The sequence below is a fragment of the Rothia endophytica genome, assembly GCF_039543885.1.
In the GTDB taxonomy this organism is placed as follows: Bacteria; Actinomycetota; Actinomycetes; order Actinomycetales; family Micrococcaceae; genus Rothia; species Rothia endophytica.
Map to the genome: position 1 here is coordinate 717,841 of NZ_BAABKP010000001.1, position 57,671 is coordinate 775,511.

At 55.3% G+C, this 57,671-nt stretch carries 45 protein-coding genes and 1 tRNA gene (2 of these 46 only partly in view); 32 read left to right on the top strand and 14 right to left on the bottom strand.

From position 1 onward, the window contains the following. From hemG to hemL, 7 genes are all read left to right on the top strand, one after another. Positions 1-163, top strand: partial view of a protoporphyrinogen oxidase gene (hemG, locus tag ABD982_RS03255; protein ID WP_345444687.1) — the end only. Its footprint begins 1,286 nt before the window's first position; only the last 163 of its 1,449 coding nucleotides appear in the window; its start codon lies beyond the left edge, outside the window; its stop codon occupies positions 161-163. Positions 164-215: 52 nt separating this feature from the next. After that, entirely contained in the window at positions 216-1,019 is an 804-nt protein-coding gene (gene hemQ / locus ABD982_RS03260; RefSeq protein ID WP_345444690.1) for a hydrogen peroxide-dependent heme synthase, read from the top strand. Then, positions 1,019-2,338, top strand: a complete 1,320-nt coding sequence (locus tag ABD982_RS03265) for a ferrochelatase (protein ID WP_345444693.1) — start codon at positions 1,019-1,021, stop codon at positions 2,336-2,338. Before hemQ ends, ABD982_RS03265 begins: the two co-directional genes overlap by 1 nt. A 69-nt stretch (positions 2,339-2,407) precedes the next feature. Continuing rightward, positions 2,408-3,427: a hydroxymethylbilane synthase gene (hemC, locus tag ABD982_RS03270; protein ID WP_251379099.1), complete on the top strand. Its 1,020-nt coding sequence runs from the start codon at positions 2,408-2,410 to the stop codon at positions 3,425-3,427. Positions 3,428-3,441: 14 nt separating this feature from the next. After that, positions 3,442-4,263, top strand: coding sequence for a uroporphyrinogen-III synthase (locus ABD982_RS03275; protein WP_345444698.1), 822 nt, complete (start codon positions 3,442-3,444; stop codon positions 4,261-4,263). 15 nt (positions 4,264-4,278) lie between these two features. Further along, entirely contained in the window at positions 4,279-5,292 is a 1,014-nt protein-coding gene (gene hemB / locus ABD982_RS03280) for a porphobilinogen synthase (protein ID WP_345444701.1), read from the top strand. A 66-nt stretch (positions 5,293-5,358) separates the two neighbouring features. Next, positions 5,359-6,684 carry a glutamate-1-semialdehyde 2,1-aminomutase gene (hemL, locus tag ABD982_RS03285; RefSeq protein WP_345444704.1) on the top strand — a complete coding sequence of 442 codons (1,326 nt, stop codon included), beginning with the start codon at positions 5,359-5,361 and terminating at the stop codon, positions 6,682-6,684. Between the two features lie 256 nt (positions 6,685-6,940). Here hemL and ABD982_RS03290 read toward each other — a convergent pair whose 3' ends face one another. Then, positions 6,941-8,272 carry a threonine/serine exporter family protein gene (locus ABD982_RS03290; RefSeq protein ID WP_345444707.1) on the bottom strand — a complete coding sequence of 444 codons (1,332 nt, stop codon included), beginning with the start codon at positions 8,270-8,272 and terminating at the stop codon, positions 6,941-6,943. A gap of 40 nt (positions 8,273-8,312) precedes the next feature. Then, the gene (locus ABD982_RS03295; protein WP_345444710.1) at positions 8,313-9,002 is read right to left on the bottom strand and encodes a 3'-5' exonuclease; all 690 of its coding nucleotides are present in this window, start codon (positions 9,000-9,002) and stop codon (positions 8,313-8,315) included. A 120-nt stretch (positions 9,003-9,122) separates the two neighbouring features. Between ABD982_RS03295 and ABD982_RS03300 the strand changes: the two genes are divergently transcribed. Together ABD982_RS03300 and ABD982_RS03305 are read left to right on the top strand one after the other, a co-directional pair. Next, entirely contained in the window at positions 9,123-12,620 is a 3,498-nt protein-coding gene (locus tag ABD982_RS03300; RefSeq protein WP_345444713.1) for a PD-(D/E)XK nuclease family protein, read from the top strand. Positions 12,621-12,628: 8 nt separating this feature from the next. Continuing rightward, positions 12,629-16,342 (top strand): ATP-dependent helicase, encoded by a 3,714-nt coding sequence (locus ABD982_RS03305; protein WP_345444715.1) that lies wholly within the window; start codon positions 12,629-12,631, stop codon positions 16,340-16,342. A 147-nt stretch (positions 16,343-16,489) separates the two neighbouring features. Here ABD982_RS03305 and ABD982_RS03310 read toward each other — a convergent pair whose 3' ends face one another. After that, positions 16,490-16,627, bottom strand: a complete 138-nt coding sequence (locus ABD982_RS03310) for a hypothetical protein (RefSeq protein WP_345444717.1) — start codon at positions 16,625-16,627, stop codon at positions 16,490-16,492. A 54-nt stretch (positions 16,628-16,681) separates the two neighbouring features. Further along, positions 16,682-17,674, bottom strand: coding sequence for a phosphotransferase (locus ABD982_RS03315; RefSeq protein ID WP_345444720.1), 993 nt, complete (start codon positions 17,672-17,674; stop codon positions 16,682-16,684). Between the two features lie 37 nt (positions 17,675-17,711). Between ABD982_RS03315 and nudC the strand changes: the two genes are divergently transcribed. The 3 genes from nudC (at position 17,712) to ABD982_RS03330 (ending at position 21,304) form a co-directional block, all read left to right on the top strand. Next, on the top strand, positions 17,712-18,869 hold the full coding sequence (gene nudC, locus ABD982_RS03320) for an NAD(+) diphosphatase (protein WP_345444723.1): 1,158 nt from the start codon (positions 17,712-17,714) through the stop codon (positions 18,867-18,869). 84 nt (positions 18,870-18,953) lie between these two features. After that, positions 18,954-20,741, top strand: a complete 1,788-nt coding sequence (locus ABD982_RS03325; RefSeq protein WP_345445765.1) for an ATP-dependent helicase — start codon at positions 18,954-18,956, stop codon at positions 20,739-20,741. Next, positions 20,741-21,304 carry a M48 metallopeptidase family protein gene (locus ABD982_RS03330; protein WP_251379084.1) on the top strand — a complete coding sequence of 188 codons (564 nt, stop codon included), beginning with the start codon at positions 20,741-20,743 and terminating at the stop codon, positions 21,302-21,304. The genes ABD982_RS03325 and ABD982_RS03330 overlap by 1 nt, the downstream gene beginning before the upstream one ends. Before the next feature lie 100 nt (positions 21,305-21,404). Here the strand turns inward: ABD982_RS03330 and ABD982_RS03335 are convergent, their stop codons facing one another. Next, on the bottom strand, positions 21,405-22,802 hold the full coding sequence (locus ABD982_RS03335) for a zinc-dependent metalloprotease (protein WP_345444727.1): 1,398 nt from the start codon (positions 22,800-22,802) through the stop codon (positions 21,405-21,407). A 218-nt stretch (positions 22,803-23,020) separates the two neighbouring features. Here ABD982_RS03335 and ABD982_RS03340 point away from each other — a divergent pair, with 218 nt between their 5' ends. From ABD982_RS03340 to ABD982_RS03350, 3 genes are all read left to right on the top strand, one after another. Then, the gene (locus ABD982_RS03340) at positions 23,021-24,103 is read left to right on the top strand and encodes a YlbL family protein (RefSeq protein WP_345444730.1); all 1,083 of its coding nucleotides are present in this window, start codon (positions 23,021-23,023) and stop codon (positions 24,101-24,103) included. A gap of 243 nt (positions 24,104-24,346) precedes the next feature. Beyond that, positions 24,347-27,373 carry a UPF0182 family membrane protein gene (locus ABD982_RS03345; RefSeq protein ID WP_345445767.1) on the top strand — a complete coding sequence of 1,009 codons (3,027 nt, stop codon included), beginning with the start codon at positions 24,347-24,349 and terminating at the stop codon, positions 27,371-27,373. Between the two features lie 204 nt (positions 27,374-27,577). Next, a tRNA-Met gene (locus ABD982_RS03350) sits at positions 27,578-27,654 on the top strand. A 142-nt stretch (positions 27,655-27,796) separates the two neighbouring features. Here the strand turns inward: ABD982_RS03350 and ABD982_RS03355 are convergent. Then, positions 27,797-28,237 carry a hypothetical protein gene (locus tag ABD982_RS03355; RefSeq protein WP_345444732.1) on the bottom strand — a complete coding sequence of 147 codons (441 nt, stop codon included), beginning with the start codon at positions 28,235-28,237 and terminating at the stop codon, positions 27,797-27,799. 371 nt (positions 28,238-28,608) lie between these two features. Here ABD982_RS03355 and udk point away from each other — a divergent pair, with 371 nt between their 5' ends. Next, on the top strand, positions 28,609-29,232 hold the full coding sequence (gene udk / locus ABD982_RS03360) for a uridine kinase (protein WP_345444734.1): 624 nt from the start codon (positions 28,609-28,611) through the stop codon (positions 29,230-29,232). A 106-nt stretch (positions 29,233-29,338) separates the two neighbouring features. Here the strand turns inward: udk and ABD982_RS03365 are convergent, their stop codons facing one another. Then, complete coding sequence (locus ABD982_RS03365; protein ID WP_345444737.1) at positions 29,339-30,052, bottom strand: PspA/IM30 family protein; 714 nt, start codon at positions 30,050-30,052, stop codon at positions 29,339-29,341. 162 nt (positions 30,053-30,214) lie between these two features. After that, a complete protein-coding gene (locus tag ABD982_RS03370; protein ID WP_345444740.1) occupies positions 30,215-32,278 on the bottom strand; it encodes a TPM domain-containing protein in 2,064 nt (687 codons plus the stop codon). Between the two features lie 279 nt (positions 32,279-32,557). On the opposite strand from ABD982_RS03370, the gene ABD982_RS03375 reads away from it, so the two are divergent. Beyond that, entirely contained in the window at positions 32,558-34,009 is a 1,452-nt protein-coding gene (locus ABD982_RS03375) for a S1C family serine protease (protein ID WP_345444743.1), read from the top strand. Between the two features lie 87 nt (positions 34,010-34,096). Here the strand turns inward: ABD982_RS03375 and ABD982_RS03380 are convergent, their stop codons facing one another. Continuing rightward, positions 34,097-34,564: a tRNA (cytidine(34)-2'-O)-methyltransferase gene (locus ABD982_RS03380; RefSeq protein ID WP_345444746.1), complete on the bottom strand. Its 468-nt coding sequence runs from the start codon at positions 34,562-34,564 to the stop codon at positions 34,097-34,099. Positions 34,565-34,678: 114 nt separating this feature from the next. On the opposite strand from ABD982_RS03380, the gene ABD982_RS03385 reads away from it, so the two are divergent. The 10 genes from ABD982_RS03385 (at position 34,679) to secA (ending at position 47,566) form a co-directional block, all read left to right on the top strand. Continuing rightward, positions 34,679-35,908, top strand: a complete 1,230-nt coding sequence (locus ABD982_RS03385) for a cysteine desulfurase family protein (protein ID WP_345444748.1) — start codon at positions 34,679-34,681, stop codon at positions 35,906-35,908. Between the two features lie 89 nt (positions 35,909-35,997). Further along, on the top strand, positions 35,998-37,188 hold the full coding sequence (mnmA, locus tag ABD982_RS03390) for a tRNA 2-thiouridine(34) synthase MnmA (RefSeq protein ID WP_345444751.1): 1,191 nt from the start codon (positions 35,998-36,000) through the stop codon (positions 37,186-37,188). 142 nt (positions 37,189-37,330) lie between these two features. Beyond that, a complete protein-coding gene (locus ABD982_RS03395; RefSeq protein WP_345444754.1) occupies positions 37,331-37,702 on the top strand; it encodes a chorismate mutase in 372 nt (123 codons plus the stop codon). Positions 37,703-37,729: 27 nt separating this feature from the next. After that, the gene (locus ABD982_RS03400) at positions 37,730-38,821 is read left to right on the top strand and encodes a uroporphyrinogen decarboxylase/cobalamine-independent methonine synthase family protein (RefSeq protein WP_345444757.1); all 1,092 of its coding nucleotides are present in this window, start codon (positions 37,730-37,732) and stop codon (positions 38,819-38,821) included. Positions 38,822-38,900: 79 nt separating this feature from the next. Further along, a complete protein-coding gene (mtrA, locus tag ABD982_RS03405; RefSeq protein WP_251379071.1) occupies positions 38,901-39,587 on the top strand; it encodes an MtrAB system response regulator MtrA in 687 nt (228 codons plus the stop codon). A gap of 84 nt (positions 39,588-39,671) precedes the next feature. Beyond that, positions 39,672-41,288: an MtrAB system histidine kinase MtrB gene (gene mtrB / locus ABD982_RS03410; RefSeq protein ID WP_345444762.1), complete on the top strand. Its 1,617-nt coding sequence runs from the start codon at positions 39,672-39,674 to the stop codon at positions 41,286-41,288. Next, positions 41,275-42,960, top strand: coding sequence for an LpqB family beta-propeller domain-containing protein (locus ABD982_RS03415; RefSeq protein ID WP_345444764.1), 1,686 nt, complete (start codon positions 41,275-41,277; stop codon positions 42,958-42,960). The genes mtrB and ABD982_RS03415 overlap by 14 nt, the downstream gene beginning before the upstream one ends. Positions 42,961-43,686: 726 nt before the next feature. Beyond that, entirely contained in the window at positions 43,687-43,914 is a 228-nt protein-coding gene (locus tag ABD982_RS11290) for a phosphoribosyltransferase family protein (RefSeq protein ID WP_425570006.1), read from the top strand. A 155-nt stretch (positions 43,915-44,069) separates the two neighbouring features. Continuing rightward, positions 44,070-44,714 carry a ribosome hibernation-promoting factor, HPF/YfiA family gene (hpf, locus tag ABD982_RS03420; protein ID WP_251379068.1) on the top strand — a complete coding sequence of 215 codons (645 nt, stop codon included), beginning with the start codon at positions 44,070-44,072 and terminating at the stop codon, positions 44,712-44,714. 209 nt (positions 44,715-44,923) lie between these two features. Beyond that, entirely contained in the window at positions 44,924-47,566 is a 2,643-nt protein-coding gene (gene secA, locus ABD982_RS03425) for a preprotein translocase subunit SecA (protein WP_345444767.1), read from the top strand. An 86-nt stretch (positions 47,567-47,652) separates the two neighbouring features. Here the strand turns inward: secA and ABD982_RS03430 are convergent, their stop codons facing one another. Together ABD982_RS03430 and ABD982_RS03435 are read right to left on the bottom strand one after the other, a co-directional pair. Further along, complete coding sequence (locus tag ABD982_RS03430; RefSeq protein ID WP_251379066.1) at positions 47,653-48,153, bottom strand: Rv3235 family protein; 501 nt, start codon at positions 48,151-48,153, stop codon at positions 47,653-47,655. Between the two features lie 10 nt (positions 48,154-48,163). Next, positions 48,164-49,009: a LysM peptidoglycan-binding domain-containing protein gene (locus ABD982_RS03435; protein WP_345444771.1), complete on the bottom strand. Its 846-nt coding sequence runs from the start codon at positions 49,007-49,009 to the stop codon at positions 48,164-48,166. Between the two features lie 134 nt (positions 49,010-49,143). Between ABD982_RS03435 and ABD982_RS03440 the strand changes: the two genes are divergently transcribed. Continuing rightward, positions 49,144-49,695 carry a hypothetical protein gene (locus ABD982_RS03440; protein ID WP_251379064.1) on the top strand — a complete coding sequence of 184 codons (552 nt, stop codon included), beginning with the start codon at positions 49,144-49,146 and terminating at the stop codon, positions 49,693-49,695. Between the two features lie 21 nt (positions 49,696-49,716). Here the strand turns inward: ABD982_RS03440 and ABD982_RS03445 are convergent, their stop codons facing one another. Further along, positions 49,717-49,944, bottom strand: a complete 228-nt coding sequence (locus ABD982_RS03445; protein WP_345444775.1) for a helix-turn-helix domain-containing protein — start codon at positions 49,942-49,944, stop codon at positions 49,717-49,719. Positions 49,945-50,153: 209 nt separating this feature from the next. Here ABD982_RS03445 and ABD982_RS03450 point away from each other — a divergent pair, with 209 nt between their 5' ends. The 3 genes from ABD982_RS03450 (at position 50,154) to ABD982_RS03460 (ending at position 53,782) form a co-directional block, all read left to right on the top strand. After that, positions 50,154-50,792 carry a CpaB family protein gene (locus ABD982_RS03450; protein WP_345444777.1) on the top strand — a complete coding sequence of 213 codons (639 nt, stop codon included), beginning with the start codon at positions 50,154-50,156 and terminating at the stop codon, positions 50,790-50,792. Continuing rightward, entirely contained in the window at positions 50,792-52,174 is a 1,383-nt protein-coding gene (locus tag ABD982_RS03455) for a CpaE/TadZ family protein (protein ID WP_345444779.1), read from the top strand. Before ABD982_RS03450 ends, ABD982_RS03455 begins: the two co-directional genes overlap by 1 nt. Before the next feature lie 63 nt (positions 52,175-52,237). Then, the gene (locus ABD982_RS03460; protein WP_345444780.1) at positions 52,238-53,782 is read left to right on the top strand and encodes a sensor histidine kinase; all 1,545 of its coding nucleotides are present in this window, start codon (positions 52,238-52,240) and stop codon (positions 53,780-53,782) included. Positions 53,783-53,877: 95 nt separating this feature from the next. Here ABD982_RS03460 and ABD982_RS03465 read toward each other — a convergent pair whose 3' ends face one another. Further along, complete coding sequence (locus ABD982_RS03465) at positions 53,878-54,126, bottom strand: WhiB family transcriptional regulator (RefSeq protein ID WP_135013289.1); 249 nt, start codon at positions 54,124-54,126, stop codon at positions 53,878-53,880. Between the two features lie 283 nt (positions 54,127-54,409). Here ABD982_RS03465 and ABD982_RS03470 point away from each other — a divergent pair, with 283 nt between their 5' ends. After that, complete coding sequence (locus ABD982_RS03470) at positions 54,410-54,781, top strand: hypothetical protein (RefSeq protein ID WP_251379059.1); 372 nt, start codon at positions 54,410-54,412, stop codon at positions 54,779-54,781. Here ABD982_RS03470 and ABD982_RS03475 read toward each other — a convergent pair. Further along, positions 54,741-57,671, bottom strand: the 3' portion of a protein-coding gene (locus ABD982_RS03475) for an FtsK/SpoIIIE domain-containing protein (RefSeq protein ID WP_345444781.1). The gene runs 816 nt beyond the window's last position; only the last 2,931 of its 3,747 coding nucleotides appear in the window; its start codon lies beyond the right edge, outside the window; it ends in the stop codon at positions 54,741-54,743. The genes ABD982_RS03470 and ABD982_RS03475 overlap by 41 nt on opposite strands.

Genomic DNA, 57,671 nt, shown 5'->3' on the forward strand with positions numbered 1-57,671 from the left:
ACCCGGGCACAGTCAGGGCGTCGCAGCTTTCCGCTCGGCCCTTGAAGATTTGGATGGAGCCACCGCTGTTGGAGCCTGGGTGGCAGGCACCGGCCTGGTCGCTATCGTCACGGACACCGCCCCGCACATCCAGCGTTTTATGCAACGTAATTCAAACCTCTAGATCAACCCTAGGATTCATCACACCATAACCCCACGGTGAAGGAAGAAAACCCATGTCACATCCCACCTCATCCCACGGTTCTGCCCATGGTGCAGGCGGCTACAGCCACGCAGCTGCAGCCCGCCCCACCGCTAAGGATGCCAACGGCAAGATTCAGGGCCAGCGCCCCGGCGAAGTTGCCGAAGGCGATACCCAGTTCCATTACGCCCTCTACACCATCTTCGCCCGCGAAGGCGTTGCCAGCCCTAACGCAAGGGGCGCAGAGGCAACCGCTGAACTCGAAAAAGCAGTAGCAGAGCTCGAAGCTTCTGATGTCACCGTTCGCGGTTTCTACGATGTCTCAGCGATGCGCAACGACGCCGACGTGATGGTCTGGGTGCACGGTGCTGTGCCCGAGGACCTGCAGGCAGCCATCCGTACCCTGCGCCGCACCGAAGCCTTCAGCGGTACCAAAATTGTCTGGTCTACTATGGGTCTGCACCGCGACGCTGAGTTCGTTGCTAACCACACTCCCACTTTTGCTAAGGGTATTGAACCCGAAGCCTGGATTTGCGTTTATCCCTTTGTGCGCAGCTTTGACTGGTACACCATGAACCCCGAAAAGCGCCGCGAAATCATGAAGAATCACGGTTTCAAGGGTATTGACTTCCCTGAAGTTCTGCCCAACACCATCGCTACTTTTGGTCTCAACGACTACGAATGGCTCATCGCATTGGAAGCTCCCGAGCTGGTGCTAATCGTGGATATTATGCGCTCCTTCCGTAACACCGAAGCCCGCCATTACATTCGTGAAGAGATTCCCTTTTACACAGGCCGCCGCATCCCTGCCGCCGAGGTCGCTGAGGTACTTGCCTAATGACTGCTATACCTAACGACGTCCGCCCCAATGTCACGGACCCCAACAACACCGCCTCCAACGGACCAGACCGCCTCGATGAGGCCACCATCGCTGATTTTCACGGTGAAGAAAACCTGACACGCCCGCGCTCTGAAGCACCCCAGGACTATGACCTGGTCATCCTCTCCTCCTTCGGCGGGCCCGAGGGCCAGGAGGATGTGATTCCCTTCCTGCGCAATGTCACGGCCGGTCGCGGCATCCCTGACGAGCGTCTGGAAGAGGTTGCGACCCATTACCGTGCCAACGGTGGAGTGTCACCTATCAACGCCCAAAACCGTGCCCTGCTGGCTGCCCTGCAAGAAGCTCTGGCCGAAAAGGGCCCGAATATTCCTATCACCTGGGCTAACCGCAACTGGGAACCCTACGTCAGTGACGTGGTGCAAAATGCTTACGACGAGGGCAAGCGCAATATTCTGGTGCTGGCTACCAGCGCCTACCCCGGTTATTCCTCCTGCCGCCAGTACCGCGAGGACTACGGCATGGCTCTTGAGAAGCTGGGTCTGGAAGGCAAATTGAACATCGGAAAGGTGCGTCAGTTTTTCGATTCCCCTGGCTTTATCCAGTCCTTTGCTGATGGTCTGGTTCTTGGTCTGAAGGACGTACGTACTCGTCTCTCCGAAGCCGAGCAGAAGGCCGCGGGTAACGGCAAGATCCGCATCATGTTCTGCACCCACTCGGTGCCCACCAGCGCAGCGAATGAAGCTGGCCCGCGCGGTGTGGACTACGAAGGTGGCAGCGCCTACGTTGAGAAGCACCTGCAGGCAGCCCGTGCCGTCCTCACCCGTGTAGAGGCTGTAGACCCCGCTCTGCTCGATGACGTGGAATGGGAGCTGGTTTACCAGTCACGCTCTGGTCCACCCAGCATGCCCTGGCTAGAACCCGATGTGAATGACGCTCTTGAAGCTATCGAGGGAGCTGTTGACGGTGTAGTTCTGGTGCCCCTGGGCTTCGTTTCAGATCACATGGAAGTTAAGTGGGATTTGGACACCGAGGCTCTGGATACCTGTGACCGCCTGGGCTTTGTGGCAACCAGAACACCCACCCCCGGTGTGCACCCTGAGTACGTGGAGTCTCTGCGTCAGCTCATTGCCGAGCGCGTGGCTGAAACAGCTTCTTCTACCGACCCGGCTGAACTTGAAGCCAATCGTGGGGGAGTGTGCGGCGGCAAGGGCTGGTTTGACGCCTGTAACCCGGACTGCTGCAAGTCTCTGCGCCCCGGCTCAGATAAGGCACGCATCGCTGATTACGCCGGTGACACCACCGGCGGAACCCGCTAAAACGGCAGCACAGCGCCCCGGCCTCCCTTGCCGGGGCGCACTGACGCTTAAACCTAAGGACGAAGGTACATGGTAGCGAAAGCACCTTACACTGTTGGCACCCGCGGCTCAGCTCTGGCGATGACGCAGAGCAAAATGGCGGCAGATTCCGTGGCAGAAGCCGGCGGTTTTGAGTTGGGTATGGTCACCGTTAAAACCGAAGGCGATGTACTCACCGGGCCGCTGTCGCAGATGGGAGGCACCGGAGTCTTCGCTGCCACCTTGCGCACCCGCCTATTGGAAGGAGTCGTGGATCTAGCAGTCCACTCCCTCAAGGACCTACCCAGTGCGCCCTGTCCGGGATTGGTTATTGGAGCTACCCCTGAGCGTGAAGACCCCCGTGATGCCCTCTGTGCCCGTGACGGTCTGACTCTGGACACCCTGCCGCTCGGTGCCCGCGTGGGCACCGGTTCACCGCGCCGTGCCGCCCAGCTCTTGGCCCTGCGCCCTGATCTAACCATCGTTGATATTCGCGGTAATGTGGGCACCCGCCTGGCACGTGTGACCGGTAACGAAGCCTACGGGGTTGGTGGTGCCGGCCTGCACGGTGAGAAGAAACTGGGTGCGATAACGGGCGACTGCGATGCGGTCATCCTGGCAGCTTCGGGGCTTAAGCGCCTGAGTCTAGAAGAAACCATCACCGAGTACCTGCCTACTGATCGGGTAGTTCCTGCCCCGGGTCAGGGCTCGCTGGCACTTGAAGTTCGTGAAGGTGAACTGGGCGGTGAGCCTACACCTCTGGGTGCGGCCGTCACAGCAGTGGATCACCTACCAACCCGCCTGGCGGTCACCGCTGAACGCGCTCTACTTCGCCGTCTTGAAGCAGGTTGTGCCGCCCCCATTGGTGCCTACGCCTATATCAAGGATGACCAGCTCACCCTTGATATCTGTGTGGCAGCTACCAATGGTTCAGAGACCCTGCGTCAGAGCCTCACCACCGACCAGCTCACCCTTGAAGCGGCGGCTGCGCTGGGCGTCCGCGCCGCTGAGCAGCTTTTGGAGCAAGGAGCAGCCAGCCTGGCCGGGCTCGAAACTGCTTTTGGGAACTAGGTAGAGTAAAGACTATGACGCACCTTCTTTTCACCCGCTTTCCCCGCAAGGCCGGAAGCTTCGTCCAAGAACTTCAGGAAATATTGCCCGGCACTACTGTCGCTTGCGCTCCGGTGCTTGAAGCGGTCGCGGTAACCCCCGAAGACTGGGACGCCACCGCCTTCTCGCTGATTCGTGGTGAATACAGCTGGGTCACCTTCACTTCAGTCAACGGGGTTCTTGCTTTTGATGCTCTGGCTGCAGAGCTGGGGCAGAGCACCGTTGAATTGCTGGGCGCTGCTCAGGTCGCCGCCGTGGGCACCGCCACCGGCAAGGCGTTAGAAGCCTTGGGTGTACTGGTCGATTTTGTGCCAGAAGAGCAGTCTGCGGTGGGCATGGTGGCCGAGTGGCCCCTGGACGAAGAATGGGAAGACCCTACCGAAGTAACCGTGTTGCTGGTGCAGGGGCTAACCGCCTCACCCACCCTAGAAGCAGGTCTCACCGACTATGGCTACACCGCCCTAACCCTGGGCGTCTATGACATGCAGACCTATCCGGCGCACCAGCCCCTAGTGGAGCGCACAGAAGAGGACGCTGCGGCTCTTGACCTGGATGCCGCCCGGGACGCTTTGGCCTCGGCTGATGTCCTGGTAGCTACCTCACCGCTGATTCTTTCTACCTTGGCTGAAGGCTATTCAGGGCAGCTGCCACCCACTGTCACTATTGGGGCAGCTACCGGAGCTGCTGCCCGGGAGATGCCTACCAGCGTCCGGCCCGCAAAAATTTCTGCAGCAACCACCCCGGCCCCGGCTGACCTGGCCGCCGCGGTAGCTGACCTTCTCCACTCCTCAGAATGATCTAAAGGACCAACAATGTTCTCAAACCCGACTCTTGACGTGCCCGTGCGCCCCCGCCGCCTACGCACCAGCGGCCCCATGCGAGCGCTGACCGCTGAGACCCGCCTGGCACCTGCCAACCTGATTCAGGTGCTCTTTGTGCGCGACGGCATCGACTCGCCCGTAGAAATTGCTTCCATGCCCGGCCAGTACCAGCACACCCTAGATTCTGTTCTGCCGGAGGTTCAAAAAGCCATTGACGCCGGCGTTGCTGCTATTGACCTTTTCGGTGTGCCCAAGGACGAAGACAAGGACGCCGCCGGCTCAGTGGCCTGGGCAGAGGACGGGATTCTCAACCGCGCCATTGCTGCCATCCGCCAGGAATTTGGTGAGCAGATCGTCATCATTGCTGATACCTGCCTGGATGAGTTCACCGACCACGGCCACTGTGGCCCGCTATCAACCGATGATTTCGGTGTGGTCTCTGTCGATAATGACGCCGCGGTGGAAGCCTATTGCAAGATGGCTATCTCCCAGGCAAAAGCCGGTGCTCACACCGTCAGCCCCTCGGGCATGATGGATGGCCAGATCGCTGCCATGCGGGCGGCACTGGATGATGCCGGGTACAGCCATGTTTCTATCCTTGCCTACTCTGCCAAGTACGCTTCAGCTTTCTTTGGCCCATTCCGCGATGCCGTGGGGTCAACCTTCACCGGTGACCGTAAAACCTATCAGCAGGACCCCGCCAATCGCCGTGAATCTCTCTATGAGGCTGCTCTTGATATTGAAGAGGGCGCAGATATGGTCATGGTCAAACCTGCCACTGCCTACCTGGATATTATCCGCGAGATTACCGATTTTTCACCTGTTCCGGTTGCCGCTTACCACGTCAGTGGCGAGTACGCCATGATCGAGGCAGCTGCAGCTCAGGGCTGGATTGACCGTAAGGCAGTTGCCCTTGAAGCGCTGACCGGCATCCACCGCGCCGGTGCAACCATGATTTTGACTTACTACGCCACCGAAGCTGCCGGCTGGCTCAACCAGCGCTAACCTCTCATTTTCTCTTGACCTCTGGGCAGGTATATCACCTGCTGTACCACTGAAAGGTTCCCTACCATGACTGTTTCAGAAGATCTCTTCGCCCGCTCCGCCAAGGTTATTCCTGGCGGTGTTAACTCCCCGGTACGTGCCTTCAACTCTGTGGGCGGCACCCCCGCCTTCATGGTGGAAGCCCAAGGCCCCTACCTAACCGATGCAGACGGTCGCAGCTATGTTGACCTGGTCTGCTCCTGGGGTCCGGCACTCCTGGGCCACAAGCACCCCGGCGTGATTGAGGCTGTACACGCTGCCGTTGAACACGGGCTCTCCTTTGGCGCCTCCACTGTTGCTGAAACCGAACTGGCTGAACTGGTAGTGGACCGTATCAATGCCGCTATTCCTGGAGCCATCGACCAGATCCGTATGGTCTCTACCGGTACCGAGGCAACCATGACCGCCATTCGCCTAGCACGCGGTTACACCGGCCGCGACAAGATCATTAAGTTCGCAGGCTGCTACCATGGCCACGTGGATGCCCTGCTCTCTGAGGCTGGCTCGGGTGTTGCCACTCTCTCCCTGCCCGGTTCTGCGGGGGTCACCGCAGCTACGGCGGCCGAGACCATCGTCCTGCCCTACAACGATGAGGACGCTGTACGCGCGGCTTTCGCAGCCCACCCCGGTGAGATTGCAGCTATCATCACCGAGGCTGCTCCCTGCAACATGGGTGTGGTTCCTCCTGCTCCCGGGTTCAATAAATTCCTGAGCCAGGTCACCAAGGAGAACGGAGCCCTTTTTATCTTTGATGAGGTGCTGACCGGTTTCCGTGTTTCATCTGCCGGTTACTGGGGCTTCGCTGCCCCAGAGGGTGGCAACTGGGTCCCCGACCTCTTCACCTTCGGCAAGGTCATTGGCGGCGGTATGCCGATGGCTGCTCTGGGCGGCAAGCGTCAGGTCATGGAGTACCTGGCACCCACCGGCCCCGTCTACCAGGCGGGCACCCTCTCGGGTAACCCCATCGCTATGGCAGCTGGTCTGGCAACCCTCAAGGCAGCGGACGCCAGTGTCTATCGAGCTATCGACCAGCGTTCAGCCCAGTTGCAGGCCGAGCTGAAGAGCGCCTTTGATGCAGCGGGCGTGGATCATTCCATCCAGACTGCTGGCAACCTCTTCTCGGTTGCTTTCGGAACTAGCCAGGCGGGGGTACATAACTACGCTGATATTAAGGCGTCGCAGACCTTCCGCTACAACGCCTTCTTCCACTCCATGCTGAACTCCGGTGTCTACCTGCCGCCCAGTGCTTTTGAAGCGTGGTTCCTCTCGGCTTCCCACGATGACGCCGCTATGGACCTCATCTTCTCGGCCCTGCCGGACGCCGCGCAGGCAGCAGCTGCAGCTACCGCCTAAAAGGGAGAGGCTTAGCGCCTTTTAACTTCACATCACAGTAGACGCACTTGCTTCTTGATCAGCTCAATCGTTGGCAGGAAGTAGGTGCGCCTGCTTTTTATCATCACTATCTCTGTAAGATAGTGAGTGGAAGATTACACGATTTTAGAAAAACGTGGGTCCATTTGATGCAATTTATCGGTCTGATGCTGCCGGGGCACATCGAAAGACCCCGGGTTTTTGCTTGCTCCCCAACAGTCCTTAGGGAGTTGGGAGCCTAACGGGTGTGGCCGGTCGGCAGGCTGGCGACGTCCTGGGTGTCGCGGTCGTAACGCCAATCGGGGTCCATGAGTAGACGTGAGAAAGCCAGCCCCATACCTAGCGCCATAAAGATGAAGAGCACCTGTACAAAGCTCTCCAACGCCGCAGCGATGTTCCCGTTGGAAAAATGTGCCATGGACATATAGAAACTGACACCCGGGACCATGGTCACAACCGCCGGCACCGAGAGAGAGACGCGGGAGACGCGGCGTCCAAAAGCGGGGGCAAGAATCTCAGACAGCACCCCGGCAGCAAAAACAGCGGTTGCAACCGCCAGATGGGGTGCCCACCCCGCCTCCACCCACCAGATACGAGCCGGGTTCACACCGGCGGCAATCACCCCGGCCCAGAAGCAGGCAAGAGGGGAGGCAGAGAAAAGCATGGCGAAGCCGAAAGCTGCTACGAAGGACGCCACCACCTGCGCTAGTACCAGTAACCAGGTAGCAAGATGAGGTGCCGCAGCCTGCTCTAAGGGCAAATCAAAGGCTGTGGACACCAGCCAGACAGCGCAGGAGGCGGACACCAACAGCAGCATAACGTAGGTCAGCCGGTTGATACCGGCGGCAAAGTCCATGCGGAAAAGATCTAAGAGCCCGGTCACCAGAGGAAAGCCGGGCACCAGGTAGAGCACCGACGATATAAAGCCCACCAGGTGGTTATCGCCAATGAGCCCAGGGGCAATAAGAACGCTCATAGCACCAACATAAAGGCCCGCTGACAATAGGCCGCAAAGTAACCAGATTGCTGCATGGTTCATCCCCTGGTGCGCGAGCGTGGAGCGTAGTAGCTGGCCAGTGAAGGCAGCGAGCAATACTACAGCGCACTCGATGATGCCGCCCCTGTTGAGGAAGGCAAAGCCTGCGCAGGCAAAAGCAGCTGCTAGGGCTAGGAGCCAGGGAGGGTAGAGGGGCTTTTCAGCGCCGATGCGATCCAGGGTAGCGCTGGCCTGTACCGGGTTGATGTGCTCGGGTAGGGAGGAAACAAAGTCGCCCAGCACATCAATTTTGAAGGCGTTAATACCTTTGATACGAGTCTCGGCAACCTCGGTGCGAAAGTTGTTCCCCGAATAAGAGGTCGTAGAGATCTCGGTAAAGCTAATCTGGGCGTGGTGCTCATCCAGCCCCACTGCTCTTGCAAGGCGTGACATGGAGGACTTAACCCTGTAGGCAGAGGCCCCAGACTGCATGAGCAACAGGCCAAGTTTCATTACTACTGCTGATTGGTCCATCAGCAGGCGGTGCTCGCTGGGGGTTGAACCCCTGTAGGCGGCGCTGATGGTGTCGTTCATGGTGCCCTCACAGGTCTAAGAAAGGTATGCGGCTTTAATCCTACTCGCCCGTACGCACCGGCCATTCACCATTAATGTCAGCCTGTTTGCCAATGCGGTCAAAGTATTCCTGTAGCTCTTTGGCCTGCTCAGCAGCCCAGGTAATTTGGGCTTTGTGCAGGTCAGCAGCAGGTTGCTCAATCTCGTCGTATTCCAGGCTCATGGCGGTCAGCAGGCGCTCGGCTGCCAGAGCGTCGTCCTTCGAAGTGTGAGCGTTTTCAAGTTTTACGCCATATTCGCCGGCAAGAACTTCTAGGGTGCGTTTGCCCTTTTTGAACTTGTGCACGTGCTTGTTAATAACAAGAGGATCAAGCACGGGGTGGCAGGTGAGCGGCTGGTAACCGTAGCGGGCCAGCTCGTGGTGCATGACAGAGAAATCGTAGGCAGCGTTGAAAGCAATCACGGGCACCCCGTCCGCGAAGAGACCTCCCAGCGCCATCGCTACCTCGTAGGCAACCTTCGCTGCAGGCTGACCATGCTCACGAGCGTACTCGGTGGTGATGCCGTGCACTGCGGCTGCTTGGGCAGGGATTTCAATACCGGGATCAGCCAACCATTCACCGGCGCGCAGTACCTGCCCGTCGGCGTCCACCAAGACCAGGGATGCCGTGACAATGCGAGCTGTAGCGGGATCAATGCCGGTGGTTTCGAGGTCGAAAGTGGCGCGGGGCAGGTCTGTCCATGAAGTCATACCTCGATAGTAGCCTTTGGCAACAGATGATAAAAAATATTCTTTGCGCTTTAGTGCACAATGCTTAAAGTGTCAGTCCCTTGTGATGGAATGATGGGGTAGAGCCAAAGGAGAGCACCGATGACCGCTGAACACCTTCATGGAGCAAAACAGCCTGCCCGTCTTCTCTTGGGTGCGCCGGGCACGGGTAAAACCGAGCGTCTGCTGCGTGCAGCCCAGGAGTTTTTGGACAGCGGAGCTGACCCTGCTCGCCTGCTGGTGCTGACCCCTTCGAGGGTCTCTGCCACTCGCTTCCGCGAGGAGCTTTCATCACGTATCTCCGCTACCGTTTCTACTGCTCCGGTGCGTGCCTGGCAGGCCTACGCTTTTGACCTGTTGCGGCGGGCGCATGTGGGTGGCTACCTGCCGGGGGTCGAATTTTCCCCCAAACTATTGAGCGGTCCCGAGCAGGATGTTCTGATTAGAGAACTTCTGGAAGGGCACCGTCAGGGGCATGGCACTAGCCTGACTTGGCCCCAGGACCTGCGTGAGGCGCTGGGCACCAAGGGTTTTAGGCACGAGGTGCGAGATTTCTTTGACCGCCTGGCAGAACATGACCTTTCAGCTGCTGCGGTGCAGGAGCTGGGGCAGCAGACAGGGCGCTCCGAATGGGTGGCGGTGGGCAAGCTCTATGCCGAGTACCGGCAGATTCGTGCCCTGCGAGCACCCCAGGCATTTGACGCCGCTGCCCTTATTCATGAGGCGGTTAAGGTTCTGCTGGCTCATCCTGAGTTTTTGGCGGCCGAACGGTCTCGGTTTGAGGTGGTGCTGGTGGATGATGTCCAGGAGCTAACTCCCTCTATTTACCGACTGCTCTCTGCACTGGTGGGTAGGTCGTTGGATGATCTGTTAAGTCATAGCCGCAGTTCGTTGCAGGGGATGGACGAACAAACCGCAGAGCACCTTGCCTCAGCTTTTAGTGCCGCACCCCGTGTGATGTTGGCCTGTTGCACAGATACCGTGGTGCAGGGCTTCCGCGGCGCGGTACCCCAGCTAGCGTCCGGGCTGACTGCCATGATGGGGGAGCTGGTTCAAGAGCAACTAACAGTCTCTTACCGAATGCCAGAGGCCGTAGCCAGCAGTTGGGCTGCCGTAGTCAGCCGCCTGCCTGCCGTCCCCGGTGCGGTGCACCCGCGTCAGCTTTCATTTACTTCACGGCAGGTTGAAGGTGATCAAGCTTTGCTTCCTCTGGGGGACGACGGAGCCCTGCTTGACCCTGAAAAAGCGGCAGATCCTCATCCCGCGGTCTTGGGGTTGACCGTCGAAAGTTCCCAGCACGAGAGCCGCCTGCTGGGGCAGATGATTTTAGAGGACCACCTCTACCGGGGCAGGTCCTACCGGCGCTCTGCCATCATTGTGCGCAACGGTTCGGATGTCACCCGGATTAAGAGAGCGCTTACCGGGTTGGGTGTGCCCGTGCAAACAGCAGCTTCTATTACCCCGGTGCGCGATGAACCAGCAGCTCGCCCTTTCCTCGATGCCCTGGGGCTCCTGCTTCATACCAGGTCGCTGGGAGAATCCCCTGAGACTGTCTCCACAGAGGACCAAGCGTCGGCTGAAGGTCGGAACCAACTTACCGAAACGGGGGAGGTCTCACCCTTCATCCCGGCGCCGGGTTCTGCTTGGGGTCTTGGAGTTGATACAGCGCTGTCTCTACTCACTTCCCGTCTGGGTGGAGCCAGCACCGCTGAAATTCGCCGTCTGCGTCAGCATCTACGTGCCGCTGATCTGCGAGCAGGGAGGGGGCGTAACAGCGATGAGTTGCTGGTTGAAGCCCTGATTCACCCCGAGCTGCTACCCACCAGCGGGGCGGGTAGGGCCGCTAGCAGACTGGCATCTGTCCTCAAAGCAGGCAATATCGCACTGGATCAACCGGGTGCGACCGCTGAAACAGTGCTTTGGGCGCTCTGGGAGGCGTCCGGTCTAGCTGCTGAATGGAAGAAACTAGCCGCTGGTACCGGAACAGCTGCAGATCGTGCTAACCGTGATATTGACGCTATGATTGGGCTCTTTGAGGCCGCAGAACGCTACACCGACCAGATGCCCGGTGCCACTGCCGAGCAGTTCCTCACCTACATTGATGCCCAAGACCTGCCCATGGATACTTTGGCAGAACGCACTGGCAACCGAGATGCGGTAGAAATTATGACCCCAGCCTTGGCCGCCGGTAGGCAGTGGGAGACGGTCTATATCGCTGGCTTGCAAGAAGGCACGTGGCCTAACACCACCGTGCGTGGTTCTCTGCTAGGAACCCAAGATCTGGTTGATCTGGCGACCGGTGCTACACCTGGTTCCGGGCGGCTCCTAGAACGTCTCAAAGAAACCCGCTTTGATGAGTTCCGTATGTTTTCCACCGCCGTCTCCCGTGCCAGCTACCGCGTGGTCTGTACAGCGGTCTCGTCCGCCGACGAGGCAGCCAGCGAACTGCTCGATATCTTCGTCCCGGCCCTCGGCGGCGAACGGTCTAACACCGAGGTGCGCCGGCCAATGACCCTGCGCTCACTTATTGCGGAGTTGCGTCAGTGGGCTGAAAGCCAGCATATCTCGCCCAGCAAGGCAGATGCCGCGGCCCGTTTGCTCAACCGCCTGAGTAACACAGAGAACACCGCTGGTCTGGGGTTACCCGGCGTAAACCCTGCTCATTGGTGGGGCCTTTTACCGCTATCGTCTTCAACCCCTGCCTTCGAGGGGGATGGACCGGTGCCGATTTCGCCGTCCCAACTAGAGAAGATCCACCGCTCACCTCTAGACTGGTTCGTCTCAGCCTCTAAAGCTGAAGCTGCTACAGACGCATCACGTTCATTAGGCACACTTATTCACTCTATTTGTGAGGACTTCCCGGATGCCCCTGGCCACCAGTTGCGAGAGGAGCTTCACCGACGGCTCCCCACCCTGGGGTTACCGGACACCTGGGAGAGCCGCAAGACCATCGAACGGGCTGAGCAGATGGTCTCAAAGTTCGCCAGCTACGTGGCTGAACTGCCCGGTAAAGGACGCGAGCTCGTGGGAGTTGAAGGTTCCTTTACCGTGTTGGTGCCGGGCCCTGCCCGGGACGCCCTGCTTTCGGGCCGGGTTGACCGCATTGAAAAAGATCAGCTGGGGAGGTTCATCATCATTGACCTCAAAACTGGTAAGTCTAAGCCTTCGAAAGCTGACCTTGAAAAACACCCCCAGCTCGCGGCCTACCAGGTGGCTCTCGAAGCAGGCGCTGGCCAGCTCATGCAAAAAGCCCTCACGCAGGACCAAGCAGAGCAAGAGCATTCTTCCGACCAGCGTCCTGACGGCTCTGCTAGCCGAGAAACCCTGGAATTCACCGGTCTACGCGAGCTCTCAGGCGGAGCCCTGCTGCTACAGATTGGCGACAGCACTAAGAGCTACGGTGAACAGGCGCAGGCTCCCCTCGATACTGATAGCGCATGGGCAGTAGAACTCATTAACCGGGCCGCAGAACTCATTGCCGGTGAGCAACTACAAGCTCGTCATGCGGGTGGCGGCGCCTTTGGTATTGGCTGTGCTCTGCCCGATATCTGCCCGCTATGCTCCCGCGGCAGGCAAATAACCGTCCGCTCGGCCCTCTAAGGAACAAGATGATGACTACTTCCCTCCCTGATAGCCAGCACCCCTACCTGACTCCAGAGCAGATTGCTGATGCCCTGGGCCGGCCCCGCCCTACCCCCGAACAGTCTGAGATTATCTCAGCACCCCTCACTCCGCGTCTGGTGGTGGCTGGTGCAGGTTCGGGTAAAACAGCGACCATGGTGGATCGAGTGGTCTGGCTGGTGGCTAATGGGCTGGTGCGTGCGGACCAGGTGCTGGGTGTTACCTTCACCCGTAAGGCCGCCGGTGAGCTACGCGAGCGTATGCGCGGGCGTCTAGAAGATTTGCGCCGGCAGAACCTGGTGCGCCAGGTGCCAGGTGCGCAAAACGAACCGGTGGGTGACCCTGTAGTATCGACCTACCATTCCTACGCAAATTCTCTGGTAGCCGCCTACGGTTTGCGCATCGGCATTGAGGATGACGCACAGATGCTAGGTGGCGCTCAGGCCTGGCAGCTGGTAGCGCAGTTGGTAGAGCACTACGATGGAAAGCTACCTGAAAAAGAGGTTGCAAAATCAACCATGGTCAGCTCGGTCTTACAGCTCTCAGGCGAGTGCGCTGAGCATCTGGTGACCCCTCAACAAGTCAGTGACTGGTGCCAGGAGCAAATCCAACGAATTCAAGGGTTAGGCAAGCCCACGGGTAAGGGTGCAACTGCTGAACAGCGCACTCTTGTTCAGGGGCTGGAACTGCGCATTTTCTATGCTGAGCTGGTGAAGCGCTATTCCCAGATCAAACGCAGAATGCAGGTCATGGACTACGGTGATCTTATTGCCTGCGCCGCTCGAATCGCCAAGGAGGTCCCGCTAGCCGCGGCTACAGAGCGTGAACGATTTGCGGTGGTGCTCCTGGACGAATTTCAGGACACCTCCCATGCCCAGATGCAGCTTTTCTCTGATCTGTATGGAGCCAGAAACGGTGCTGCAGAACATCCGGTCATGGCAGTGGGCGACCCCAAACAATCCATCTATGGTTTCCGTGGCGCCTCAGATGGCCAACTCTTTAGCTTCTATAACTTCTTCCCCACCGCTGACCGCACCGCCCGCTATCTGACGGTTGCCTGGCGCAACGACACCGCTATTTTGGCGGCTGCTAACGCCAACGCAGCCCCGCTGGCTCTGCAGCCCGATTGGGTTCGTTCACAGCATTCCATCGAAGTACCCCACTTAGTGCCACGTCCCGATCCGGGTAGTGGCCGGGTTGAAATAGGGGAGTACCTGACCGATCGGGAAGAAGCTGAGGTTATCGCTCAAAAAATTGCGCAGCAACGAGAGCCCTTCGCGCACCGTCCCCTAGCCGAGATGCCCACTATGGCCGTACTGTGCAAAAAGAGAGCCCAAATGGAACCTCTGCGGGAGGTCTTCGAGGCCAAGGGCGTGCCCTACCAGGTGGTTGGTTTGGGCGGTTTGCTGGATACCCCTGAGATTGTTGATACCGTCGCGGTTTTGCGGGTGCTCTCAGATCCGGGGCGATCTGACGCGCTGATGAGACTGCTGTCCGGCGCTCGCTGGCGCCTGGGGGTCAGTGATCTGCTGGCCTTCGCCGACTGGGCGGGGGCACTCAAGCAACAACGCGAGTATGAGATTCGTTTTGGTATCACCGGTGAGGCAGCTGCCCTGCGCGTAGAACAAGAAACCCTCGATGAGCTTGATGAGGTACGTTCACGGGGGCTCAGCAGTAGACAGGACATCACCCGGCTTAAAGAAGCCGAGCGAGCCAGGGGTAATGAGCGCTACCGCCGTATTCTAGATTCTGCTGCCCCCGATATTTCAGACGGGGCGTCACTGGTTGAGGCTCTTGAAAATCTTCCCCCTGAGGGCTGGGTCAGCGCCCGCACCGGTCGGTCATTGACTCATGCGGCTCGTGGCCGTCTGCAGGCACTAGCAGCAGAAATTAATTATCTGCGTCAGTTCACCTCCGATGACCTTTCAACCCTTCTTTATGAAATTGAGCGCACCATGCTGCTAGATATTGAGCTGGCTGCTCGCCCCGGCGTCCGCTCGCACGCAGCCCGGCAGCACCTGGATGCTTTCCATGGGGTCGCAGCCACCTACGAGTCCAGCGCCCCGCGCATCAACGCTCTCTTGCTGGCCGCAGCTAATGGTCTTGATGCTGATGAAGCTGAAGAAACCGTGCGTTTTTCGCTGACTGCCACCGGCGCATCAGCTAGCGGTATCAGCGGTTTTTTGGCCTGGCTGGATGCCGCTGCCGCTGAAGAAGGTGGGCTGGATATGGCGGTGGAGGCACCGCGCCATGATGCGGTGCAGTTGCTCACCGTGCATGCTTCTAAGGGTTTAGAGTGGGACCATGTCTATATTCCCGGCGTAGCTGCCGGTGAATTCCCTGATGGTAAGGATGAACGCTGGACTAAGAAGGGGGATACCCTGCCTTGGCCATTGCGCGGGGATGCCAATTATCTGCCGCCCTGGCGCGATAACTTTGAGAACCTTAAGGACTTCGGCGAATTTATGGGCGTTATGAAGGAGCAGGCCGTTGAACACAGGGTAGTCGAGGAACGCCGGCTCGCCTACGTGGGCTTCACCCGGGCGCGGTCTCTGCTGGTGCTGACCAGCTCATCCTGGAAGGGCACCGGGGCTAAACCACGTCAGGTCTCAGACTTCCTGCAAGAGTTACTTGATCTAGGTCAGGACTTGGCGAGTGCCGGTCACCAGAACGCCGCCCAGCTACTAGCGCGCGTTGATGAGGCTCAGCTTGAAGCCGGTAACCCTCAATCAGCCACACTACTCACTGCCCTCTGGCCCTTTGACCCCTTTAACGGGCCAGAAATCCGTAGCTGGTCTTCCTTAGAAGATTTGGAAACTGCCGGGGTGGAAGAAGTCAGCGGCACCAGCACTTCTGACGCTGGGCTGGGCCCAGATGGAGAAGCGGCTCCTCGGCTTACTCCGCGTCAGAGGGTTGAGCGCGCTGCGACTAACGTCTTACAAGGCGGGCTAGAGCCACGAGAGCTATCCGAGGTCCCCGCCGATCGCAACGCCCAAGAGACCGCTGATATCGAAGACTGGGAAGAAGAGACAAGGCTGCTGCTTGAACTCTTGCGCGCTCCGGCCGATCAACAGGAGTTTGAGCTACCGCAACACATTTCAGCTTCCCTTTTGGTTCAGCTAGCGCAGAACCCTGAGGCGGTGATCGATAACCTGCAGCGCCCCATGCCCCAGCGCCCCGGCATCGCAGCCCGTCAGGGAACCCTCTTTCATACCTGGGTTGAAGAACACTACGGTCAGAGTGCCATGCTGGATGTGGGGGAGGAAGACTTTGCCGATGATGACACCGCCGAAGAGCTTGATTTGCCCGCCCTGCGCGAGAATTTCCTGGCAAGCCGTTGGGCGGACGAAGTGCCGTGGGCTATAGAGTATCCGCTGGAAACACCGGTCGAGGGTGTGACCGTCCGCGGTCGCGTGGACGCGATCTTCCGCACCACCGATACGGACGGTACTGAAAAGTGGGAGCTGGTGGACTGGAAGACCGGCAGGGTCCCTTCAAAGAAGGAGCTGAAAAGCCGTGCCCTTCAGCTGGGGCTCTACCGCATCGGCTTTGCTCGCTTGCACAAGATTGAGCCAGCGAATATCAGCGCTAGCTTCTTCTACGCTGCTGAGGGCAACGAAGTAAGGATTGAGGAGTTAGCAACCGAAGAGGAAATCGCTGGTGTGTTAAAGAAAGCCCGTCGCCAGGCGGCACAGCTCTAGAGGGCAAAATTCAAGGCTGAGTACCGGGTGAAGGCGCCACTGAAGGTAACCTCTGGGGAAGGGCTAGTAGGGCTAGCGCGGCTCCCTGGGCAAAGGTGGCTACGGTGCCGGTAGTGCCCCAGAGAAGAGCGGGGATCAGAATGTAGATTATGCTTCTGCCTCCAGAAGCTTGATAGCCTGCTGGCGGGCCTCACCGAAAAGCGCCGGGTCCTCCTGTAGACCCGCGCGGGCTATAGCGCCTTCCCAGAGGAAACTGAGCTGGTGAAAAACTGCAGGGTAAAACAAACCCCGCCCCTTTCCGACACGAAAGGGGCGGGGTAAGAGGTGAGAAAGTAATCTTTAGAAGTCGTCCGAGATTTTCTCGGGCAGTTGCTGAACTGGCTGGGGCTCAAGTACCCCCACCTCGCGCAGTTCAGCCTCCAGGCTGCTGAGCATCGAAACCGCCTCTGACACCATCACACGGTCTTCAAGCTCAACCCCACGAATCAGCCACTGAGCTAAGCCAAACTCAGCATAAAGGTTGGCGCGGGATTCTAGGTGTTCGTCGGGTTGCTGAGGCATCTGGTTGCGGTAGAGATCAAAAATGCGATCGCGGAAGTCAGTATCTGAGCAGGCAAAAAGCCAGGAGAAATCTTGGGCAGGGTCACCTACACAGACCTCCGACCAGCCGGTTACCTCAACAATGGTTTTCTTATCAATCACCAGGTTATCTTCGTTGAGATCCCCATGGATGACCCGGGGGCGGAACTGCCAGAGGGAAACATCATTGAGCTGCTTTTCCCAGCGTTCTAACAGACCTGAGGGTACCTTGCCAGTTGCTACGGCGCGGTCCAATTCAGCGAGACGGCGCTCGCGAATCTGTTCACCGGTATAAACAGGTAAGTCTGCTTCTTCTACGATGGTTTCGGGGAAGACGTGCACGGTGGCGATGGCCCCGGCGATAGCTTCTGCAATATCGGTTTTGCCACCGCGGGTGCCGTAGCTAATATCTGCTAACTCATCAATATCGACCGGCGCACCGGGATTATGAGAGTAGATAAAAGTTTGCAGCCCGCCTTGGGGTACCGATCCGACGATGGTGGGTACCAAAAAGGGGAGGCGGGCGCGCAGACCCGGTGAGAAGGATTGAAGGATCATGTGCTCCGCTTCAAGGCGCACGCTAGCTTCTGGATTTTTGGGGGCACGTACGCGCCAACGTTTGTCGGCGGAGTCAATAATGATCGCTGAATCAAAGTCTACGGTGTCATCAGCTGACGGGAGGGCGGCTACAGGGTAGAGCCCTGGCACGCCAGCTGATACGATTGCGGCAAGTTGAAGCGGTGTCGAAGTCACACTTCCAGGGTACAAGAGATAAAGGGGCATAGACCCGATGAATGCCGAAAATATGATGAATCTGTCGCTGACGGGGCATTTTTCGCCCCTGGGCCGTCTACCTTTTGTGTCGCATCGTCTCTCCCAGCAGGGGAGCGTGCGGGATGAACCAGGGTTCTTGGCGACGGTAGTGGGGCAGTTGGTGGACGGCGGGCTGCCGGCTACTGCGGCTGACTCCGGGAAGCTCTACCCCTGGGAGCACCTGCCACTGGTGCTAGCAGTGGACCGTGACAGGGTGCTGGTGCAAAACAGGGGAGACGGGCAGCCTCCCGAACCCTTGAACCTTGCGGCGCACTACGGCCTGCAGGCTGAGCACTGGCATGACTACGCAGCTACCGATAGCCACCACACCGCCTATCTTGTCTTTGCTGGTGTACTGGCTCTAGATGATGGGGATGCCCCGGTCCTTGCGCTGACCGGTGACTTTGAATATTTTTTGGACCTCGGGCACCAACCCCTGAACCTGCAAGGCTTCGATCAGCAGGAACAGTCCGTGGCAGACGTCCTGGCCGCTCAAACCGGCGGGCAGTGGGAGCTGATCCGAGACTATGCCGCCTACGGCTATGAGGGGAGCGGCTTGGCTTTCGCCTGGGGCCAGCCTCTGGCAGCTGTTGCTTCCCTGGCCAATTGGCACGGTTCCCACAAGTTTGACCCCGCCACCGGAGAGCCCACCCTTTCCATACGCGCAGGTTGGGCGCGGGTGACCCAGAGCGGCCGGGAACTTTTCCCTCGCACCGACCCTGCCGTCATTACAGTGGTCACCGCTGAGGTGGGAGGAGAGGAAAAAATTCTGCTCGGCCAGGCAAGAGCTTGGGGTGCTGGGCTCTTTTCTACTTTTGCTGGTTTTGTAGAGGGTGGGGAGTCCTTGGAGGACGCGGTGATGAGGGAGGTCTGGGAAGAAAACGGTGGGCGCGTGGTCGGCATGGCTTATCTGGGTTCCCAGCCCTGGCCTTTTCCCCGTTCACTCATGTGTGGTTACATCGCAGTCATTGATAATCCGGAGCAGGTGAAAGCTGACGGCGCCGAAATAGAGACCATCCGGTGGTTCACCCGCCAGGAGCTCATCGCCGCCTACACGCATCAAGAAGTTCAGCTACCTGGCCGAAGCTCGATATCCCGCCGTCTGATTGAACACTGGCTGGGGAAAGCCCTGTAAACGGTAGACTGGTTGACTGCCCCGTCTACCCAAGGAGTCCTCGTGCTAGAAATTGATCGTCTGCGTGCTGAGCCCATTGAGCTAATGCAGCGGAGCGCTGATTCTATCCTTGAGGGCCTTGACCCGGAGCAGCGCCGGGTGGCCACCGAAATATCCGGCCCCATGTGCGTGTTAGCAGGTGCGGGTACTGGTAAGACCCGGGCGATTACCCACCGCATTGCTTACGGCATTGCCATCGGCCGCTACAACCCCCGCAGTGTTCTAGCGCTGACCTTTACTACTCGGGCGGCAGAAGAAATGAAGGTGCGCCTGCGCGCTTTGGGCGCAGTGGGTGTGGTGGCCCGCACCTTCCATTCGGCTGCTCTGGCCCAGCTAAAGTATTTTTGGCCGCAGGCAATTGGCGGCTCAACGCCTGAAATCCTCAAAAATAAAGCCCAGTTCATCATTGAATCTGCTAGGCGCCTGGGCCTGGGCACGGATCGCGCGATAGTGAGAGACTTAGCAGCTGAAATTGAGTGGGCTAAGGTTTCCATGCTGACACCTGACACCCTGATGCCAAACCTCGCTCACCGGGAGTTGCCAGCGGATATTACCCCCATTGATATGGTGCGTCTCTTCCGTACCTATGAGGAGCTCAAAGACGAACGCAACGTCATCGACTTTGAAGATATCCTCTTACTGACCATCGCCATTATTGAAGAGAACCCGCAGATCGCTGCCCAAATTCACCAACAGTACCGGCACTTTGTGGTGGATGAATACCAGGACGTCTCGCCCCTGCAACAACGACTACTGGATGCCTGGCTAGGGCAGCGCGATGATATCTGCGTAGTGGGTGATGCCTCCCAGACGATTTACTCTTTTGCCGGGGCCACCAGCCGCCACCTGCTTGATTTCCCCCGCCGCTTTGAAGGCGCAACGGTAGTCAAATTGATTCGCGCCTACCGCTCAACACCCCAAGTGGTTCAGCTGGCTAACCGCCTGCTGGCAGCGCGCCGGGTGCAGCCTGACTCTACCCGCTTCTCTTGGGCGCCGCCCCTTGAACTCAAGTCCCAACGTCCGGGTGGGCCTGAGGCCGCCTGGTTTGGTTATGCAGATGATGAGCAAGAAGCTGCCGGTATCGCCGAGGACATCAGAGATTATATCGAGAAGGACGGCGTGCCAGCAGCTGAGATCGCTGTGCTTTACCGTACCAATGGACAGTCGGCCGCACTAGAACAAGCCCTGAACGATGCGGGAATTAAATACCAGCTACGCGGGGCTGAAAAATTCTTTGACCGAGCTGAAGTGCGCGCTGCCCTGAGCATGCTGCAAGGAGCTGCCAAGGGCGCGGACTCCGCTGAGAGTGTGCCGGAACTAGTACGAGATAACCTCAAATCACTGGGGTGGTCAGAGAAAGCCCCAGAGCGCAGCGGCCAGGTGCGTCAACGGTGGGAATCCTTGGAGACCCTAGTGGCTCTAGCTGACCGTCTCACCCACGAGAGGGAGCAGCAGCGCCAGCAGGCAACAACAAATGATGCTGCTGAATTGCCCCCCGAACTCACCATTTACGAGTTCGTGGCGGTGCTCTTCCAACGCTCCACCCAGCGAGATGCCCCCTCCATGAACGGGGTAACTCTGGCCTCCCTGCACTCTGCCAAGGGTCTGGAATGGGATGCCGTCTTCCTCTGCGGTCTTAATGAGGGGCTGATGCCCATCTCGTTCGCCAAGACTAGCGACGCGGTCGATGAGGAACGCCGCCTCTTTTACGTAGGTATCACCCGTGCCCGCAAATACTTGACCTTTACCTGGTCGCGCTCGCGCACCCCCGGGGGGCGCAGTGGCCGGCAACGGTCCCGCTTTATTAACGATATTGCCCCCAAGGGAGTCTAATGGCCTCATCAGTCCAGATCATTGAGGCGGGGGAGGGGCGCCCCGAAATTGAGGTGGTGCGTTCAGTGCGGCGTAGGCGCACGGTGCAAGCACAGCCGCTGGATGATGGGCGGATACGACTTTTGGTACCCGCTACGAGTAGCCAGGCCGATGTCAGGGACTACATAGAGAAACTCCTACCCAAGGTTCAAGCGCGCAGAGCCCGCAAGGAAGCTACCCTTCAGCAGGTCACCTCTGATGACTTCTTGAGCGGACGAACCGCTCAGCTTCGCGCTCAATATCTGCCGGAGTGCCCAGAACCTGCGTCCGTGCGTTGGGTAAGTAACCAGAAACAGCAGTGGGGTTCGGCTACCCCCGCCCAGCTCAGTATTCGAATATCCGATGTCTTACAGGGGGCACCCATCTATGCCCTAGACGCTGTACTTTTTCACGAACTCTGCCACCTGCTCGAAGCTAACCACAGCCCCCGCTTTAGGGCGTTAGAAGCTCGCTACCCGCAGCTTGAAAAAGCACGAGCCTTCCTGGAGGGCGTTACATTCGGCCAGCGGGGTAAGGCTAGTTAGGTAAAAGGCGCACAGGGCCTCTGTCCGATAGCACCTTGAACCGTTGGTTATCGAACAGAGGCTCCTTATTTACCCGTCATATGACGCTTTCCAGTAAGGGCTAGTCTTGGCCGGAGCTATCGTCTTCAGCCCCGGGCTTTTCATCGTAGCCGCCGGAGAGTAGTTTTTCGAGGGCTGCGTCGAACTCGTCTTCGCTGGCGTTGATCAGAGCTCGGCGTGAGATGAAACCTTCGGGGTCATCAAGGTCCTCGCTGGTAGGTAGCGTTTCGGGTGCTGCCCAGAGACCGTCGCGAGCCTCAAAGCCGTGGGCTTCTTCGTAGGAGCGCCAGAAACCCAGAGCTTCGCGCATTTTGCGGGGGCGGAGCTCCAACCCAACGAGCTGGGAGAAGGCATGCTCAGCAGGGCCGCCAGTAGCACGGCGTCGTGCCATGGTTTCAGCCAGCTGGACTGCCATGGGCAGGTTCGTAGTGGCTTCTTCGGTGATGAGGGTGACCCACCCTTCGATGAGGGCTAGCAGAGTTTCGAGGCGGTCTAGAGCCAGCTGCTGATCCTCTGTGTTCTGAGGCTTGAACATGTCACCGCTGAAAGCTGCCATCATTTCTTCGGGATTGGTGGGGTCAATCTCAATCTCTGAGGCGGCTTCCTGCATCCGTTCAATATCAACGTGGATGCCGCGTGAGTAGCGTTTGATCAGTTCAATAATGTCTTCGCGCAACCAGGGGTTAGCTTTATGCAAACGGGTGAGGGCCGCTTCACGCACCGCCAGGTAGAGCATAATTTCCTGAGCAGGAATCTCAAGCCCCTCACCAAAAGCAGCAATACCGCCGGGGAGCAGGGCCGAGCGTCCTGGAGCCAGGGGGATGCCGATATCGGTGGAGGAGACAACTTCACCGGCGAGCTGGCCGGTGGCTTGACCCACCTGCATGCCGAACATCATGCCGCCTATTCCGGCAAAGATGTTGCCCCCGCCCAGCATGCCTTTAATTTCTTCGGGCATCTGGGTCTGAATGGAGGTGTTCATGGCGGTAGAAACCGAAGACGCCACGGGTCCAGCAATTTCTTTCCAGGTGTCAAAGGAGTTCTCTAACCATTCTGCCTTAGACCATGCTTCAGCGTTGAAGGCGGGCCGATCGAAGGCGGTGACGGGGTCGAGCCAGAGGTCGGCTAGGGCGGCTGCATCGCGAACAGCGCCTTGCTGATTAGATGTCATGGACGGGTCAGAGCCTGCGGTAATCACCTGCCGGGCGTGCTGCTGAGCTAGGTCCCAGTTAACCGGTTCATCGGTGGGCTGGGCATTCATCATGGCGTTAACCTGCGCGAAGATGCCAGAAAGCATCGCGGGGTCGATGGGCATCCCCATATTTTTCATGGCATCGGGGTCAAAAGCACCGTTAGCTCCCATACCCATAGCGTTGGGATCGAAGCCTGATTCTTGAAGTTTTCTGAAGAATTCTTCCATGGGGTCATTGCCGGAGTTACCAAATGGATTGTTGGTCATGCTCTGCCTCGCTTGTTGGGTAGGGGCGCAGCCCGAGCTGCACGGTTCTTCTACCAGCCTACTTGCTCAGCCCTCCAACTGCCTCGTAGTTTAGCCCTGGGCGAGTGGGAGTCTGCTGTGTAAATAGTGGGTGCCGAGTAAGGGAAAGCGACAGAGATACTGGCCTAGAGATCGCTGCGCGGTAGGGGCAGGGTTAGTTTGCTTGTAGGCTATTGCTTATGGTTTTTCCTCAGAAGGTTATAAAGAGCGGGGTCCCTGCACCCCGCGCCGATTTGCGCAGGGTTAGTGCTTGGGCAACTCTGGCATTGGTGGCTGTTTCTTTTGTGGTGCCGGCTAACTTTGTGACCGAGCAGCCAGGCCCCACCTTTAATACCATCGGTGACTTTAATGAGAAGCAACTCATTGAGATTGAGGACGCAGAGACCTACCCGGTCAGTGGTGCTCTAGATATGACCACGGTATCCGTAGCTGGTGGGCCTAACTCAACGGTAGGAGCCTTGAATGTACTTTCAGCCTGGCTGAGTGATTCGGGCTCTGTGTTGCCCAGCGACCTCATGTATGCCCCCACCGTGACCAACGAACAAGTCAGTCAGCGTAATTCGGCGGAGATGACCAATTCTCAGGAGGTAGCTCAAGCGGCAGCGCTTACCTATCTCGGTGAAGATTTTACCGAGCATCTCACGGTTTCCGGGGTGGCTGAGGGTGGTCCTAGCGAGGGCCTGATTGAGGAGCAGGATGTTATTCTGCGGGTTGATGGTGCTAACCTAGATGGTTTTGAAAGCCTGACAGAAGCAATTAATAAGCCCCAGGGAGCGGCTGTGACCGTCACCGTTCGGAGGGATGGAGCGGAACGGGATTTCACTATCACCCCCATCTATAACGAAGAAAACGATAGCTATCTTTTGGGGCTCTATCTGGCACGCAGCTTTGACTTTCCGCTGACCGTTAACTACGGCTTAGAGGAAGTTGGTGGTCCCTCTGCTGGCCTGATGTTTGCCCTCGGTATTATTGATGAACTCACCGAGGGTGAGATGACCGGGGGAGAACACTTCGCCGGTACTGGCACCATTGACACGGATGGGGCCGTAGGCGGTATTGGAGGTATCGCGCAAAAGATGCGGGGCGCCTCGGAGGCGGGGGCTACCGTCTTTCTTGCACCCGCTGAGAACTGTGATGAAGTGGTGGGTCGAGTACCCGCGGGGCTGAGCGTGGTGAAGGTAGAGACGCTCACTGATGCTGTGGAGGCAGTAGAGCAGATTGGCAAGGGTTCAGATCCGGCGACCTTCCCCACCTGCTCCTAAAGACCAGAGGGCTGAGGTTTTCTCTCCATCTGCTAGCTGAATGTTACCTTTCACCTCGAAACCACCTGTTTTCTTTGGCAGAATGGTGCCTAATACCTTGAACCGTTTCACTACGGTTCAGTTATTTATGTAGCCGCTCAATCTGCGGCGCACCATTACAATACCGAAGGAACATGTGTGAGTACCGGAAGCACCGCTAACACCTCTTCACGCGCTCCTCGGCGTAGAAATAAACCCCTCTTGATGACAGCCGCTATCGTTGCGGTTGCCATCGTAGTTTTTGTTTTTGCTAGCCAGGTGTACACCGACGTCCTCTGGTACAACCAGCTGGGCTACCTCAAGGTGTTCATCACTGAGAATCTCACCCGCATTATCATTTTTGCTGGAGTGGCTCTGATTTCAGGGTTAGCGATTTGGGCAAGCCTCTTCTACGCTTACAAGCGCGGCGAACTGCAAACTCCCAACCCTAAGCGTTATCAACAGCGTGGCCCCAGGGTTGACGCTGATGGCAACCCTTTGCCCGATCCCTACGCTGATTTCCAAGAAATGTTCAATCAGAACATGGCACGCTACCGCGATAGCGTTGATTCGATGCGTAAGGTGCTGTTGATTGCAGTGCCTCTACTCCTGGGTGCTTTTATTGGTACCGGGGCCATGTCCCAGTGGGAGACCGTTCTCCTTTTCTTCAACGGTGAAAGCTTCGGTGCCACCGATGCCGAGTTCGGTATTGATCTGGGTTTCTTTATGTTCACCCTGCCCTTCCTGAACCTGTTGACCGGTATTCTGCGCACTATCGTCATTTTTTCAGCGATGGCGGCTCTGGTTATGCACTACTTCTACGGTGGCATCCTGGTGCACGAAAAGGGTATTACTACGACTAAGGCCTTCCGCCAGCACTTCGCTATTTTAGGTGGCATCTTCTTGTTGCTGACTGCCGCTGTGCTCTGGCTGGACCGTTACAACGCTACACAGGACCAGTCCGGTTCTTGGGCTGGCGCTATGTACAGTGACGTAAACTCCATCATTCCGGTCAAGGCCATTCTCGCTATTGCGGCTCTGTTGGTCGCGGTTCTCTTTGTCGTGACAGCCATCAACGGTAATTGGCGTCTTCCCATGATTGGTACTGCGGTGCTGGTTATTGCTTCGCTGGTTGCTGGTAGCCTCTACCCCTGGATCGTTCAGCGTTTCCAGGTGGTACCTAACGAACAGGCCGCTGAAGAACCTTACATCCAGCGCAATATTGACGCTACCCGCGCTGCTTACGGTCTGGATGCCATCGAGGTCACTAATTATGACGCGAAAACCTCCACCGCCGCTGGCACCCTATCGGGTGAAAGTGAGACTATCTCGAACATTCGCCTCCTCGATCCCAACGTGGTTTCCGGAGCTTTCGCGCAGTTGCAGCAGTTCCGCCCCTACTACCAGTTTGGGCAGAACCTCTCAGTGGACCGCTACGATATTGACGGCACCCCCACGGATACCGTTATTGCTGCCCGTGAGCTGAACCCTGCGCAGAACTCCGGTTCATCCTGGGTTAACCAGCACGTGGTCTACACCCACGGTTACGGCGTTATCGCAGCTTACGGCAACCAGGTAGAGGCCGACGGCAAGCCCAAGTTCATCCAGTCCGGCATCCAGGCAACCGGTGAGATTAGCGAGAGCTATGAGCCCCGTATCTACTTCGGTGAGTCATCCCCCGACTACTCCATTGTTGGTGGAACCTCTGAGGATGAGCCGCTAGAGCTTGACCGCCCGCAGACCACTGACGATGAGAGCGGCACGGACGCCAAGTACACCTTCAGCGGTAACGGCGGGCCTAACATCGGTAACCCCTTTAACCGTCTTGCCTACGCTATCAAGTACCAGTCATCTGACATTCTGCTTTCTGATGCGGTGCGTCCTGAATCCCAGATTCTCTACGACCGCAACCCCTCTGAGCGTGTTCAGAAGGTAGCCCCCTACCTGACTGTGGATGGCAACCCTTACCCCGCGATTGTTGATGATCAGGTGGTTTGGATTGTTGATGCTTACACCACCAGCAACCAGTACCCCTACTCCCAGTCAGCTGAGCTTGATAACGCAACCGCTGACTCTGACACTGCCACCGGTGTTGCCCAGGCGTTGCCCAGCGAGCGGGTGAACTATATCCGTAACTCGGTGAAGGCAACGGTCAATGCTTACGATGGTTCGGTCAAACTCTATGCCTGGGATGACGAAGACCCTGTATTGAAGTCTTGGCAGAAGGTATTCCCCGAGACGGTCAAGCCTTATAGCGAAATGAGCGCTTCACTGATTGATCATGTGCGTTACCCTCAGGATCTCTTCAAGGTTCAGCGTGAGGTGCTCAACGCCTATCACGTGACTCGGGCTAATAGCCTCTATGCCGGTGATGATCTGTGGTCTATTCCTAACGACCCCACCAATGACAGTGGGCAGCCGCTGCCGCCTTACTACATATCTCTGCAGATGCCAGGGGAAGATTCAGCTAACTTCTCACTGACTACCTCCTTTATTCCGCAGCAGTCAGATAGCAACACACGTAACGTCATGTACGGCTTCTTGTCTGCTAATGGTGATGCTGGCACCGGTCAGGACGGCGAGAAACACGAGAACTACGGAAAGCTATCCTTGCTGGAGCTTCCCCGCTCGTCAGTTGTCCCTGGCCCCGGGCAGGCTCAGAACGTCTTTGACTCTGATACAACGGTCTCTACCGAGCTGAACCTGCTGCGTACCGGTGCGTCATCGGTGATCAACGGTAACCTGCTGACTCTGCCCGTGGGTGACGGTATTCTCTACGTCCAGCCTGTTTATGTTCAGTCATCGGGCGACGCTGCCTACCCGTCACTACGCCGCGTATTGGTTGGCTTCGGTGAGAATGTGGGCTTCGCTCCCACACTTGACGAGGCGCTGAACGAGTTGTTTGGTGGTTCTTCTGGTGCTGAAACCGCTGCGGACGCCGGTGTGAATGAGGCTGAAGCTGCTGAGGCAACTGACACTGAAGCTGCTGATACCGACTCTTCAGCCTCAGCGCCTAGTGATGCTGCAGGTCTGCAGGGTGCTCTTGAGGACGCTCAGAGCGCCATGGAAGATGCCGATGAGGCTATGAAGAATGGTGACTGGGCTGCCTATGGTGAAGCTCAGAATCGTCTGAATGACGCTCTTCAGCGGGCTCTTGAGGCTGACGGTGTTGAAGGCACGGTTGCTTCTCAGCCTGCAAGCGGTGCGAGCGCTTCGGCACTGGCAACTGCCAGCGCAGGGGCTGACCGCTAGCGATCAGGCCCCTGGCTCATTGAGGGGGCTGGAGCTAAACACAAGGGTGCTGCCCTCCCGTAAGGGGGAGGGCAGCACCCTTTTGGGTTTTCTGCTGATGGTGGTGCCCCTTGCTGCTAATACCCTGTGTTTTGAGGGGTCGGTCACAAATAGGCCTCTTGACTTGCGCAGTGCCTGCGGGGTGCGTATAGTTATATAAGTCGCCGCGGGGTGGAGCAGTTCGGTAGCTCGCCGGGCTCATAACCCGGAGGTCAGAGGTTCAAATCCTCTCCCCGCAACCAAGACGAAAAGCGTCTCACGAAAGTGAGGCGCTTTTCTTTTTAACTATATGCGCCGATGAGGGCGAGAAAAAACCTGCAATCGGTACTGGGGGGGGGGCACCGATTGCAGGTCTATACCGTGTAAACAGCGATCTTGAAGGCTTTAGTCGGCCTGGGCCATCTGGGAAAATGTTTTCTGCTCTTCAAAGAGTGCTTTACGTAAGCTGTTGGCAAAACCAGCGGGGATGCGTGTAAAGCGGTGAGCACCACCGCCTAAGGATAGAGTATGGCCTGCCAGTGGCTGGTAGGACAGGCGTGCGTTCTCAAGACTATCGAGGTCTAGCGAAACTGAATAGCCGGATTGAAAGCTGTTTTTTGTGATCAGCAGACGCTGGTTGGTCACGAAAAGAACTGAATCCCCAAAGCCAGAAAAGCGTCCGGGGGCAATTTCTAAGACAGTCTCGCGGCCGAGGAGTGAATCAGCCATGTGCAACGCCTTTGGCAGATTCTTCAGCTGTTTCTGATGAGATGAATGGTGGGAGAAGACCTGATTCAGGGAGGGGGAGTCGAAGGTTTCATTGACCCAGTTTTTGAATTTCATCATGGTTAGTCCTTTGTGGGGGAAAGGCAGGCATGTGCTTCCATTTACTATACGGGTTTTTGTCCCCCAAAAGGAGGGAGCCTTATTGGAACTATAAAAACTTAGCTAAGGGTCACCAATAATTTTCGGTGAAGAATAAATGACGTTTAAATTTATAAAGCACCTAGTAGAAAAGATTTATAAAGTTTCTATATTAAGTAAATGTTTTTCTAATGAGGCAAGCTGGATTCAGTCAGATAGGGGGACAAAACCTGGGTTGGCGGGCAAAGAAATTAACTGAAGGTAGACAGTTAACCCTCCAAGGCTTCCACGCCCTGATGTCATAAACATGTCACAATTAAAGAAGTTCTCCACACAATCGGCAGAAGAGACTCATGAAACCCCTCATTATTGGTATTGCAGGCGGCACCGGCTCCGGCAAGACGACGCTCACCAACTCACTTCTTAAGCGCTTCAACGGCCAGGTAGGGGTGATTTATCACGATAACTACTACAAGCGCAATGATCACCTCACCTACGATGAGCGTACTGAACTTAACTACGATGCCCCCACAGCCTTCGATAATGACCTCCTGGTCACCCATCTCAAGGCTCTCATCGGCGGTCAGACTATTGAGACTCCGGTGTATGACTTCACCGACCATAATCGCTCAGAAGAAACGATGATTGTTCAGCCTCAGAAGATTATTATCCTTGAGGGCATTCTCATCTTCGTTGAGGAAGAAATCCGAAAACTGTGCGATATCAAAATTTTCGTTGATACCGATGCGGATGTACGCATCCTGCGTCGACTACGCAGAGATGTCATTGAACGTGGCCGCAGTATTGAGTCGGTTGAAAGCCAGTATCTCGCCACCGTTAAGCCCATGCATGAGCTTCACGTCGAGCCTTCAAAACGTCACGCGGACATGATTATTCCTGAAGGGGCGAACCTTGTTGCTTTAGATATGCTGTTTCATCGTGTCAACGGGCAAATCCACGGGTGGGCAGACAAGTGATGCCAGCCAGGGCTTAGAGTAAGGGGCCGAGCGCCACAAAGAGTGGTGCCCGGCCCCTTAGATAACTTCTAGCCCTGTAGTAAGAGGAGGCTAAAAGTTGGTGAGCTTACTTGCCGTTTTTGAGAGCAGCGAGTCGTGCATCAAGTTCGGCCTGACGGCCCAGCGATTCCAGGTCATTGAACTGGGCGTCCAGGGATGATGCTGCGAGCTCCTGCTGCCCACGAACCTTAGCTTCCTCACGGCGAACCTTGTCCTCAAAACGGGAGATTTCGCTGGTGGGGTCCATAACGTCAAAGGACTTGAGGGCATCGTGCACCTGTGACTGGGCAGCAGCAGATTTCTGGCGAGCGTTAAGCTCATCGCGCTTGCGTGAGATTTCGCCCAGCTTTTCCTTCATCTGAGTCAGCCCAACCTTGAGCTTCTCCACGATTTCGGTCTGTGACTGAATCTGAGGTTCGATAGCTGAGGCTTCGTTCTCTGCCTGCATCTGGCGACCAAGGGCAACGCGCGCAAGGTTGTCGAACTTATCAGCGTTGGGGGTGTCACCAGCAGCACGGAATTCATCGGCTTTGCTAGAGGCAGCTAGAGCCTTTGAGCCCCATTCGCTCGCTTCACGGGTATCTTCTGCATGGTCTTCTTCGAGCATACGCAGATTGCCGATAGTCTGAGCAACAGCCTGCTCAGCCTCTGCAATATTGTTGGTGTAGTCACGAACCATCTGATCCAGCATCTTCTGAGGATCCTCTGCAGCATCGATCAAGGAGTTAATGTTTGCCTTGGTAAGCTGTGCGATGCGGCTAAAAATAGTCTGCTTTGCCATGGGTCTACCTTTCGGGTATTGCGGGTCAGGCGTCGGGCACATGACCACTTGTTTTATTGTCTCAGGACGGCCCGCCCCTGGGCTAGGGCTTAGGGGTATCTGATGCTACGTTCTGGGCGAAATTGGGTATTCTTTGGTCTCGCATCTAGGGGAGTGCGCTGGTTAGAAGTTACCACCGGCACCGCCCCCTGAGCCCCAGCTACCTCCGCCGAAGCCCCCACCTCCACCAAAGCCGCCGCCTCCGCCGAAGCCTCCACCGAAGGAGCCCCCACCCCAGCTGCCGCCACCGAAGCCACCGCTGCTGTTGTTTCCGCCCAGTAAGGTGCCCAGCAAAATGCCGCCCAGCATTGCCGAGTTGAAGTTGCCATTATTACCACCGCGACCACCGTAGCCGCTGTTGTTGAAGTGATCGACGTCGTTGCGGGCGATGTTCTGGGCCTCGTTGGCCAATCTAATAGCGTCATTGGCGTTAGCCAGTGCGGTCACTGGGTCTGAGGTTTGTAGCCGCTGCGCCTCTTGGAGGTGGCGCTCAGCTTCACGCAGGCGGGTTCGAGCCTCTGCCTTCACCCCGCCGCGTCGGGCCCACACATATTCACTCGCGGCAGATACCTGGGCTTGGGCTGAAACCAGTGCATGGCCCAATGTCTGGCGTGCTGACTGTTGCTGTTCGTGGATCTGACGTACAGAGCCTAAGGCGGTGTCTAGTTCGGAGCGCACTTCGTGCAGGCGCTGGCTCAGAAGGTAGGGGTCAATTAGTCCCTTATGGCGTTCTGCACGAATTTGGCCCAGCACTGCTTCAACTCCTGCTGCTGCACCTTGCAACTGGCTGCTGCTTCCGGCTCCGCTGCGAGCCAGTTCCTTAGCCTGAGCTACATCTCGGTCGGCAATGATGAGAGCACTGTCGAGGGACGCGGCCGTTGCATCGAGGTCTTTGGACGCGTGGTCAATGGACTCCAAAAGCCCCTTAGCTTGCCCCAGGGCCTCTTCAGCGGCACGCAATTTGATGATGGCGCCACTACGATTGGTAGCAAGCTGCTCTTCAGCTTCCTGCTCGGTGTTTCGGGCGAATTCAAGACGGGCCTTAGCCTCTTCGATATTGTCCGCCACCGTGGCGAAGGCGCTAGGGGCGTAGGCTGCGGTCATCGTAGTGAGTGAGCGTTGAGCTGCGGGGAAGAGCTGCTCTGTTTGCTTAATTTCAGTAGCTAGGGACTCTAGAGCCTGCGGGGCATTTTGCTCCAGCTGACGAAGCTGAGCGAAGCTGTCTTCCTGTTCGCTGAGCGCCTTCTGCGCGTCTTGGGTTCTAGCAATAATCTCGCTGAGCCAGGCACGCTGATCGGCTTCGGTATCGGGAATATCGTCATCAAGCTGTTTTTGCAATTGGAAAGATCGCTGCATGTGAGACTTAGCTTCTTCAATAGCTGCCAGGTAGGGGGTTACCGCATCTTCACCGTACTGCAGGCGAGCAAACTCAACTTCTTGCAGGGAGTGGGCAATAGCGTCGTCGGTTGAAACGAGTAGCTCACCGACCTGCTGGCGCAGTTGCTGGATACTGGGCTGGGGAGGCTGCTGGGCAGAGGAGGTGCCCGTACGGCCGCCTCCTGTGCGCTGACCCTTACGGGCAGAACGGCTACGGCTCAAGAGCAGAGCGCCACCGCCGGCTACTGCGGCAACGCCCAACAAGGTGCCGCCACCTATCATCACTTCGGTTGCGCGTGAGGTATCCGAGTTTGAGGCAGCAGATTCACTAGTGCCACCTGAACCCGCTGTTTCTTCGATACCTGTGACCGCGGCGTCGGCAGCCCCCTGGAAGTCAAGCTGGGTGAGTTTGGGGTAGATGTAATCGTTGTAGATGGTGTTTTGCTGGTCCCTCGAAAGAACCGAAGTGTCACCGGCAATGAAGTAGGCCTGGCGGTCTTCGGTAGCAATGACTAACAGAACATCCTGGGCACCAAAGTTGTTGAGCTCAGCGAACCGACTAGCCCATTCCGAGGAGCTGGAAGGTGCCTCAAAGCTATCAACCGTCACCACAAAGAGATTAACCCGCTGACTGCTTGAAAGATTTGAGATATCAGTTTCAAGACTGGATGTATTGCCCAGGGAACTGGTGGTATCGGCTACACGGACACCGGGATCTAAATCAAACGGTGCTTCAGCGTAGGCGGCGGGGCCTAGGGCCAGCCCTAGAGCAGCGAGTAGTGAAGCACTCGTGAGTCGTGTGCGTAACATATTTCCCCTTGGTGTAATGGTCCGAAGATTGCTCTGTTTTCATCATAGGGCGTAAATCACTCTATGGCGCCCTGCTGGGGCCAACCTTTCGCGGTGAGCACAGGGCGAGCAATTTTCAGCGGTGAGCATGGGTTTAGTAGTGAGCTTTCCTCTAAACCTGGCTCCCAGTTAAAGCACAGCTAATCTTCACAGTGAATCCAGATGCGTGGAGAATAATAAGCAATCGAACATGCGCCAATGAGGTCGGAGGCGCTTAATTGATGATGAAGGACATACCTCATGACCGAGAATTCCTGGAACCCCCAGAAACCGCAGAAGCCGCAGGGGGAAAGTGAGCCGAACCCGGCACCTGCTGACCAGGACCAAACTGTTCCGCTGAATACGGCCTACCCCGGTGACCAGCGGCGTTCAGCTTACGGTTCATTTGGTGCCTATCAACCGCAACCGGCCCCCAATGCCCCTTACAAAGCTACAGCAGCTCCCTATAGCGCTAATGCGGGTTACGAAAATCAAGCGCAAAAGAGGAAGCCCGGCTTTAAGACCCTCACCGCGGTTGCCCTGCTGTCAGCGCTGCTGGGCGGTGGCGCCGGTGGGGCTGTGGTCGCAGCCAGTGACTTTTCCACCGCATCAGGTACCGCCTCTCTGAGCAGTGGCTCTACCATCGTCAACAACACCGATTCGGTTAACGCTGTCACCGCTGCTGCAGCTAAAGCCACCTCCTCAACGGTGACTATTTCGGCTGCTTCGACCAGTGAATCTGGGGCAGGTTCTGGGGTAGTGCTTGATGATGAGGGGCACATCCTCACTAACACCCACGTGGTAACGCTTGATGGGGCGACAGCATCAGCCGAGATCGAAGTGCAGCTTTCCGATGGCTCGGTTCGTACCGCCAGTGTTGTGGGCACTGACCCAACCAGTGACCTGGCAGTCATCAAGCTCAACGATGTTTCGGGACTGACTCTCACTCCGGCCTCCCTGGGAGACTCGGGGAACCTAAACGTGGGTGACACAGCCATCGCTATTGGTGCACCTCTGGGGTTAGAGAACACGGTAACCACAGGTATCGTGTCTAACCTGGCGCGCACCATCGAGGTAGAATCATCTGCCGTTGATGAGCAGCAGACAGATTCTAGCGCTCAGCAGGACCCTTTTGGTAGTTCCCCTTTCCAGTTTGAGATGCCCGGTCAGCAGTCACAGAGTAGCACCAACTCAACAATTTCAATCAATGTTATTCAGACCGATGCGGCGGTTAACCCCGGTAATTCGGGAGGTGCTTTGGTCAACGCTGACGGTGAAGTCATCGGAATTAACGTGGCGATTGCTTCCACCGATTCAGGCAGCTCAAGTAGCGGCAACATCGGTGTAGGCTTCGCCATCCCTATTAACTACGCCAAGCGCGTTTCTCAGGAAATCATTGAGAATGGATTTGCAAGTCATGGTTTGCTGGGGGCTAGTGTTTCAACGTCTCCAGCTAATAATGATCAGTCTGAGGCATTCGGTGACGGAGCCCTGATTCAGGAAGTGGTCAGTGGCGGTGCAGCTGACCTCGCGGGGCTCCGCAACGGGGATGTCGTGGTTGCTGTCGACGGCCGTTCCATTAGCGAAGCCACTGAGCTTACCGCCGCTGTGCGGGAAGCGGCAGCTGGGAGCAAGGTGAGTTTGACCGTCAACCGAAATGGCTCAATTCAGGACGTCGATGTAACCCTGGGCGATAGCAGGGACGCCGGCTAAGAGATATAACGATGCGGGGTGGGCCTCACTGTTAGGTGAAACCTACCCCGCTTCGTTGTAGCCAGTAACTTCTAAGGCTCTTAGACTCTAGATTGCGCCGCCGGGAAACCCGTGCTGTCGCCATGCTTCGTAAATTGCGATAGAGGCGCTATTGGCTAGATTGAGCGAGCGGCGCCCCGGAACCATAGGGATTTTAACGCGCTCGGTGATGTGCTCATCGTTCTGCACTGCCTCGGGTAGCCCCACCGATTCGGGGCCGAACATGAGCACATCCCCCTCGTGGTATTCGATACTGGCAAAGTTAGTGCTGGCCGTGGTGGTAAAGGCAAAGACGCGGGCAGGGGTAAGAGCTGTCCAGGCGTCCTCCAGGGTTTCGTGGACGGTCATCACGGCTAGGTCGTGATAATCCAGACCGGCTCGGCGCAGGTTGGTGTCCTCAAAGTTAAAGCCTAGGGGTTTGACCAGGTGAAGCTCGGCACCGGTGATGGCGGCTAGACGAATCGCGTTGCCGGTGTTACCGGGGATCTCGGGGGTATAAAAAAGAATCTTGAACACCCCACCAGTTTACGCAGAAGCCGTGGGGGTTTTTCGTGAACCAGCCCATACACGGCCGGGGGAATGGGCGGGTAAGATGAAAGGCTGTACTTGAGTCGGCACGAAAGGAAGCCTATGCCACGCGTTTATATGGATCACGCTGCTACCACCGATGTCTTGCCTGCAGTGATAGAAGCGGTGACCGAGCAGATGCGTGCCGGCGGCAACCCTTCGTCCCTGCATTCTGCTGGGCGGCGTGCTCGTGCCACCGTTGAGTACGCGCGAGAGCAGATTGCTGGTCTGGCTGGCTGTGACTCAGCCGAGGTCATTTTTACCTCCGGTGGCACGGAGGCAGATAACTTGGCGGTTAAGGGTCTCTACTGGAAGCGCCGCGAAGCCAACCCTCAGACGGTGCGCATTATCCTCTCAGCGGTGGAACACCACGCGGTAGGAGATGCGGCAGAATGGCTAGAAAAGCATGAGAACGCTGAACTGACCTGGCTACAACCGGATGGTGATGGACGAATTGCTCCCGAAACTCTCAGAGAAGCAATAGGCGATCACCCAGAAACGGTAGCCCTGGTCACGGTGATGTGGGCTAATAACGAGGTGGGTACCGTACAACCGGTCTCGCAACTAGCGGCAGTCGCGGCTGAATACGGCATCCCTTTCCATACCGATGCTGTTCAAGCTTTTGGCACTCTCCCTCTTAACTTCCGTGCAAGCGGAGTGAGCACCATGGCTATTTCCGCCCATAAGATCGGTGGTCCCATGGGTGTTGGTGCTCTCATCGCTACCCGAGCTACTGGGCTGACTCCCGTCTTGCACGGGGGCGGGCAGGAGCGTTCGGTACGTTCAGGCACCATCGATGCCGCCTCCATCGCAGGTTTTGGTGAAGCCGCTAAGTGGGTTGGTCAGAACCTGAAGCAGGAGGGCCAGCGTCTAGCTCAGCTACGCAACCGTCTGGTGGAGGGAGTCCTGGCAGCTATTCCTGAAGTGACTCTGCGGGGTGCACCGCTTGAGACCCCCGAGCAGACAGTAGACGGTGCGGATAGGCTCCCCGGCAACGCCCACTTCACCTTCCCCGGCTGCGAAGGCGACTCCCTGCTCTTCTTGCTGGATATGGCTGGAATTGAAAGTTCCACGGGCTCAGCCTGTAATGCGGGGGTACCCCGCCCCTCCCACGTCCTTCTGGCGATGGGGCTCACCGAATATGAGGCCCGTGGTGCCCAGCGTTTCACCTTGGGCCACACCAGCACCGAAGCCGATGTCGATGCCCTGCTAGCGGCCCTACCCGCAGCATGGGCCCAGGCAAAGAAAGCCGGTATGGCAGACCATACCCCAGATGCTGGTCGCTGGAACTAGCCTAAGAGCAAGCAAACTCACGAAATATGTAGACCCTGCCGGTGGTTGCTCAAGTAAAGAGACCACCGCACCCAAGGATTGAGAAGACTATGAAAATACTGGCAGCTATGAGCGGCGGGGTAGACTCCGCTGTTGCCGCAGCCCGCGCCGTTGAAGCTGGTCACGAGGTGGTTGGCGTGCACCTAGCGCTCTCCCGTATGCCCGGGACCCTGCGCACCGGCAGTCGAGGTTGCTGCACTATCGAGGATTCCATGGACGCCCGCCGAGTCTGTGACCAGCTAGGCATCCCCTTCTACGTCTGGGACTTCTCAGAACGCTTTAAAGAAGACGTGGTTGATGACTTCATCAGCGAATACGAACACGGCCGCACTCCCAACCCCTGCATGCGTTGCAACGAAAAAATTAAGTTCGCAGCCCTGCTGGAAAAGGCAGTTGCCCTAGGTTTTGATGCCGTAGTCACCGGCCATTATGCAAAGGTTATCACCGATGCAGAGGGCAACCGCGAACTGCACCGCGCCGCCACTTGGGCGAAAGATCAGTCCTACGTGTTGGGCGTCCTCACCCACGAACAGCTACGTCACGCCTGGTTCCCGCTAGCCGATACACCCTCCAAGGACGAGGTGCGTGCCGAAGCAGCCCAGCGAGGCTTCTCAGTGGCCAAGAAACCAGACTCTTACGACATCTGCTTTATACCCGAGGGTGATACCCGCGAATGGCTCGAAGAACACATCACCATGACTCAGGGCAACATCAAAGATACTGAGGGCAACCTTTTGGGCACCCACCGCGGTTCCCAAGCCTTCACCGTAGGTCAGCGTAAGGGGCTGGCTATCGGGCATCCAGCCGCAGACGGCAAGCCCCGCTTTGTGCTGGAAATTCGCCCCAAAACTAACGAGGTGATCGTGGGTGGCCGTGACATGCTCGAAATCGATGAGATCCGCGGCATCCGTGAAACATGGGCCGGTGTCCCCATCGCCGAAACCGCCGACTTCCTGGCCCAAAAGCCAGTAGAGGGCGCTCGCAGTGCTGACTTTGAGGTGGAAGCCCAGGTGCGTGCCCACGCAGACCCGGTTGCTTCAACCGCTCACTTGGTCTGGGTGCTGGACGATGAGGCAGAGACTCCTGGCGCTCTCCGACTTGAAACCGTGGTTCGCCTGAACGAGAAGCTCCGCGGCGTAGCTCCGGGGCAGACCATGGTGATTTACCAGGGCACCCGCGTTCTGGGCCAGTCAACCATAGCCCGTGCCTACTCACTGGACCGGGCTGATATTACTGCTTGATGAGAGGGAACTGGCATAGTCTCCATCTTCTGCCGGGGCGTAAACGGGCACCACAGCGTCCTCAGCGTTTCAGTAGGTGGGAACTTATCCTAATAGATGTACCCAAAGAGCCGGGAATTTTTAGACTGGAATGATGAGCAACATGAGTACAGACCCTGATGAGCTGAGCGCTCACGAGAATTTTGATACCCGAGCAACTTCTATGACGGGTGTTGCCCCTGGGGTGCTAGAAGAGCTGTTCACCATGCGGCAGACCATCGATAATATGGATGCTGCTCTGGTACACATTTTGGCTGAACGCTTTCGTGCTACCCAGCGGGTAGGACATCTGAAGGCTGAGCACAGTTTGCCGGCGGGGGACCCGGGGCGGGAAGAGGCTCAGATTAAGCGTCTGCGCGGCCTGGCGCAGGCAGCTCATCTTGATCCTGAATTCGCAGAGAAGTTTCTGAACTTTATTATTTCTGAGGTAATCCGCCACCATGAGCGAATTGCAGCCGAAATTAATGAGCCCTAATCTCAACTGAAAGGTCAGCTGAAACCTGTGAAACAGCTCCCTGCACTTTACCTGCCTACAGACACTGAGATGCTTGCGCTTCGCAGAGATACTGAACAAGCCCTGACCTTTGAACAGCACCTCTTGGTACGCGCAACCGGTCTAGGCGGCTGGGGCGGAGTGAAAATGGTGGACGCTGTCAGCCGAGTACGGGGGGAGCTGGGTGCCCCGCACCTTAGTTTCTTACCTGAACTGGCTGACCGAGGCTTTCATGCCACGGCTCTGGGGCGCACCCTGGCCTGCCTTGAGGGGCTGACTGCTGATGTCACGGCTAGCGGCTGGCGTATCACGGAGGGGTTCGCCAAAGAAGGCAATCTTGCACAGACCGTTTTAGCCTCAGATATCAATGCTCTTGCTGATGTTGTGGGGAAAGAGAAAAACCCCGAGGGCGGGCTTAAGGTGCGGCTACTGGGGCCCTTTAGCCTTGCTGCCAGTACCTACCTGACCACCGGGGAGCTGGTCCTGATTGATTACGGGGCCCGCAGGGACATATGCGACTCTCTTCTTGCAGGTCTTGAATCACTGGTGGAGCGATTAAAGCAGGCTACCCCCGGGTTGCACTTAAGCTTACAGTTCGATGAACCGTTGCTTCCCGCCGTCCTCGCCGGTGCTATCAAGACATCCAGTGGGTATTCAACGGTGAGGGCACTGAGACGGCATGAGGCCGTCGAAACCTTGGCTAAAATTCACCGCTACGCTGAGGGGTTAGGAGTTAACGTGCTGGTGCGTAGCAACGTCCTTGAACTGCACCCAGAAATCCAGGCAGTGCTCAGGGCTCCGGTGCTTAACCTCTCCGGTCGCCCGACCCGCGACTGGGAGCAGGTAGCCAGGATGGTAGAAGCGGGAGCCCGCCCTCTCTTGGAGACTGTCTCACCGCGTACACGCCTGCCGGTGGGGGAGATAGCAGGTGATCTCTGGGTTCGCTGGAGAGATGTTGGTTTAGCCAAGAACCTGCTGAGCAGTATCACTCTTACCGATCTACCAGGTTTAGAAGAGCAGAGCCCAGAAGTTGCCACAACCGTGCTGGGGCATCTAACGGAGACCGCCCGCGCCCTCTCAGAAATTGCCCAGGACGCTTAGGAGCTGGTCTACCGCGGCAGATGAGGAGACACCGGTTAGACTGGTAGCTGATCTATCTTGAATTTCGAAGGAGCGCCCCGTGAACGCAACCATTCTCGTCGTTGATGATGATGATGCCCTGGCAGAGATGGTGGGAATCGTCCTAGCCCAGGAAGGTTACGACGCTGTCTTTTGTGACGCTGGCGATCGCGCCCTGGAATCTTTTATCACTCATCAACCTGATCTGATTCTCCTGGATTTCATGCTCCCCGGTATGGACGGAATTGAGGTGTGTACGCAAATTCGTGCTGAATCAGATGTCCCCATCATCATGCTCACCGCTAAGGGTGACACCGAAGATGTAGTGAAGGGCCTAGAAGCTGGTGCAGATGACTACATCACTAAACCTTTTAAGCCCGCAGAATTGTTGGCCCGAGTCCGTGCCCGCCTTCGCCCGCGAGAAGAACGTTTCAATGAGCCAATCCGCGTGGGTGCCCTTCACATTGATCTCGCCGGCCATACCGTTTCACGCGACGGTGAGAATATTTCCCTCACTCCGCTGGAGTTTGATTTGCTTGCTAACCTTGCTCGCCAGCCGGGGCAGGTGATGACTCGTGAGACCCTGCTAGGGAATGTCTGGGGCTATGAAAAAACCGTAGATTCTCGTCTGGTTAATGTTCATATTCAGCGCTTGCGAGCCAAAATTGAGAAGGACCCAGAGAATCCCGAGATTGTGCTCACCGTGCGAGGCGTGGGCTACAAGGCTGCCGCACACGGGGCACGCTAAACGGTGGCTCTCTCCCTGGGTACCTCGGACGCTGAGCGGGGTCGCTTCCACTGGCTGGGGCGGCCCCTTCACCGTCTTAGAAAAATGTGGCAGCAATCCCTTCAGTTTCGCGCTGTTCTCACTGCTGCCCTACTGCTCCTTATCTCCTTCATGTTTGTTGGGTCCTTTATTTCCCACCAGATTGCTAACTCTCTGTTCCGAGGCAACCTAGAGCAAGCTTTAGAGGAATCATCGAGCGGCTTCAGCAACGTCCAAACCTTGCTGAATGCTTCTGATGCTACCGGTCGTACTGAAATTCAGCGGGACGTTGCCCGGTTCTTGACGGTGCTGGAAACCACCAGCGCGGATCGCAACCGTGAGTGGGTGCTCCTGCAAGATATCAACGCCACCACACAGGGCTTCGTCTCGGAGCAAAGCCAATCCGGTAACACAACAGCTGCCGATATCCCGGAGGAACTAGCGCAAACGGTGAGCTCTGGGCGGGGTATTTACTGGCAGTCTTCGGCAAGTGTAGGGGCGGAGGGAAGGACGGTTCCTACCTTGGTGGTGGGTACTAAGATTTCAATTCCACAGAACCCTGATTACGCTTTTTACCTGGTCTACGATTTGTCTTCTTCTCAAAACACGGTGAATTACATCAACGTTGTGGTGTGGATTGGTTTCGGTATTCTGCTTCTGGTGGTTCTTTCAATTGTGTGGGCCATTTCCCGAACCGTGATTCGTCCTATCAGTTCCACTGCGATTACGGCAGAAAAGCTTGCTGCTGGTAACTTGGACCAGCGTGTTCTGGTACGCGGTGAACACGAAACAGCCAGGCTTGGCATGTCCTTCAACCGCATGGCTGACTCACTTCAGGACCAGATTTCTCGCCTAGAGACGCTGTCCACTATGCAGCAGCGTTTTGTCTCCGATGTTTCCCACGAGCTTCGCACGCCGCTCACCACGGTCCGTATGGCAGCAGAGATGCTGCACGATAGCCGAGACAACATGGAACCCATTTATAAGCGCTCTACCGAATTGCTCTATGACCAGGTAGATCGCTTTGATAACCTGCTGGCAGACTTGCTGGAGATTTCACGCTTTGATGCGGGCAGCCAGACCCTTGATCCAGTTTCAGTGGACTTCATGGCCGTTCTCAGCGAAGTGCTCAAGACGGTCGAGCCGCACCTGCAGCGTACGGGCACCGAGTTGACCGTCCACACCAATCACTCTGAGATGATGGTGGATATGGACCATCGCCGGATCGAACGCGTCATGCGTAACCTCCTCTTCAACGCTGTGGAGCACAGTGAGGGTAAGCCCATCGATATTTATATTGATGCTACCGACACCGCTTTGGGTGTTGCGGTGCGTGACCACGGCATAGGTCTGAGCCCGGAAGAAACGGATCAGGTCTTTAACAGGTTCTGGCGAGGAGATACGTCCCGTAAGAGGACGCTGGGTGGAACTGGGCTGGGGCTATCGATTGCTGCCGAGGATGTCCGTCTGCACCAGGGAACCCTTGAGGCCTGGGGTATTAAGGGGCAGGGGGCCTGCTTCCGCATGACCATTCCCCTGAAAGAAGGCGGAGCAATGGGGACTTCACCCGTTCTCATTAGCGGGCACCCCACCCCTTCACCCGTTGAAGCTGAGCTTGGGGCTGACACCTCCGCCCATCGATTAGGAATAGAGCAGGAGCAACACCTCAATGCGACCTCTTAACCGTAGAGACCTCCTATCGGCATCTTTTGTCTCAGCGGCAGCCGCTCTAACAGGCTGCGCTGCGATTCCGACCGATGGAGAAGTTAACCATTACGCTGACCCTCGGAACACGGCTTCACCTACCGAAGCCATCGACACTCCCGCTGGGCCAGTGCCGGGTGCTACACCTGCTGAAATTATCGATGGGTTCCTGCACGCCGGGGTGGGGGCTAACGATGATTACAGCGTTGCTCGTCTTTTCCTCACTGAATCTCTGGCTGAATCCTGGAGACCTGACGGGCAGACCCTCATCTATAACTCGTCGGTTATAACCGAAGAAACTGGGCAGGATACCTTCATGGTAACCGTCCCAACCTCCACTCTTGTAGACGGTAGGGGGCTTGCTACCTCCTATACCGAAGCTACAGAAAATGAACTTGAGTTTACTCTTCAGCAGGTAGAGGGGGAGTGGCGGGTTGCTACTGCTCCAGATGGAACTGTCTTGAGTAGAACTGAGTTTGGTGAGGTTTTCAGCCCTTTCACCCTCTACTTCTACGATCCAACCTTTACTCAGGCTGTGCCTGATGTGCGTTGGTTCGTAGAACGCCCTACCGTCGCAACGTCTCTCGTGAAGGTTTTGCTGGAAGGCCCGGCGCCTTATCTTGAAGGTGGTGTGATCACAGCGATCCCTCCTAACACCGCTTTGGCCCGAAATTCAGTGACGGTGGAAAACGGCAGAGCGGACGTTCAGCTGTCAGGCGGGCCCTCTCTGCAGTCTGCGAGTGCACTCGATTTGGAACGTCTGCGGACGCAGCTCACCCAGACTCTCTCAAACATAGCTTCTATTACCTCAACCCAGCTGAGCATTAATAATCAGGTGATTAATACTCAGGATCTTGAAAATTACCGGGAGCCGGCAATTAACGCTGAGGTGCCTCCATTTGTGCTGGGAGTTGAGAATAACCGCTTGGTGATGCGCGATAATTTGTCTGCGAGTGAGAACCAGAGTTTAGTTTTTGCGCAAAATGGCGTTGCCCCAGCTCAGCCCGCGATGAACTACAGCCGCACTTCCTTTAGCTTTACGGCTGCTGACAGATCTGAGCTGTGGTTAGCTACCCTTTCAGAAGCTCAAGTGGTGCACAGGGGCGTAGGTATTCTTCAGCCGAGCTATGATCATCAGAACTGGCTGTGGATCGCTCAAGAGGGCGGCAGTGTGCTGACTTTAGCTGCGGGCCAGCGGGGAGCTGAGCCCAGAACACTTGAAACATGGCTGCACGGTCAGACGCTTTTGTCGTTAGCGGTAGCCCGTGACGGTGCCCGTGTTGCTTTGGTGACCTCAACTGATGGTGCTACTTCGGCTTGGATTTCAGCGATTCGCCGGGCTGAAGACGGGGTGCCGCTGGGGTTGTTAGATCCAGTTCAGGTGGGCGCCGACATCAGCCCTGACGGTGTGGAGTGGGCGAGTGATGAGGACGTAATTCTTTGGAATACCACCACAGCTGAAACCGAGATAGTCTCATTGACCGGTCAAAGCACTCGATATGACAACCTGCCCGACATTGAGCATATAGTGACAGGTAACGGTGTTGACCAGGTGGTTGCTACTAATAAAACGGGCACGCTTTTCATCGTGGCTGGTAATGGTTGGACTCGCATTGAATCCAGCCTGTCGGCGCTTAACTATTCGGGCTAAGCCTCATTTAGTCCCAATGTGGCGGTAATCATTTTATTGGTCCGCACCACTTATCCACTTTTCTAGCTGTCGCTTGTGGTTTAGGCTCTGGGTCGCCATTCTAACGGTATGAAAAGTATAGATGCTCTAGCGGGCTGGGGTGCCAGAGGTGCGCATTCACTTGATGAACTGGCGGAGCTCTTCGCACCGAGGTTCTGCGCTGCGTGTAGGTCCTACGGGGAGCCCATGCGGGGCAGAAGGGCACTGTGCCTCAGGTGCTCGAGGCTTTTGAATATAGCTACCCTGAATCTTGTGATGACGGAACTAACCTACGCTCCCTGCCCGGTAGCAAGCTCCGGTGAGTATGAGTACGAGCTAGCTCATTGCCTCTTGAGTTTTAAAAACGCTGCGCGTACTGACCTAGTATCCTATCTAAGTTCTGCGCTAGCTCGGTCGCTGGTTTTTCTGTGCCAGGAGCTTGGTCTTGCCCAGGTTGCGGGGAAGGGTGCATCGGTTTATCTCGTCCCTATCCCGTCCAGCCGGCAGTCAGTAGGACGCCGGGGTTTCGCGCCTGCTTCCGAAATCACGAGGGCTGCTAGCAAGCTCCTACCTTCGACATATCCAGGAGTAAGTTTTACCGTTCTTGAAGCTTTACGCCCCCTTTACGCTGGCGAAGGAACGGAAGTACTAACTGGTCGTGCGAAAGGTTCCCAGAAGCAATTGGGGCAGCAAGCAAGGTACTGGAGAATGCAGGGCAGCCTGCGAGTGCGTCAACCTGCGCTGAGCTGGGCTGGGCGTTATCTGGATTTATCCGGCCGACTCTGCATTATCTGTGATGATGTTGCCACCACGGGTGCTTCTATTGCTGAAGCTTATAGGGTTTTATCGGAGGCTGGTGCTTGCGTGGTGGGCGCGGCCGCTGTTGCGAGAGTTCAACGGCGTTCGGAGCTACCCTCGTCTCAGATCATCTCTTAAGAAATATAAAAATGAAGAAAATTTCCCAAAACAACCGCAAAGAATGACTTGCGCCACAAACAGGCGTACAGTTAAAGCAAGGAATCAGCCAGACAGATTCCCCGGATCGAAGCCTTCACAAGCCAAGATTCAACCCCCAGACCGTGGAGGGAATTGTGGAACTCAACGTACAAGGCCGCAACGTCAAAATTAGCGAACGCCTGCAAGAATACGTCGAAAGTCGAGTCGTCAAGTTCGAAACGCTAGGCGATAACGTTACTGACATCGAAGTCAAATTTACTAAAGAAGGCAATGGTGGCCCACGCTCAATCCGTGTTGAAATCACCGTGATTGGTCGTGGTCCCGTACTTCGCGCAGAATCAGAGGGCGAAGATAAATTCGCTGTTTTTGACGATGCCTTTGGCAAACTTCTTGAGCGTTTACGCCGTGCTCGTGACCGTCGTAAAGACCGACGTATAGGTGGTAAGCATCCTGTCTCGGTGGCTGAAGCTACCGGTTCCATCCCCGTAGTAGCTGAAGGTCAGACGGTTGCTACCACTGATATTCATGTTGACGATGTACCTGTCGAGGAGGCCGCGTTCGCCGGTGGATATAACCTCACCGATGAAGTCTCTTCTCCCATTGAAATCCGGAAGAAGAGCTTCCCCGCTGATCGGCTAACTTCCGAAGAAGCCGTTGACCGGATGGAGCTAGTAGGCCACGATTTTTTCATCTACGTTGATAAAGAAACTGGCGCACCATCCGCAGTCTACCGCCGTAAGGGCTGGTCCTACGGTGTGATCGCTCTCGACGCTGAGTAAAGACTCCTAGGTTATTTTCAAGGCCTAAAATATCTAGCCGGCCCCCACCCTCTAGGGTGGGGGCCAGCTTTTTGACCGACAGAACACGCTGGCTTCTCTAAGCGCTGGGCAAAAGCTCATCAGAACACCAGTGGTGCACTAGTATTATGTGAATGACTGCGTGCAGATTGTATGCAGCTGCCGGCCCACCTACCTAGGAGCAAACTTCAGTGGCATCTCTTCTGGAAAAGCTACTCCGCAGCGGAGACAAAAGAATCCTCAAGCAGCTGCGTGCTTACACCGATGCAGTAAATTCACTCGAAGATAGCTTTGTCGCCATGACCGACGAAGAGCTCCGCGCTGAAACAGGCTCCTTCCGCCAGCGTGTTGAAAAGGGCGAAAACCTGGACCTTCTACTTCCAGAAGCTTTCGCTGTGGTTCGTGAGGCATCTAAGCGCACGCTGGGTAAACGTCATTATGATGTTCAGTTAATGGGTGGTGCTGCTCTGCACCTGGGCAACATCGCCGAGATGAAAACTGGTGAGGGCAAAACTCTGGTTGCAACTGCTCCTGCTTACCTTAATGCTCTCTCAGGCAAGGGCGTTCACGTCATTACGGTTAACGATTACCTGGCTGAATACCAGGCGAACCTTATGGGTCGAGTTTTCCGTTTCTTGGGTATGGAAACTGGCGTTATCCTTGCGAACCAAAGCCCCGAAGTGCGTCGTAAGCAGTACGAAGCAGACGTTACTTACGGGACCAATAATGAATTCGGCTTCGATTACCTACGCGATAACATGGCGTGGACTAAAGAAGAGCAGGTGCAACGTGGGCACAACTTCGCGATTGTCGATGAGGTTGACTCAATTCTGATTGATGAAGCTCGTACCCCCCTGATCATCTCAGGCCCAGCTATGGGCGAGGCTAACCGCTGGTACGGCGAATTTGCTCGCATCGCTAATCGCCTTGTTCGTGATGAGGACTATGAGGTCGATGAAAAGAAACGTACCGTTGGTGTGCTTGAAAGCGGTATTGATAAAGTTGAAGACCACCTCGGTATCGAGAATCTTTATGAATCGCAGAATACCCCCCTCATCGGCTTCCTCAACAATGCCCTCAAGGCTAAAGAGCTCTTTAAAGCCAACAAGGACTACGTTGTTATGAACGGCGAAGTCATGATTGTCGATGAGCACACTGGTCGTATTTTGGCTGGGCGCCGCTATAACGACGGTATCCACCAGGCAATTGAAGCCAAGGAAGAAGTCGAGGTTAAGCCCGAAAACCAGACCATGGCGACCGTGACGCTTCAAAACTACTTCCGCATGTACGACAAACTCTCTGGCATGACGGGTACCGCGGAGACCGAAGCAGCCGAGTTTATGAATACTTATGAACTGGGTGTTGTTCCTATCCCCACCAATAAGGGCATCCAGCGAATCGACCAGCCTGATAAGGTCTATAAAAACGAAATCGCTAAGTTCAATGCGGTGGTCAAGGATATCCAGGAACGCCATGTAAATGGTCAGCCCGTTCTGGTGGGAACCACCAGCGTTGAAAAATCTGAATATCTGTCAAAACTCCTTGTTAAAGAGGGTATCCGCCATGAAGTTCTCAACGCTAAGAATAACGCGCGCGAAGCGTCAATCGTAGCTCAGGCAGGGCGCAAGGGTGCTGTTACTGTAGCTACTAACATGGCTGGCCGAGGCACCGACATCATGCTGGGCGGTAACCCCGAATTTGAAGCCGTTGAAACTATGAAGGCTCTAGGGCTTGACCCTCTTAAGAATGCCGAGGAATACGAATCCAAGTGGCCTGAGGTTCTTGAAGAGGCAGAACTGGCGTCGGCAGCAGAGCATGACGAGGTAACGGCTCTGGGCGGTCTTTATGTGCTGGGTACAGAACGCCACGAGTCGCGGCGAATCGACAATCAGTTGCGCGGTCGTTCGGGGCGTCAGGGCGACCCCGGGGAATCACGCTTCTACCTCTCGCTGTCAGATGATCTCATGCGCCTGTTCAACGGTCAGGCAGCTTCACGTCTTATGGCGGGTGCACCGGACGATACGGCGCTGGACTCAAAGCTAGTATCTCGTGTTATTGCCTCAGCACAGGGGCAGGTCGAAGCTCGTAACGCTGAACAGCGTAAAAATGTGCTCAAATATGATGATGTCCTGAACCGTCAGCGCGAGGCGATGTATAAGGACCGCGGGCAGATTCTTGATGGCAACGATCTCAAGGATCAGATTCAAAAGTTCCGCATTGAGGTTATTACTTCGGCCATTGACGCACACGTTGGCAGCGGGCACGCAGAGGACTGGGACTTTGATGCACTGTGGGAGTCACTCAAGACGGTTTTCCCCGTTTCTATCACCCCAGAAGATCTTTTCGAAGAGGCTGGGGATCGTACTAAGGTCACCCGCGACCTGTTGGTAACCGAGGTGCTTGCCGACGCCGAAGTGCAGTACGAGGATCGAGAAGCTTCTGTTGGTGAGGAAGCCATGCGCGAAATTGAGCGTCGAGTGGTGCTTTCAGTAATCGGCAAACGATGGCCTGAACACCTCTACGAAATGGATTACCTCAAGGAAGGTATCGGACTGCGTGCTATGGCTCAGCGTGATCCTCTGGTTGAGTATCAGAGGGAGGGCTACGCCATGTACCAAAGCATGATGGGAGCCATTCGCGAAGAAACGGTTTCAACCCTCTTCAGCTTGGATCTTTCAAAGCAGCGTACCCAAAATTCAAAGATTCAGCTGAAGATTCCTGCTCAGCCTAAGTTCTTGCAGTATTCGGCACCTACTGAAAGTGGTAAGGCAGAGGTTCGCACTGAGCCTGCTCCAGAGCCTGATAATGATGCCATTGACATAGAAAACAAGTAGATACCCAGAGGAGGGAGGGGCCCGGTCAGCTTATGATCGAGCCCCTCCCGTTTAGGTTTTACAGGTTGATGTGCGGGCGTGAGTGCTTAGGCAATATCAAGAGCCGTAATTTTCCACCGACGGTTGAGGAACTCAGCGCGCAGGGCTACAGCTCGCGCCCTCTGTGCGTCCTGAACGATAAGGCAGGCCTCGTAGGCTTTGGGTGACACCTTTTGAAGAATAATCCTGCGAGCCTTTACTGGGTGCACCCTGGGCTGGAGTGGGCCTGAAGAGGCCGGTGGCTTGAAGGTGCGGTTGACCATCTCATGAACCTTCTGAACCTGTTGGTGGACTCTTCGGTAACAAGCCTGAGAAAGCCAAGGGGAAAGGTGGTGCATGGGGCGTAACCCCATGAAGATTTCAACGGTGGCCAGCCCAATTGAAAGTGTCAGCTGTTCGACCGATTTTTCTTCTGCACTGATGTAGACCGGATCGTTTGGTGGTTGCTTAACCTGTCGTTCGAAGTAGGTAGCGTAGTGCTCTTCGTATTCTGTTGCATCGATGATGCAATAACGGTTGCGGTCATGTTCTGGGAATGCGGTTTTCATGGTTTTCTCCTCAGAAAGGAAGCGTGATGCTTTGCCCCGGGTAAATGAAACTTTCAAGTGTTGGAATGTCTTTGGAATTGGCAGATTGAATGCTGTGGACAAGGTTGAGCACTTCAGAACCGCTAGCTGTAGCGGGTAGGTGCTGTTCGGCAATGGACCAGAGAGTGTCGCTCGGCTGAATAATGTATACCCGTGGTGATACGAGCGCCACGGGGTCGTTATCCTGTGAAGATGCCCGCGGAGCTTCTACTGACTTTCGGAGTCCGCCGAATAATGGTGAGAGCTGAGTGCGTTGACTAGTCTTAGTAACCGTCACTTCCACCTGACCTCCTTCTTCGCCAATTAATGTCGTGGATTGTGAATATGAAAACAGGGGAGATGCACCGGGGGAAATGCCGAAGGAATCATCAGAAGGGCCCAAGAAAAGGCCTAGCGGAAGCTGTTGCTTGTGTTGCTGAACCTGAGTAACTGAACTAAAGGGCTGAACAGCCGGGATCGTGGAGGCCAATGCGGGGTTGCTCAGCAGCCCCAATCCAAACAGCCCCGTCACAGTAGCTTTTACCGCCATCGGAGCCCAGGAAGGTAAACTGACCTGTTCTCGCCCTTGGATTCTAGCCTTGATAGCGAGCATCGAGCTGACTGCCATACTGAGGAACCACCACAGAAAAACAATGGAGCAAAGGGTGAATGCTACAGCACATGATAGAGCTTCCCACCACGTCCCGGACTCCAGTGAATGCCCCTGAGAAATAAGGTGTAGTGTGTGCGTGAGAAAGCTGTAGCTAGCCAAGCTCCCTATCAGAGCGATGGCAGGAACAGCAACCACCGGGAAGATACGCACAATTTTGCTCTTCATGTTCCGTTCCAACCCTATTATTTGATGTAGTTTGATGAATTATCATCATACTAACCTTTTTTGAGGCATTTTCAAGATATTTCGTTGTTTTCATGCTCATTTACATTTTTTGCCTCAGTGGATAGGCTCGATACATGAACAACTTAGATTTGCTTCTTCGTGATTATGAGATTCAACTAGATGAGAGTAGACGGCTTACTTATGAGGCAGATGCCGCCGAAGTTCGCCGGTCAGAGGCCGCAAAAATTTATCTAGCAGACCGTCTAGCTGCTCAAATCGGTCAGCTTCTTGTTGTTCATGGGTTGAACTCAGAGATTTGGCGCGGAACCCTCAAAAATATTGGACTGGGCTGGATTCAATTGGAATCAAGTGCAGGTAATCTCATTGTTCCCCTGGTAAGTCTCATGTGGTGGGAGGGTGGGGATAATAAATCCTTCACCTCAGCCCAGGAGGTCAGCAGAAAGTTAACCCTGGGGTATGTTCTAAGGGCTCTAGCCGCTTCACAACAGACCGTGTCAATTTCTCACGGTGGGCCAGACTCCCCGCTCACTGAAGGTCGGATAACAACGGTGGGCGCTGACTATTGCGAATTATTTGTGCAGAGAATTGAAGCAAAAGAAGGCACGCAGAGAAATGAAGTGCGCGTCATCCCCTTTGGGGCGATTGCAGTACTTCATACCAGGTAAATTCAAAAGAACATAGGAAGCTTAGGCTTCTTGATGGTCTAGCTGCTCAGTTTTGATGCTTTCTTCAGTCTTTTGATACATGGCCTGAATGTACTGTTCAAGCATCGAGCTTTCAACTCGCCACTGATTGCGACCACCAATCTGAATTCCCTTGAGTTCGCCGGTTCTCACCAGGGCGCGAGTCTGGCTCAGGGAGATATTGAGGATTTCACTCACATCAGTCAGTGTCAGAAAACGCTGTTCGACCATGGGGGCTTCCTTCTTGTGGTGATTCAAACACTATCTTGATTTATTTTAGTAAATTTTGATGTAGTTTGAAAGAAGATTTCCATTATTGAGTCTTGTTAGCGCTTTAAGGTGTAACGTTTGGCCAGATGACTGTGTTGAGTTGAAAAGTTCGTGTTTGATTAGTAAAAATTCTGATAGGAGTACTCAACTTGATAAAGGAAGCTCTGCCCATGCCATCTAAGCTGACACCGCGTTTTAAAAAGCCAGGAGCCACAGACCCACGGCTCCTTATCGGAGTTTTCATTGTGGTTCTTTCTCTGCTGGGGGTTCTCGGAATTATCCGAGCGACCAACCAAACAGAGCCCTTTTATGCACTCACCGCTGATGTCGGTATTGGTGAACATGTCACGACCCAAAACCTAACGGTTGTTGACGCAAGGTTAGCTGGCTCTAGCAAACAATATATCTCCGCAGATCAGCCTATTGCCCCTGGAACTGTTGCCAAGCGTCCTCTAGTCTCAGGAGAATTGCTGGCGGCTTCAGCGATCACTACCGATCTCAAAGAAGGGCGCAGGTTGGTGACCCTTCTCAAAGATCAGTACGCAGTCGCTGACTTCCAAGCGGGGGATCGAGTAGATATTTGGGTTGCCTCAAAGGTTGAAGGATCGAATACATACAATGAACCCCGAGCAATTGCTGAGGGGGCTGAAATCCACTCGGTGACTCCGCAGGAGTCGATTATTGGCGGGACGGGTCAATCTGCTGTAGAGCTGTGGGTAGAGTCCGATCTTTTGAGCCCAGTTCTTGCAGCTAGCAGTGATGGGTCGGTCATCAACATAGTGCCTTCAACCTATAAGGCAGGCCAGTAATGCAGATTCCAATTATTGTTGTTGGAGATACTTCTGGCAGGTATATTTTGGGAATCGAGTCTCAGCGCGGGGATATTAGCGTGGTACGCCACGTCCATGACCTCGGAGAAATGCTGGGAACCGCGCAGAGCGGTATAGCCCGTGCAGTTTTGTTGGTGACCCAATACGAGGATCTCACACAATCGATGCTCGCGGTGCTCTATGAACTTGATGTAGCTGTGTGCGCCGTAATCGATCCGGGCAGCAGCCTGCCTTTTTCCGAGATTTATACCATTGATGCTCTGGCTGATATACCTGATGTACTTCAGGGCGTTCGCTCGGCTGTTGACCGGCTTGAAGATTATGGTGACTCACACGTTGGCGTTTACGATAGGCAACCGAGTAATTCAACATCCGAAGTTGAATCTCACGAACCCGAATTAGATCAGGCTGTTTCAGAAAAAACAGAAGAGCGTCTTGGCAAAGTGCTGGCTGTCTGGGGAGCTCAGGGAGCTCCCGGTAGAACGACTTTTGCAGTGAACCTCTCAGGGCTAGCAGCAAATGCTGGGCACAAGGTTTGCTTGGTGGACGCAGATACCTACGGTGCCTCCGTAGGGGCTGTTTTAGGCTTGACCGATGACTACTCGAGCTTGGCTCAGATGTGCCATTTTGCCGATAGAGGTAACCTTGATAGCCAAAAGATTGATGAGCTGGTTAGCACGATTCAGCATAAATCCCATCAGCTGGATATCATTAGCGGCATCAACCGCCCTGATCGCTGGACCGAAATCAGGGGTAAAGCCCTAAGCCGAGTGATCAATATGCTGAGGGAGAAGTATGATGTGATCATCATTGACACCTCGTTTTGTATTGAGCAGGACGAAGCTGCGGCCTTTGATGGGCTGGCTCCCTTGCGTAATGACGGTTCATTGACAAGCATTCTTGAAGCAGACCATATTCTCGTTGTTGGCGCTGCAGATGTGGTGGGTGTACCCAGAACGGTCAAAGCTCTGGACAGCCTAAAAAACCTCTTGGCAGACACCATGATGGATATACCTAGAAGCGTCTTCTTTAATAAGGTTCGGGCTGATGCCGTAGGAGCTAATCCCACTGTGGCAATAGAGCATGCCTGGGAACGCTTTGGTCCCTCAGAAAAAATCGAGGGGTATGTGAGCGAAGACCGAGCAACCACAGATAAAGCTTGCCTCTCGGGTAAAACTATTATGGAGGCCGCACCGAGATCCAAGGTAGGACTAGAATTTGAAAGCGTCTTTACACATATCTCTGATGTCCTAGCTTTGCGTCCTGCAGAAGACTTACCAGATGATGTATCAAATCTGTCTTCTGATAACGTGAGGTATAAACGCAGACTCGGCCCTTTAGCTAGGCTTTGGGGTAGATAGCTAGGCTTTGGGGTAGATAGAGTGCCCCGTTGGCCGTGATAGACAGTTCAAGAAAGAAATAGCATGCCATTGATCGATACGCTCTCTCGCAGCGGAGCTTTTGGCCCGGGTGATATTGAGTGGCTACATTTGCTCACTAACGAATGGCAAATCATCGCTGATACAGGGTACTGCGACATTCTTCTATGGGTTCCAGAAGCAGTCCTGGATGGAAGTCACCATCTCCTTTCCCAGCCTCTTGAATCAGATACAGGATTCCTGTGCCTAGCTCAAATTCGTCCGTCCACCACTCACACAGTCTTTCATACCGATAGGGTAGGGCAGCAGCTTAGCGCCGGTCTTTTAGAGAGAGCTGTAGCCAGCTGGAACAGTCATACGCCTAAAGGAACCGACGATGAACACACCATTAAAGACATAATTCTCGATACTGAATTTATACCTCTTATCAGAAACGGGCGTCCGGTGGCATTGCTCTCAGTACATCGAGAAAACCTGGGAACCAGGAAACGGCAGCAGGCAGAACGGGCGTACAGGGACGTTGCCCACCATTTACTGCAAATGGTATCGAGGGGCGCCTGGCCAGAATTTTCGGCACCGGTAGGGACTGCCCACGGTAATCCCCGTGTCAGTGATGGGCTGCTCATGCTCGATACTAACGGCAGCGTACTCTATGCTTCACCCAATGCCCTATCTATCTATAAACGTTTAGGGTTCAGCGGAGACATGGTAGGAGAGAGCCTATTACATCTCACCAGGTCTCTTCTTCCAGCCGGTGAAAAAGCAGATGAGACTCTCCCTTTGGTGCTCACGGGTCGTATGCCCTGGCGAGCTGAAATTAAGGCTAAGCGGCAAAATGTTACTTTCCGAGCGATTCCTCTACGACAATTCTCTCGACTAGGCGAAGAACGCTACGGAGCCTTATTGCTCTGCAGAGATGTGACGGAGCTACGCCGCCGAGAGCTTGAGATGATGTCTAAGGATGCAACAATCCGCGAAATACATCATCGGGTGAAGAATAACCTCCAGACCGTTTCAGCCCTCCTACGTTTACAATCTCGACGTATGAACAGCGTTGAAGCTAAGGAGGGTCTAGAGCAGGCCATGCGAAGGGTCTCTACAATTGCGATGGTGCATGAAGCGCTTTCTCAAGGGCTGACTCAGGAGGTCAATTTCGATGACCTCATCGGCAGGCAATTCAACCTAGCTGCTGAGCTGGCGTCACCAGATCAGCACGTTAATACACGAATAGTTGGGTCTTTCGGTAAGCTCCCCAGCCAAATTGCTACGCCTCTGGCACTAGTTATCAACGAGATTGTAGCTAATGCTGTTGAGCACGGCTTGGCCGGACAAACTGGCGAGGTAACCCTGAGCTGCTCCCACGACTACAAGCCCAGCGGTGAGCATATTATGGTGGTGAGCATTGCTGATAACGGAGTTGGGCTCACCGAAGAAACCAAGATGATGTTGGAAAGCGGTGCTCCATCTTCAGGTTTGGGCACACAGATTGTAATGACCCTTGTTTCAAGTGAATTAGGTGGCAGTATCCATTGGAGCTCAGTCAAACCTCACGGAACACTTGTCACTATAGAAGTTTTGCTATCGGGCTAAGCACAGCGAGGGGCTTCAAAAAACACTGTTAAAGAAAAGAAGGAGAGCTAGAAAGCTCCCCTTCTTTTGCAATATCTGTGCAGTATGGTCTGACCTTAGGACGCACGTCGCGCACGCGCTGCGCGTCGCTTCATAGCCCTTCGCTCATCTTCACTCATACCGCCCCAAACACCTGAATCCTGGCCAGTTTCAATGGCCCACTGGAGGCAGGTATCCATCACAGTGCAAGAACGGCAGACGTTCTTAGCTTCCTCTATTTGAAGGAGCGCTGGTCCAGTATTTCCTACGGGGAAAAAGAGTTCGGGGTCTTTTTCAAGACAAGCAGCACGGCTTCGCCAATCCATTAGCATGCTCTCCTAGGTGTTACCGGAATAACTAAAGCTGAAAATTTTTCAGCAACTATCAATAAAATTTGGCCCCTTATAGTAAGGAGCCAAAGCTGAACTCCACTAACTTTCCCACGTTATGGGTCTTCAAACAAGGGGGGGAGCGGCGAAAATTGGCACCGACTGCTGAGTGAAATATCACAGGGTGTACCTTGGGGGTGTTTCTGAGTGAGAACTGCCACGAAAGTGCCTTTAGGCTAGTAAAAGTGATATCACAGAATGAAAAGAAAAGGCGCTAATCATGTCTCAGCAACCTTTACCTGCGGCGGTAAAGCTTACCGGTAGCCTTGTGGCGCTGGAGGTGCTAGCTCTGCTCTTTTTTACGGTGAGCGGTGTGATGACAGCGGATGATGTGAGGGGAGCATCAGTCGTAGGCTTATTCTTCCTACTGGTTGCCTTATCTCTGGGTATCGGTGTGGTGGCGCTCTGGAAGCATCGCCCTTTTAGCCGCGCGCTTATTCTGGTATGGCAATTCTTTGGTGTTGTGATTGGAGTTCAAACTGCTTTAAGCGGCGCACCTTTATACGGTGTGCCGGTGGTGCTACTGAGTGGAGCAATTATCATCTTGATGTTTACTCAGCCGCTGCTTCATCATACTCGCCAGTCTTCTTAAAAGCCGCTCTCAGGGGAACGTGAAAAGCAAGAACCGTTCCATGATCGATAAGCACCCCTCGACCGGGCGGAACCTTGCCATCAGTTTTTAGATCCCAGGGTAGGGCCGTTGCTGTGTAAAAGTTCAGATCAGATACGGAGGTGGGTGCTAATACTAGCCCAGTTTCTGTTCCTGACAAAGCTGACAGGATAGGAGAAGTGCTCCATCTGGGCCATGGGGTGTAGGCCACAATAACCTTAGAAAAACTATCTCTTTCTTGAAGGACGAACCTCTGTATCTCTTCGTTGAGAAGATGCAGATTATCAATACAAAGGATGGGAAGATCTTTATAGCCATCACAGCTAGCGATAAGAGCATCCTTAAGCTGCTTCAGTGTCGGTCTCGCTTCACCAGGTAGAAATATAGCTGAATGCTGTTGGTTCATGTCTATCAGGGACCGCAGAAAACTTGTTTTACCGCTTCCCTTCTTCCCAGAAACAGCTATAAAGTTGCTACCCAGCTTGGGCAGAGAGACTGCGGAGCCATTTCTCGTTATTCCGATGCGGAATCCATCTTTTTCAGTAAGCTCAGGTACATCCTTTAGACAGAGGTGAGTAGGGAGTTGGGCCAGTGCTAGCTTTCTAGCGCATTGTTGAATGATTGGGCTAAATTCTGGGTCTGGAAGCGCAAGGCATACCACCCCGTTTTCTGCAGTGTCGCCCACTAACGATTGAATGGCGGTTCCTTCAACAGAAAACTGGCCTTCATGGGGCCGGTTGTATTCTTTGCGGTGGGACCTCAAGGGATCTGTCTCAAGGTAGGAGGCCGAAAAGAGTACGTTAGCGAAAAGTTGCTGGAACTTGCCGCGTGGCAAGGATGAGGCCGTACATATTGTTTTTACAGTACACTGGCCCACTGGAGACAGAAGGTCTAGTATTTGTGTCTCAAAATCTGGGTAACGTGCGAGAGTATCTTGAATTTGATCAAAACAATCTAAAACTAGCAGCACTGGTGACCGTGACGATATAAGTGTTTCTACAGCACCTCGCACAAAATCGATGTCCTTCAGAGAGTAGGCATAGCAGCTGGCAGTGGAGGCTGGAAATCGTATTTTTACCCGATGAATGAACTGTTCTGATGGGGAAAAACAAAAGACAGCTGAACCGTTACTTAGCGCTTGTTCCATCAGCATAAAAACATGCTCATTGCGTTCAATCGGTGATGCAAGGAAAAGCAGGCAGCCATCATCTTCTTTCCACCGCCATTGGTTCTGGATACCCGCATCAGGCACTTCGAGAACGCCAATGTTGAGGCTGAAGGGGGAAGCGCTAACCCTGTATTGCCGGGCACTGAGAGAAGGAGCGATCGGTGCGTAGCTTTTTTCAGCAAAAAATGGCTGCTTAGATAAACCAGAGCACAAGGTAGTTAGCTCTCTATCAGTAAGAGCTTGAGCTGCTTGGCCTAGATCATCATCTGTGCGCTGGTTGTACACCGCTGAAATAGAAATAACCTCGGATTCTGTGGCCCCGTAGTAACCGTTGATGAGCGGTGCTTGAAATTGTATGAGGCGGTTTTCAGAGTCTTTTGCATACCCAGCCCCGGGGGATCGGGCAGGAATCGACGCGGCGTCCTCTGCTGATATGACATTGTAGGAGTCTTGCATGGAACTAACTCTCAAGCAGAAAGCTGTGGCGATATTTGCTCTGATTTCAGCAGACACCGCTCCCTGCGGACGCTGAGTGGCGAGAAAAAGATGGTACCCCAGCGAACGACCTATGGTGGCTATTCGCATAACTTCATTCATGATGATGGGGTGTTGGTCGACCAGCATTTTGAACTCATCGATACAAATCACAACTTCAGGAAAGTCTAGAGTTCTTTCAGCGCCCAAGATCAAAGCACGGTAGTCCGCATGGGAGCTCACTCCAGCTTGATGGAAAGCTTTTTCCCGCTTTTTCAAATCTGCGCGTAAGTATTTTAGGGTACGGGAGAGTTGTGAGATATCGAGATCAGTGAGGGAAGAAACGCAGTGGGGTAGAGCTGTTAGAGGGCCTAGTCCTGCACCCCCCTTAAAATCAATCAGGATAAAGCTTAGGCGGGTGGGCGGGACCTTTAGAGCCATGGACCAGAGCACCGAGCGTAGGAATTGTGACTTACCGGAGCCCGTGGTGCCTGCACACAGAAAGTGGGGACCATGGGTATTTAAACTGTAGGTGAGTGAAGCCCCGGTTTCGGGTTCGATTCCCACAAAGAATTGTAGGTCTTCGATGTCTTGGAGCGGATTCTCAGGGGGAGGGGCAAAATATTCAATGTCGCTAGTTCTCGAAGCAGCAACAGAATGCCCTGACTTGGTCAGGGATTGAATAGGTAGGGAACAAATTAGAGCCCGGTAGGTTGGCTCACTAACGCCATCTAGACTTACTCCTCTATCCAGCAAGTAAACATCATTGGAGGTGGAATCTTCGGCGCTCGAGAGAGAGAAAATTACCGCTTTTTTGGGTAATATGGCGGGCTTTCTTTCACAGATAATAATTCCTGTCGCCCCGGAATCAAGCTTACTCACCACATAGCTTGATGGGTGAGTCAGAAGTGGCTGCACTAATTGATGATATGACCAGCTATCAGCCGTCGTCACTAAAATACTCACGTGACTGCTTGCTGCCAAAAGATGTACAAGAACCAACCGTTGTGTGTGAACTGGAATAGTAGGCATGAGTTCAGCTGCTTGCTCAACGCTAACTATAAAGGGAGCTACATCAACCCATGGAAGGATTGAGAGCTCTCTTTGTGTACTACGTATCTTAGTTTCGCGCTGGTGATGCCCTAGAACTATTTCTTGACCGATTGAATGGGCACTGAACTGTCTAACATTGGCTAGATCACGTGTAGCTGCTTCCATCACAGCATTCCG

Excerpts from the sequence above, each read along its gene's own strand:
- ABD982_RS03415 (WP_345444764.1), top strand. The coding sequence starts at position 41,275 with ATGCGACCTCTTAACCGTAGAGACCTCCTATCGGCATCTTTTGTCTCA.
- hemQ (WP_345444690.1), top strand. The coding sequence starts at position 216 with ATGTCACATCCCACCTCATCCCACGGTTCTGCCCATGGTGCAGGCGGC.
- mnmA (WP_345444751.1), top strand. The coding sequence starts at position 35,998 with ATGAAAATACTGGCAGCTATGAGCGGCGGGGTAGACTCCGCTGTTGCC.
- mtrB (WP_345444762.1), top strand. The coding sequence starts at position 39,672 with ATGTGGCAGCAATCCCTTCAGTTTCGCGCTGTTCTCACTGCTGCCCTA.
- ABD982_RS03295 (WP_345444710.1), bottom strand. The coding sequence starts at position 9,002 with ATGACTTCATGGACAGACCTGCCCCGCGCCACTTTCGACCTCGAAACC.
- ABD982_RS03440 (WP_251379064.1), top strand. The coding sequence starts at position 49,144 with ATGAACAACTTAGATTTGCTTCTTCGTGATTATGAGATTCAACTAGAT.
- ABD982_RS03290 (WP_345444707.1), bottom strand. The coding sequence starts at position 8,272 with ATGAACGACACCATCAGCGCCGCCTACAGGGGTTCAACCCCCAGCGAG.
- ABD982_RS03445 (WP_345444775.1), bottom strand. The coding sequence starts at position 49,944 with ATGGTCGAACAGCGTTTTCTGACACTGACTGATGTGAGTGAAATCCTC.
- ABD982_RS03430 (WP_251379066.1), bottom strand. The coding sequence starts at position 48,153 with ATGAAAACCGCATTCCCAGAACATGACCGCAACCGTTATTGCATCATC.
- ABD982_RS03365 (WP_345444737.1), bottom strand. The coding sequence starts at position 30,052 with ATGGCAAAGCAGACTATTTTTAGCCGCATCGCACAGCTTACCAAGGCA.
- ABD982_RS03460 (WP_345444780.1), top strand. The coding sequence starts at position 52,238 with ATGCCATTGATCGATACGCTCTCTCGCAGCGGAGCTTTTGGCCCGGGT.
- ABD982_RS03325 (WP_345445765.1), top strand. The coding sequence starts at position 18,954 with ATGCAGCGGAGCGCTGATTCTATCCTTGAGGGCCTTGACCCGGAGCAG.
- ABD982_RS03455 (WP_345444779.1), top strand. The coding sequence starts at position 50,792 with ATGCAGATTCCAATTATTGTTGTTGGAGATACTTCTGGCAGGTATATT.
- ABD982_RS03330 (WP_251379084.1), top strand. The coding sequence starts at position 20,741 with ATGGCCTCATCAGTCCAGATCATTGAGGCGGGGGAGGGGCGCCCCGAA.
- ABD982_RS03370 (WP_345444740.1), bottom strand. The coding sequence starts at position 32,278 with ATGTTACGCACACGACTCACGAGTGCTTCACTACTCGCTGCTCTAGGG.
- ABD982_RS03450 (WP_345444777.1), top strand. The coding sequence starts at position 50,154 with ATGCCATCTAAGCTGACACCGCGTTTTAAAAAGCCAGGAGCCACAGAC.
- ABD982_RS03395 (WP_345444754.1), top strand. The coding sequence starts at position 37,331 with ATGAGTACAGACCCTGATGAGCTGAGCGCTCACGAGAATTTTGATACC.
- ABD982_RS03470 (WP_251379059.1), top strand. The coding sequence starts at position 54,410 with ATGTCTCAGCAACCTTTACCTGCGGCGGTAAAGCTTACCGGTAGCCTT.
- ABD982_RS03355 (WP_345444732.1), bottom strand. The coding sequence starts at position 28,237 with ATGATGAAATTCAAAAACTGGGTCAATGAAACCTTCGACTCCCCCTCC.
- ABD982_RS03465 (WP_135013289.1), bottom strand. The coding sequence starts at position 54,126 with ATGGATTGGCGAAGCCGTGCTGCTTGTCTTGAAAAAGACCCCGAACTC.
- ABD982_RS03435 (WP_345444771.1), bottom strand. The coding sequence starts at position 49,009 with ATGAAGAGCAAAATTGTGCGTATCTTCCCGGTGGTTGCTGTTCCTGCC.
- hemL (WP_345444704.1), top strand. The coding sequence starts at position 5,359 with ATGACTGTTTCAGAAGATCTCTTCGCCCGCTCCGCCAAGGTTATTCCT.
- ABD982_RS03275 (WP_345444698.1), top strand. The coding sequence starts at position 3,442 with ATGACGCACCTTCTTTTCACCCGCTTTCCCCGCAAGGCCGGAAGCTTC.
- ABD982_RS03300 (WP_345444713.1), top strand. The coding sequence starts at position 9,123 with ATGACCGCTGAACACCTTCATGGAGCAAAACAGCCTGCCCGTCTTCTC.
- ABD982_RS03345 (WP_345445767.1), top strand. The coding sequence starts at position 24,347 with ATGACAGCCGCTATCGTTGCGGTTGCCATCGTAGTTTTTGTTTTTGCT.
- ABD982_RS03305 (WP_345444715.1), top strand. The coding sequence starts at position 12,629 with ATGATGACTACTTCCCTCCCTGATAGCCAGCACCCCTACCTGACTCCA.
- udk (WP_345444734.1), top strand. The coding sequence starts at position 28,609 with ATGAAACCCCTCATTATTGGTATTGCAGGCGGCACCGGCTCCGGCAAG.
- ABD982_RS03335 (WP_345444727.1), bottom strand. The coding sequence starts at position 22,802 with ATGACCAACAATCCATTTGGTAACTCCGGCAATGACCCCATGGAAGAA.
- hemB (WP_345444701.1), top strand. The coding sequence starts at position 4,279 with ATGTTCTCAAACCCGACTCTTGACGTGCCCGTGCGCCCCCGCCGCCTA.
- ABD982_RS03340 (WP_345444730.1), top strand. The coding sequence starts at position 23,021 with ATGGTTTTTCCTCAGAAGGTTATAAAGAGCGGGGTCCCTGCACCCCGC.
- ABD982_RS03385 (WP_345444748.1), top strand. The coding sequence starts at position 34,679 with ATGCCACGCGTTTATATGGATCACGCTGCTACCACCGATGTCTTGCCT.
- ABD982_RS03265 (WP_345444693.1), top strand. The coding sequence starts at position 1,019 with ATGACTGCTATACCTAACGACGTCCGCCCCAATGTCACGGACCCCAAC.
- nudC (WP_345444723.1), top strand. The coding sequence starts at position 17,712 with ATGAATGCCGAAAATATGATGAATCTGTCGCTGACGGGGCATTTTTCG.
- ABD982_RS03375 (WP_345444743.1), top strand. The coding sequence starts at position 32,558 with ATGACCGAGAATTCCTGGAACCCCCAGAAACCGCAGAAGCCGCAGGGG.
- hemC (WP_251379099.1), top strand. The coding sequence starts at position 2,408 with ATGGTAGCGAAAGCACCTTACACTGTTGGCACCCGCGGCTCAGCTCTG.
- ABD982_RS11290 (WP_425570006.1), top strand. The coding sequence starts at position 43,687 with ATGCAGGGCAGCCTGCGAGTGCGTCAACCTGCGCTGAGCTGGGCTGGG.